This window comes from Pseudomonas sp. BTN1 (assembly GCF_001907715.1).
GTDB classification, from domain to species: Bacteria; Pseudomonadota; Gammaproteobacteria; order Pseudomonadales; family Pseudomonadaceae; genus Aquipseudomonas; species Aquipseudomonas paracarnis.
Genome location: NZ_MPBM01000024.1, coordinates 109,569 through 167,239, shown reverse-complemented (window position 1 = coordinate 167,239; position 57,671 = coordinate 109,569). Strand labels below are relative to the sequence as shown.

Genomic DNA, 57,671 nt, shown 5'->3' with positions numbered 1-57,671 from the left:
GGCTGACCGGCCCATCGCTTTCGCAGGCAAGCCAGCTCCCACATTTGTCCTCCTGCACATTCAAGACCGGGCCTGTTGACGGGATGGCCTTGAGACCTGCCGCGTCACCACAGCGACAAAAACCGTCCATACTTGCCAAGTCAATTGATCCAGGTCACGTACACCATCAATTGATTTCCCCCAACGCGACCAAAGGTCGCACCCTTTGCGCACCATCGGGGGCGTATCATTAGGCCACTGCAACACCCTTAATTTGACCCCGGCTGGCACGTACTGGCCGAGGCAAATCTCCACCGCCGTGGGATGCAATGATGAGCGACCAGATACCGGTACATGACGTTACCCCGCCTGCCAAAACCGTCGACCTCTACGCTTCGCGTGAGAAGATTTACACCCGCGCCTTCACTGGCTTGTTCCGCAATCTGCGCATGGTCGGCGGTGCCGCTCTGTTTCTGCTGTACTTCGGCACCGTGTGGCTGAACTGGGGGGGTCACCAGGCGGTATGGTGGAACCTGCCGGAGCGTAAATTCTTTATTTTTGGTGCAACGTTCTGGCCTCAGGATTTCATCCTGCTGTCGGGCATTCTCATTGTCGCGGCCTTTGGCCTGTTCTTTATCACCGTATACGCCGGGCGCGTGTGGTGCGGCTATACCTGCCCGCAAAGCGTGTGGACATGGATCTTCATGTGGTGCGAAAAGGTCACCGAAGGCGACCGCAACCAGCGCATCAAGCTCGACAAGGCGCCCATGAGCGCCAACAAATTCCTGCGCAAATTCAGCAAGCACAGCCTGTGGCTGCTGATCGGCTTTGCCACCGGCCTCACTTTTGTCGGCTACTTTTCACCGATCCGTGAACTGGTATTCGATTTCTTCACCGGCCAGGCCGATGGCTGGTCGTATTTCTGGGTGGGTTTCTTCACCCTCGCCACCTACGGCAACGCCGGCTGGCTGCGTGAGCAGGTGTGCATCTACATGTGCCCCTATGCGCGCTTCCAGAGCGTGATGTTCGACAAGGACACCTTGATCGTGTCCTATGACCCCCGCCGTGGCGAAGTGCGTGGCCCACGTAAAAAGGGTACCGACTACAAGGCCCAGGGCCTGGGCGACTGCATCGACTGCACGATGTGCGTGCAGGTGTGCCCTACCGGTATCGATATCCGCGACGGGCTGCAAATCGAGTGCATCGGTTGCGCCGCCTGTATCGATGCCTGCGATAACATCATGGACAAGATGGAGTACCCACGCGGCCTGATCAGCTACACCACCGAACACAACCTGTCGGGGCAGAAAACCCATAAGCTGCGCCCGCGCCTGATCGGTTACGCCCTGGTGTTGCTGGCGATGATCAGCCTGTTGGTGGCGGCCTTCTTCATGCGCTCGCTGGTGGGTTTCGACGTCAGCAAGGACCGCGTGCTGTACCGTGAAAACGCCGAAGGACGCATCGAAAACGTCTACAGCCTGAAGATCATGAACAAAGACCAGCGCGACCACACCTACGTGCTCGACGCCGCTGGCCTGCCAGACCTCAAGCTGCAAGGCCGACGTGAAATCAAAGTGGCCGCGGGCGATATCGTCAGCATGCCGGTGGAGTTGTCGAGTGCGCCGGAGCAGTTGCCGTCGAGCACCAACGAGGTGACCTTCATCCTCAAGGACGCCGATGACACCAGCGTCCATATTGAAGCCAAGAGCCGATTCATCGGCCCACAAGTTCGTTAACAGGGAACACACGCATGCCTGCAACTACTGCCGCCAGCCCTTGGTACAAACACCTCTGGCCCTGGATCATCATCGCGATTCTGGCCTGCTCAGTGACCCTGACCTTGTCCATGGTGACCATCGCAGTGAACAACCCGGACAACCTGGTCAACGACAACTACTACGAGGCCGGCAAAGGCATCAACCGCTCCCTGGACCGCGAACGCCTGGCCCAGACCCTGCAACTGCGCGGCAAGCTGCACCTGGACGAACTGACCGGCGAGGTCGAGCTGCAACTGACTGGCTACAGCAATCCAAATACTCTGGAGCTGAACCTGATCTCCCCGACCCAGCCAGAGAAGGATCGCAAGATCAACCTCACCCGCAGCGACAGCGAGCCCGGTCGCTACATCGGCCAGGTCACCGACAAGGTCGAAGGTCGCCGTTTCGTGGAACTGCTTGGCGTGGAGGGCGGCAACACCTGGCGCCTGTTCGAAGAAGAAGAGGTCAGCCACGACAAGGACTTGCTGCTGGGTGACGAACCGTTGCAGGGCGCCGAGGACCTGAGGAAGTAGACGATGATCGTTCCCACGCTCTGCGTGGTAACGCCTTGCTGGACGCTCTGCGTCTGCTTTGTGACGCAGAACGTCACAGGCAACATTCCCACGCAAAGCGTGGGAACGATCTACGGAACTGAGCAATGACCCAACCCACCCCCTGCTACCACTGCGCCCTACCCGTCCCCTCCGGCAGTCGGTTCACCGCCCAGATCCTCGGCGAACGCCGTGAACTCTGCTGCCCGGGCTGCCAGGCCGTGGCCGAGGCGATAGTGGACGGCGGGCTGGAAAGCTATTACCAACACCGCAGCGAAGCCTCGGCCAACCCCGAGGCGCTGCCCGTGCAGTTGGTGGACGAGCTGGCGCTGTACGACCGCGCCGATGTGCAAAAACCCTTTGTACGCCATCAGGGCGACCTGGCCGAAACCACGCTGCTGATGGAAGGCATCAGTTGCGCCGCCTGCGGCTGGTTGATCGAGAAACACCTGCGCAGCCTGCCTGCGGTGGCCGAAGCGCGATTGAACCTGTCCAACCACCGCCTGCACGTGCGCTGGGCCGATGGGCAATTGCCGTTGAGCCAACTGCTCAGCGAGCTGCGCCATATCGGTTACGCCGCCCATCCTTATCAGGCCGACCGCGCCGCCGAACAATTGGCCAGCGAGAATCGACTGGCCCTGCGACAACTGGGAGTCGCCGGCTTGCTGTGGTTCCAAGCCATGATGGCAACCATGGCCACCTGGCCGGAATTCAATATTGACCTGAGCCCGGAGCTGCACATCATCCTGCGCTGGGTCGCAATGTTTCTCACCACGCCCATCGTGTTCTACAGCTGCGCGCCGTTCTTCAAAGGCGCCCTGCGTGACTTGCGCACCCGCCACCTGACCATGGACGTGTCGGTGTCCCTGGCGATTGGCGGCGCGTACCTGGCCGGCATCTGGACCGCGATCACTGGCGTAGGCGAGTTGTATTTCGATGCCGTGGGCATGTTTGCCCTGTTCCTGCTGGCCGGACGCTACCTTGAGCGCCGCGCCCGGGAGCGTACTGCCGCAGCCACCGCCCAACTGGTCAACCTGTTGCCCGCCTCCTGCCTGCGCCTCAAAGACGATGGCCAGAGCGAGCGCATCCTGCTTAGCGAATTGGCGCTGGGTGATCGCGTGCTGGTACACCCCGGCTCCGTACTGCCGGCGGATGGCGTGATTCTCGACGGCCAATCCAGCATCGATGAATCCCTGCTGACCGGCGAGTACCTGCCGCAACCTCGGCGCACGGGTGAGAGCGTCACGGCCGGCACGCTGAATGTCGAAGGCGCGCTGACCGTCCAAGTGCGCGCCCTGGGACATGACACGCGCTTGTCCGCCATCGTGCGTCTGCTGGAGCGCGCCCAGGCCGAGAAGCCTCGCCTGGCGCAGATCGCCGACCGCGCTGCGCAGTGGTTCCTGTTGTGCTCGCTGATCGCCGCCGCACTGATCGGCCTGCTGTGGTGGGAGCTGGACCCCACCCGGGCGTTCTGGATTGTGCTGGCGATGCTGGTGGCGACCTGTCCGTGCGCCCTGTCGCTGGCCACGCCCACCGCCCTTACCGCCGCCACCGGTACATTGCACAGTCTCGGGTTACTGCTGACCCGCGGCCATGTGCTGGAGGGCCTGAACCAGATTGATACGGTGATTTTCGACAAGACCGGCACCCTCACCGAAGGGCGCCTGGCGTTGCGCGCCATCCGGCCCCTCGGCGCGCTGGACAGCGACCAATGCCTGGGCCTTGCCGCCGCCCTGGAGAACCGTTCCGAACACCCGATTGCACGTGCCTTCGGCCGTGCGCCGCTGGCCGCCGATGAAGTGCTGAGCACGCAAGGGCTGGGCCTGGAGGGTCGTGTGGGAGAACGTCTGTTGCGCATCGGCCAGCCGGGTTTTGTCTGTGAACTCAGTGGCTGCGCGATTCCCGCCTCACCGGAGGAAGCCGGGCAATGGCTGCTGCTGGGCGACCGCAGCGGGGCGCTGGCCTGGTTCGTACTCGACGACCGTCTGCGCAGCGACGCCCCCGCCTTGCTCGCCGCATGCAAGGCGCGGGGCTGGCGCACGCTGTTGCTCTCCGGCGACAGTTCGCCGATGGTGGCCAGTGTCGCCTCTGAGCTGGGTATCGACGAGGCCCATGGCAGCCTGCGCCCTGACGACAAGTTGCAGGTACTGCAAAACCTGCACAAGGAAGGTCGCAAAGTGCTGATGCTGGGCGATGGGGTCAATGATGTGCCGGTGTTGGCTGCTGCCGATATCAGTGTGGCGATGGGCTCGGCCACCGACCTGGCAAAAACCAGCGCCGATGCGGTGCTGTTGTCCAACCGCCTGGATGCGCTGGTGCAGGCCTTCAGCCTGGCGCGGCGCACTCGCCGAGTGATCATCGAGAACCTGTTGTGGGCCGGGTTGTACAATGGGCTTATGCTGCCGTTTGCGGCCCTGGGTTGGATCACTCCGATCTGGGCGGCGATCGGCATGTCCCTCAGTTCGTTGACCGTGGTGCTCAACGCGTTGCGCCTCACTCGCCTGCCGAGCGCGCAAGCCTCGGGCACCGCCCCAGTAACCCGCTCGCTGCCGGCCTGAGCCGCGTGGGCATGGAGTACAGATGCCAGCTCTCTATGTAATGATTCCGGCGGCACTGCTGTTAGTGGGCGTGGCCATCTACATCTTCTTCTGGGCCGTGGACAGCGGCCAGTACGAAGACCTCGATGGCCCGGCCCACAGCGTGCTGTTCGACGACCAGGACCCGAACCACCTGGCCGCCATCGATGAAGCCAACAACCCTGAGCAAGCGCCCAAAGAGCCGCCCCATGCTTGAGCTGGCGCCCTTGCTGGTCTCGGCGCTGATCCTAGGCCTGCTTGGCGGCGGCCATTGCCTGGGCATGTGCGGCGGACTGATGGGCGCGCTGACCCTGGCGATCCCCAAGGAACAGCGCAGCCGCCGTTTTCGCCTGCTGCTGGCATACAACCTGGGGCGCATCCTCAGCTATGCCACCGCTGGTTTATTGATCGGCCTGGCCGGCTGGGCGGTGGCCAACAGCCCGGCGGCGATGTTCATGCGTGTGCTCGCCGGCCTGCTGTTGGTCTGCATGGGCCTGTACCTGGCCGGCTGGTGGAGCGGCCTCACCCGTATCGAAAGCCTGGGGCGCGGCCTGTGGCGGCATCTGCAGCCGGTGGCCAACCGTTTGCTGCCGGTGTCCAGCCTGCCCCGTGCCTTGCTGCTAGGCGCGCTGTGGGGCTGGTTGCCGTGCGGGCTCGTCTACAGCACCCTGCTATGGGCGGCGAGCCAGGGCAATGCACTGGACAGCGCCTTGCTGATGCTGGCGTTCGGGCTGGGCACCTGGCCGGTGCTACTGGCCACCGGGCTGGCCGCCGAACGGGTGACGGCGTTATTGCGCAAGCGCAGCGTGCGGGTGACCGGTGGGGTGCTGGTGATGATCTTCGGCCTCTGGACCTTGCCCGGCCCCCATCAGCACTGGCTAATGGGGCATTAGCAGGCCCTGTGGCATAGCGCCGCTCCCCGTTGATGCAAATCAAGATGCCTGCACCGCCCTCCCCCTAGACTCGGCCCACTAGCCAATCCGGGGGACCGCCCGCATGCTCGACGCCATTCGTTGGGACACAGATCTGATTCACCGCTACGACTTGGCGGGACCGCGCTACACGTCCTACCCCACCGCCGTACAATTTGACAGCCAGGTCGGCACCTTCGACCTGCTCCACGCCCTGCGTGACAGCCGCAAGGCCGTAAGGCCACTGTCGCTGTATGTGCATGTGCCGTTCTGCGCCAACATTTGTTACTACTGCGCCTGCAACAAGGTGATCACCAAGGACCGTGGCCGCGCCCAGGCCTACCTGCAGCGCCTGGAGCAGGAAATCCAACTGGTGGCCTGCCACCTCGACCCGCAGCAGCCCGTGGAGCAACTGCATTTGGGCGGCGGTACGCCCACGTTTCTCAGCCACGATGAACTGCGCCAGGTGATGAAATGCCTGCGCCAGCATTTCAATTTGCTGGATGACGATTCGGGCGACTACGGCATCGAAATCGACCCACGCGAAGCCGACTGGGCCACCATGGGCCTGCTACGTGAACTGGGCTTTAACCGCGTGAGCATCGGCCTGCAAGACCTCGACCCCGAGGTGCAACGGGCGGTCAACCGCCTGCAAAGCCTGGAAGAAACCCGCGCCGTGATCGATGCAGCGCGCACCTTGCAATTTCGCTCGATCAATATCGACCTGATCTACGGCCTGCCCAAGCAGTCGCCGTTGAACTTTGCGCGCACCGTGGAAGAAGTCATCCGCTTACAGCCTGACCGCCTGTCCGTGTTCAACTACGCGCACCTGCCGGAACGCTTCATGCCCCAACGGCGGATCAACACTGACGAGCTGCCCTCACCAGCGGAAAAACTGCTGATGCTGCAAACCACCATCGAACAACTGACCCAGGCCGGTTACCGCTACATCGGCATGGACCACTTTGCCCTGCCAGACGACGAATTGGCCGTCGCCCAGGAAGAAGGCAAACTGCAGCGCAACTTCCAGGGTTACACCACCCACGGGCACTGCGACTTGATTGGGCTGGGGGTGTCAGCGATCAGTCAGATCGGCGACCTGTATTGCCAGAACAGCAGTGATCTGAACCAGTACCAGAATGCCTTGGCGGGTGCGCAATTGGCGACCAGCCGCGGCCTGGTCTGCACTACGGACGACCGGTTGCGACGGGCTGTAATCCAGCATTTGATCTGCAATTTCAGCCTGGCATTCGAGGGGATCGAACAGGCGTACAACATCGATTTTCGCGGTTATTTTGCCGAGTTATGGCCGCAGCTGGAAACGATGGCCGCCGACGGCCTGATCGAGTTGGACGCCCACGGCATTCGTGTGCTCCCGGCCGGGCGCTTGCTGGTGCGTTCAGTGTGCATGGTGTTCGATGCCTACCTGGAGCACCAGAACAGGCAACGATTTTCGCGGGTCATCTAGACGTACTTACTTCATGGCCAGGCTGGCAGCCTTGACTGCATCACCGGCACTCATGTCTTTCATCGCCTTGGTCAGGGACGCCTGGGCGCTGGTCAAGCTGGCTTGCAGTGCGCTCAACGCTGACTGCAGCCCGGAGAGTCGGGCACGGGCCTGTTCTGGGCTGAGATTTCTGTCGGCCATTACCGCAGCCATCTCGGCTTGTTTCTCGGCAATCTGCTTTTTGATCTCACGAATCATCTTGAGCAGATTCTTGACGTTGTCCGCCAGGCCGCTGTCGTCGATGTCACTGTTTGTGGCTTTTTCCGCCGCAGCAGCTTTCATCGCGGCGCCGGAGATGGTCACCGAAACGGCAGGCTTGGCTTCGTCGGTCGTCGGGATCGCGGCAACATCCGGTTCGGCAGCTTTCTTGGGTTCGGGCAGTGCCTGGATCTGAGTGCGCGAAGCGAGTTGAGCAGTGAGGGCTAACATGGTCTGAGCCGCCGTATTTGTAGTCGATAGCAGTACTATCGGCGGTTTTAGCCAAATCTTTATATACCGGTCGGTTTTTTGTACACGCTGGCCTCCGTGCCCCCCAGTGCGTTACCCTTACGTCTTATGTGTGTTTTCCCACAAGGATTTAAGAAATGTCCGAGCCAGTCAAACTGCGCGCTCACAGCCAGGCCCATTGCAAGGATTGCAGCCTGGCTCCCCTCTGCCTGCCACTTTCATTGAATCTGGAAGACATGGATGCGCTGGACGACATCGTCAAACGCGGCCGCCCGCTGAAAAAAGGCGAGTTTCTGTTTCGCCAGGGCGACAAGTTTGATTCCGTCTATGCAGTACGCTCTGGCGCGTTGAAGACCTTCAGCCTCAGCGACGGCGGCGAAGAGCAAATCACCGGTTTCCACCTGCCAAGCGAGTTGGTCGGGCTGTCGGGGATGGACACCGAGATTCACCCGGTGTCGGCCCAGGCCCTGGAAACCACCTCGGTGTGCGAAATCCCATTCGAGCGCCTGGATGAACTGGCCCTGCAACTGCCGCAATTGCGCCGCCAATTGATGCGCGTGATGAGCCGCGAGATTCGTGACGACCAGCAAATGATGCTGCTGCTGTCGAAGAAAACCGCCGATGAGCGCATTGCCACCTTCCTGGTCAACCTGTCGGCGCGCTTTCGCGCCCGTGGGTTCTCGGCCAACCAGTTCCGCCTGAGCATGTCGCGCAATGAGATCGGTAATTACCTGGGCCTGGCAGTGGAGACCGTGTCCCGCGTGTTTACCCGTTTCCAGCAGAACCAGTTGATTGCCGCCGAGGGTAAAGAAGTGCATATCCTCGACCCGATCCAGCTGTGTGCATTGGCTGGCGGTTCGCTGGAGGTCTGATCCAGGCTGCGGCCGCGCCAATCGGCGAGGCCGCAGGTATACTTCGAGTCCGTTTTCCGCTCTGGACTCCTCGACGATGACTTTTGATTCGTTCGACATCAAATCCCTGATTCGCCCCGTTATCGACTTCCCCAAGCCGGGTGTGATCTTTCGTGACATCACGCCGCTGTTCCAATCGCCCCGCGCCCTGCGCCTGGTGGCCGACAGCTTTGCCCAACGCTATGTCGAAGCCGATTTCACCCATATCGGTGCAATGGATGCCCGTGGCTTCCTGATCGGCTCGATCATCGCCTACCAGCTCAACAAGCCGCTCATCCTGTTTCGCAAGCAAGGCAAGCTGCCGGCGGACGTGCTGGCCGAGGGTTACCAGACCGAGTACGGCGAAGCCTTCCTGGAAGTGCACGCCGACAGCCTGTGCGAAGGCGATTCGGTGCTGATGTTCGATGACCTGATCGCCACCGGCGGCACCCTGATTGCTGCAGCGAACCTGGTGCGGCGCATGGGGGCAAAGATTTTTGAGGCTGCGGCGATTATTGATTTGCCAGAGCTGGGTGGCTCGCAGCGGTTGGCAGACATGGGGATTCCGACGTTTTGCCTGACGCAATTTGGGCTGACTGAGAGATAAGGGTCGGCAGTACTGCCGTCATCGCGGGCAAGCCCGGCTCCCACCTTGGAATGCATTCCCCTGTGGGAGCTGGGCTTGCCCGCGATGAGGCCCGAAAGAACACCCCGGTTTACAACCCCATCTGCTTACTGATGATTTCATTCATCACTTCGCGCGTCCCGCCACCAATCGACAAAATCCGGTTATCGCGATACAGCCGCTCCACCAGACTGCCACGCATATATCCCTGCCCGCCCAATATTTGCACGGCGTCATACGTCACCCGATCAGCGGTATCGGTGGCCAGGTTCTTGGCCATGGAAATCTCTTTGATCACACTCTTGCCAGCGGCCATCTTCGCGGCCTGACGATAGGTGAACTCGCGGGAAACCTCCACGGCGGTAGCCATTTCCGCCAGGCGATGCTTGAGCACCTGGAATTTGCCGATGGGTTTGCCGAATGCTTCGCGCTGGGCGGCCCACTGGAGGCTTTCCTCCAAGGCCAGTTGCGCGGTCATGTTGGCCATGAGGGCCAAGGCCAGGCGCTCGCTCTGGAAGTTGCCCATGATGCAGGCAAAGCCCATGTTCTCGACACCGATGAGATTGCCCACAGGCACGCGGCAATCGTCGAAGAACAACTCGGCGGTGTCCGACGCCCACCAGCCCATCTTCTTCAGCGGCTGGCCGACGGTGAAACCCGGGATGCCTTTTTCGATCAGCAGCAGGCTGATACCGCCAAAGCCCGGCCCACCTGTGCGCACGGCCACGGTGTAGAAATCAGCGCGAATGCCGCTGGTGATAAAGGTCTTGGCGCCGCTCACGCGGTAATGCTCGCCTTCACGTACGGCGCGGGTTTGCAGGTTGGCTACATCCGAGCCGCCGCTGGGCTCGGTGACCGCCAGGGCGATGATCTTCTCGCCGGCGAGCACCAGAGGCGCTATGCGCTCACGCACGTCGGGCCGGGCCCATTTGACGATGGGCGGCAGGCCGATATCCAGGGAGCCGAGCCCGGCCACCACGCCACCGGAGCCGCAGCGCATCAGCTCTTCGCTGGCGGCGACCTTGGCGAACAGATCGCCTTCGTGGCTGCCACCCAGCGCCTCGGGGTAGCCGATGCCCAGAACGCCCGCCGCACCGGCCTTGAGGTAAAGCTCGCGGGGAAAACTTTCCGCTTCCTCCCATTGCTCGATGCCGGGCAACATCTCGCGTTCGACGAAGCGGCGCACGCTGTCGCGGACCAATTGGTGGCTGGGATCGAAGTATTCCTGAAAGGCAGACATCGGCAAGCTCCATGGCGGGATGGAGCGAACTTACCAAGCGCTTGCTTGGTTATCAAGCCGAATACATTTTTTACCGTCACACAAAACCAATGTGGGAGCCGGGCTTGCCCGCGATGCAGGCGCCTCGGTTTTTCAGGTACACCGTGGTGATGCTATCGCAGCGATGCGGCGACCCGACAAGCCAGCTCCCACATTGGGACTGCAGTGGGTTTTAAAGCGCGATCGGCTTTCGGCCTGCGAACGAGTGCGCCAGGGTGCCGCCGTCCACCAATTCCAGCTCGCCACCCAACGGTACGCCATGGGCGATCCGTGAAGTAATCAAACCTTTATTGGTCAGCAACTGAGCGATGTAGTGCGCCGTGGCTTCACCTTCCACCGTCGGGTTGGTCGCCAGGATCACTTCAGTAAAGGTGCCCTGCTCTTCGATTCGCGCCACCAGTTGTGGAATACCGATGGCTTCCGGCCCCAGGCCATCGAGCGGCGACAGGTGGCCCTTGAGCACGAAGTAACGCCCGCGGTAACCGGTCTGCTCCACGGCGTACACATCCATCGGCCCTTCCACCACGCACAGCAACGTGTCGTCGCGACGCGGGTCGGCGCATTGCGGGCAGAGTTCTTCTTCGGTAAGGGTGCGGCACTGGCGGCAATGGCCCACACCTTCCATGGCCTGGCTCAGGGCCTGGGCCAGGCGAGTGCCGCCGCTGCGATCACGCTCCAGCAGTTGCAGCGCCATGCGCTGGGCAGTTTTCTGGCCGACGCCGGGCAAAGTGCGCAAGGCGTCGATCAGTTGGCGAATCAGGGGGCTGAAGCTCATGGGCGAAGGGTCCGACAAAACAACGAGACGCGGTTTATACCCGCGCCCCGGATTAGCGTCAAATACTCAATCCTGCGCGACGCGCACCACCAACTTGCCGAAGTTGCGCCCTTCGAGCAGGCCGATAAAGGCTTCGGGCGCCTGCTCCAGGCCGTCGACCACGTCCTCGCGGAACTTGATCTTGCCCTCGCGCACCCAAGGCGCCATGGCACTGAGGAACTCCGGCTGGCGGTCGCCATAGTCATCGAACACAATAAAGCCCTGGATCCGCACGCGCTTGGTCAGCAAGGTGCGTTGCAGGGCCGGCAAACGGTCAGGGCCGCTGGGCGCTTCATGGGCGTTATAGCCGGCAATCAACCCGCACAGCGGCACGCGCGCCTTGGGGTTGAGCAAAGGCAGCACGGCATCGAAGACTTTACCGCCGACGTTTTCGAAATAAATGTCCACGCCTTTGAAACAGGCCAGGGCCAGCTCATGGGCAAAGTCTTCGCTCTTGTGGTCGATACAGGCGTCAAAGCCCAACTCATCCACCACGTAGCGGCACTTGTCTGCGCCACCGGCGATGCCCACCACGCGCAAGCCCTTGAGCTTGGCCACCTGGCCCACCACCGACCCCACCGCGCCCGACGCAGCCGCCACCACCAGGGTTTCCCCGGACTTGGGCTGGCCGATATCCATCAAGCCCATATAGGCCGTCATGCCCGGCATACCCAGTACGCCCAAGGCCATCGACGGACTCGGCAGCCCCTTGGGCAGCGGGATCAGGTTATGGCCTTCGCAAATGCAGTGGCTTTGCCAGCCGGTGGCGCCGACCACCAGGTCGCCCACTTCGAATTTCGGGTTGCGCGATTGCTCGACACGGCTGACAGCCCCACCGGTCATCACCTCGCCGATTTCCACGGGCGCGGCGTAGGACGGCGCGTCACTCATGCGTCCACGCATGTAGGGGTCCAAAGACAGGTACAGGGTCTTGAGCAGCACCTGGCCGTCTGCCAGGTCCGGCAGGCTCACACGTTCCAGGCGAAAGTTTTCCGGCGTGGGGGCGCCTTGAGGGCGTGAGACCAGAACGATGCGTTGGTTGAGCGTCATTTCTTGAGGCATCAGCGGGGCTCCTTTATCGGTGAGTGGTTTCAACGGTATAGGGTGCAGACCATCGGTGAAGGCTTGGGGTTCGATGTTTCGACCGGCGAAAAAAATGCCAGGCACGATGCCTGGCATTTGAGTCTAGCTAAAGCGTGTATCAGAACGGCAGTTTCATGCCCGGTGGCAGTTGCATGCCAGCGGTCACGCCGGACATTTTGTCCTGGCTGTTGGCTTCGATCTTGCGCACAGCGTCGTTGACGGCTGCGGCGAACAGCGCTTCGAGCATTTCCAGGTCATCTTCACCCACGCCCGGCAATACGCTTGGGTCGATGCTGACACGCTTGATGTCGTGACGACCGGTCATCACCACGCTGACCATATCGCCACCGGCTTTACCGGTGACTTCGGCGTTGGCCAGCTCTTCCTGCATCTTGGCCATTTTTTCCTGCATCTGCTGCGCCTGCTTCATCAGGCCGGCCATGCCACCTTTCATCATGGGAATCACCTCAAAAGTACGTGGATCAATGAATAGCCCGGTGTCATGACGCTTGGGGCACCGGGGCTTCGACAGGTTCAATAGTATCGTGGCGGACGACCGCACCGAACTGTTGCATCATTTGTTGGATAAGCGGATCTGCGTGGATCGAGTCCTCGGCCTCGCGCTGGCGGTTAAGGCGCCGACGGGTCGCTGCCTGGGCCGGGGTTTCCTGCTCGGGCTTGATCAGCTCGATGGCGATGGTCAGCGTGCGCCCATGGTACTGGTTGAGCGCATCGTTGAGCCGGCGCTGCTGGGTGGCGTTGAACAAGGCGCTATGGGCCGGGTCCAGGTGCAGCAGCCAGTGGTCGCCTTCGATGGAAATCAGGGTGCAGTTGGCGGCGATACTGCCGGTCATGCCGGAGATCGGCAATTTCGGAAACAATTCCAGCCATTGCAGGGCCAGACCGGTAGCCGGGGCCGCGGCAGGTTCTGCCTCGGGCTCGGGCGCCGGTTCCGCGGTGTGCTCGCTGGCCAGTTCGTCCAGGTAGCTGTAGGCCGAATCCATGTCCGGCTCGATGTAGTCTTCGTCCAGCGGCGGTTCGTCATCCAGGTCAATGCCCGGCGTGGCCGCGTCGACCTGGGCGACCGTCGGTTCAGGAACGGGCGCCGATACCCACTCAGGGGCATCCGGCACCACGCTGTCCGGAGTCGGCGTAGGCATCGGCGTCAGCTCGGGTTGCTCGCCGGTGGTTTCCAGCACGGGCTCCACGGCGGGCTGTTGCTCGGGCTCTACTTGCGCTTCGACCGGGTCATTCCAGGGCAAGTCGACCACGGGTTCGGGCTCGGGCTCAATGACCGGCTCGGGCTCGACCACCGGTGCGACGGCAACCGGCGCAGGTTCAGGCTCAGGTGCCGGCGCAACCGGCTCAGGCACAGCAACCGCAGGCGCTGCAACTACTGGCGCGACAACGGCCGCCCCAGCCACGGGTTTGGCGGAATCAACTGTGGCCTGGCTGATCCCCACTGGCTTTAGCGGCTGTCTCGGTGCGTCTGCCGAATCTGCCGGCCGGAACGCCAGCATGCGCAGCAGCACCATTTCAAAGCCACCCCGCGGGTCGGGTGCCAGGGGCAAGTCGCGGCGACCGATCAGGCCCATCTGGTAGTAGAACTGCACGTCTTCGGCCGGCAAGGCCTGGGCCAGGGCCAATACGCGATCACGGTCGCCATGACCGTTGTCCACGCCTTCCGGCAGGGCCTGGGCGATGGCGACGCGGTGCAATACGTTGAGGATTTCCGAAAGCACGCCATTCCAATCCGGGCCTTGCTCCGACAGGTGGCGCACCGCTTCGAGCAACGCCTTGGCGTCACCCTCGATCAGCGCGTGCAGCACGTCGAACACCTGGCCGTGGTCCAGGGTACCGAGCATGGCGCGCACGTCGGCGGCCATGACCTTGCCTTCACCAAACGCGATGGCCTGGTCGGTGAGGCTCATGGCATCGCGCATCGAACCATCGGCGGCACGGCCCAGCAACCACAGCGCGTCGTCTTCGAACGGTACGTTCTCGACGCCCAGCACGTGGGTCAAATGCTCGACCACACGCTCGGGGGTCATGTTTTTCAGGGAGAACTGCAGGCACCGCGACAAAATCGTTGCCGGAAGTTTCTGCGGGTCGGTGGTGGCCAGGATGAATTTGACGTAGGGCGGCGGCTCTTCCAGGGTTTTCAACAAGGCGTTGAAGGAGTGGCTGGACAGCATGTGCACTTCGTCGATCAGGTAGACCTTGAAGCGGCCACGGCTCGGCGCGTACTGCACGTTGTCCAGCAGTTCGCGGGTGTCTTCGACCTTGGTACGGCTCGCGGCGTCGATCTCGATCAGGTCGACGAAACGCCCTTCGTCGATCTCACGGCACACCGAACAGGTGCCACAAGGCGTCGAGGTAATACCGGTTTCACAATTCAGGCATTTGGCGATGATGCGCGCAATCGTGGTCTTGCCCACCCCGCGCGTACCGGTGAACAGGTAGGCGTGGTGCAGCCGTTGGCTGTCCAAGGCATTGATCAGAGCCTTGAGCACATGGGTCTGGCCGACCATTTCGCGGAACGAGCGCGGGCGCCATTTACGTGCAAGAACCTGATAACTCATCGAAAACCGTCGCAACTGGGAAGCAGAAGCCGGTAATGCTAGCGGAGCAAGGGGGAAATTGCATCCGGCACGCTCGTCTAATCTGACGAAGCTTGTTCGATTGGCCTCCCAGAGGGCACCTGAGGACGTTTTGCTGGCACCTTGGAGCGCCAACGCCCTTCCAGACTGATAGCGGCGACGCTGGCCAGCACGACCACTGCGCCCAGCATCACCTGCAGGGTGACGTGCTCGCCAAGCAGCGTGGCGGCCATCAGCATGGCAACCGGTGGAATCAGGTACATCGCCACCGACGCACGACTGACCTCGACGTGCTTCAACACGTAACCCCAGGCCAGATAGGCCAAGGCACTGGGAAAAATACCCAGCACCAGCACGGCGAGATTCTCCCCCATCGGTGCCTGCACGATGGCGGCGGGCAGTCCCGGCAGGTTCACGCACAGCATCAGCGTGCCGGACCACACCATGTAGCACGCCATCGTCAACGGGCTGTAGCGATGGGCGTAATGTCGCTGGATGGCGAAGTACACACTCCATGAGCAGGCCGCCAACAAGATCAGCAAACCCCGTGGGTTGAGATCGCCCATGCCCTGGTCGCCCCAGATCACCACCAGTACGCCAGCCAACCCCAACAGTACGCAACCCCAGCGCCAGGCGCTGACCTGCTCTTTCAAGCAGAAAAACGCGATCAACACACTGAACAACGGCGCCGACTGTGCCAACACACTCGACGCTGCCGCCGTCACCCATTGCTGCCCATGATTGAGACTGGTGTGGTGCAGGAACACCCCGAAAAAGCCCAGCACCAACAACCACGGCAGGTCGCGCAATGGTGGCCGTCCAATTCCCACCCCCCAGGCCACGCCGCCCATGAATACCGACGCGATCAAAAACCGCAGCAGCGCCAATTGGCCGGGGCTATAACTGTGCAACCCCATGTGTACGCCGATGGGCGAATACGCCCAGCAGAGGATGACGCTGGCAATGACTAGCGTAAGCTTCAGAGGTGACGGAGTATTCATCGACAGCATCCACGCAAAAGGAATGCTGCCAGTCTTGGCCCAGGCCAGGCATAGGACAATTAAGCGTTTCTGACTTCTGAAATCATTGGAACTGAGCAATGGAACTGGCCCAACTGAAAATGGTGCGAGCCGTGGCGCAAACCGGCAGCGTGGCCCAGGCGGCACTGCAATTGCACTGTGTGCCGTCCAACATCACCACGCGCATCAAGCAGCTGGAAAGCGAGTTGGGCACGCCGCTGTTTATCCGTGCTGGCCGAGGGCTGGCGATCAGCGCTGCGGGAGAAATCTTCCTGGATTACTGCGAACGTATCCTGGCCTTGGTGGATGAATCCAAACGCGCGGTGGATGCCAGCGCCATTCCCCGTGGCACCTTGCGCATCGGTGCGGTGGAATCCAGTGCCAGCGGGCGCTTGCCGCCGCTGCTGGCGGAATACCACCGGCGTTATCCCAATGTCAGCCTGGAACTGGTCACCGGTGCCTGGGCGCAACTGCTGGACGACCTGCAGCACCACCGCCTGGACGTGGCGCTGGTGGCCGCTGGCGGCAAACGCACGAAGCTGGAACAGAGCGTGGTCTACAGCGAACGCCTGGTGCTGATCGCCAGCGCGTGCAGCGCGCCTATCAATAGCGCCGAAGACTTGGCCGGCCGTACATTGCTGGTATGGCCGCCGGGCTGCCCTTATCGCGCCGCCCTGGAAAACTGGCTCAAGCCCCATAACGTCAAGCCAGCGATTGCCAGCTATGCAAGCTGGGGCACGATCATCGGTTGCGTCAGCGCGGGGATTGGCGTGGCGTTGGCACCCGAGGGGATCCTGGCGCGCTATGAACAGGCCAATCAGTTGGCGTCTTATCGCTTTGAAGCGCTGACGCCCGTGGACAACCTGTTGTTCTGGCATACGGACACCCAGCGGCACCTGGCGCGAGATGCGTTCGCCGGGCTACTGCGCGAGACCTTTGGCTGACTTGCTCGCTCCTACAATTTAGGGCTTCGGGGCAGCCAACCGTGCGTACTGGCCCTGGCTGATCCAGCCCGTGAAAGAGCGGTCGTCAGCGTTGATGAATTCCACCTGCGCCCAACCGTCCTTGAACGCCAGTACGCCCACCACGTCATGCTTGACGATGTAGGGCCGCTTTGCCGCTTTGGCGCCCGGCGTTTTAAGCAGGTAAGCCTTGTCGGCAGACACCGTCACCAAGCCGATCCATTGTTTGCTAGCGGTCTGGCTCAGCTCCAGGCCCGTGGCGATTTCCGGCATCAGCACATTGATGCAGCCAGGGTGTTGGCGGCCCTGCGCCACGGTCAGGGTCACCCCGTCGGGCGCCGCGGCCAAACTGCCTGGGTAGGCAGCGTCCCGCCAGGTGGTGAGCGCTTCGGGCTTGCCTTGCAGGTAGAACGTGCAACCACGGGCCACACCCTCGCCCATCGATTCCTGATAGAACCCCTCGACCTGATGCCCAGGCGTCACCGCCAGCATCAGCCCTTCATATTTACCTGAATGCAACGCCGCCGAGCCGGCCAACGCGGGCGCCACGGCGCACCACGACAACACTCCCATCGCCAGATAACGAATCATCTTATTTCTTCCCTTCAAAGGCTTCGTAGGCTTGTTTCATCAGGACGTCATAGTTGCCGTAATCGTCGCCATTATAGTTTCGGGCCATGGCGGTAAAATCCTTGTTTTTCATCGCGCTCAACAACGCCGAGTTGTGGCTGCAAAGGCTGAGATAGGCCTTGAGTTGATTACCGGCATTGACCTTCAATGACGCCACGAACTCAAACACCGTCTTGAACCCGCACGCCGCAAAATTGAACCCCATGATTTGAAACATGCCCCAGGAGGCCGACATCAAGGCCGCTTCCTGGTCCAGCGCAAAGGCAGTGGCCATGGTCTCCCAGGCCTTGACCTGATCCTTGTTGTTCGTCTGCCATTGCGGGCCGGCTTTTTTCTTGTAGACATACGACAGCAGCGGCTGCGACTGGTCGTAGATGTGCTTGGTGTACTTGCGAAAGTGGTGCCCTTCAAAGGCGATGATCGGCAACTTGGCAGGCCCGAACCCCACCTTCCCGCCCGACTCCACCGTGGCGAACGCCTTGACCACATTCACCGAAATACCGTTGCCCAATTGCTTGGCGGCGTTCTGGAAATCCGTATCGCTCAAGGTCGTCCCGCCGTCGCAGGTGGACTGCATCATCAACTGCCGGTTACGCCGCTCGGCCTCGATCACCGCACGCACACGGTCCAGGTACACATTGACCGTGGCCTGTACCGCATCGATGTTGTTATTGCCGAAAATGTTGAGAAACGTCGGAATGCGCGTGTTAGGAAAAGCCCGCACCGGCACCTTCAGCGCCTCTTCGATCAGACTGTTGAACGTTCGCCCGGTGGGGTCGATCACGCCATCGGGATGGGCGTACTTGAGATGGCGAAACTGATACTGGCTGATGCACTGCACCAACTGGCCGTCGCACTTGCCGTTTTCCAGCAAGGCAAACCCCATCTTGGGAATGATCAAATTGAATAGATACTGGATGCACTGAACATCGGCGGGCAAGTTGCGGGCTTTGCCGGGCGTCCCTACCGAAGCACTGATAAGACGAGGCAACCCTTGCAGGCTTTTCATGACAGACATCCTTGTGAGTGAAAGAAGCGATAGCACTTCAATATCAAATCCATGCCCTTGTCATACTCTGAAACAAGTGGCCGGCGCAAGCTAACAAGGCGGTCTGCGGGTTGTCCAGAGGGCTTTATGAAAGTTGTGAAACAGCCGGATTAAATCTGTCAGTAACCGTGGGAATCACGGGTCTTTTGATACTTGTGGTAGTCGAGCCACTCGACCACATCGTAGGGCAGGTACAACTGCACCCTGGCCCGTGAAATCGCGATATACACCGCACAGAGTCTTTGATCGAACGCGTAGGCGTCCTGGAACTTCACGTTGGTCAACAGTTCCGGCGTAAGCAATACCCGGTCGAACTCCATGCCGCCCGCATCCTGCGCCAGCATCAACAGGACGCGCTCGTCCGGATGGCCGATCAACCTGTTCAAACGCGTGACATCCGCCACGTTAAAGCCTTTTTCCAGTTCGGCCTCGACCCACAGAAACGCCTCATCGAACTGGCAGGCTTCGCGCACCTGCTGCCAATCGGCCATGTCACTGAAAAACGCATGGGGGCCGAGGTCATTGAACTCATTGCTATAGAAATCGGGTTTGAACAACGCGATGACCGTGTCCATGAAATGCTTGAGCGACTGCTGGGCCTCTTTGCTCGCCAGGCCGAACGCACAACGGGCGTGGCTCAGTTGGATCGCCCACTGCATGGTGTCCCAATGGGAAGCGGTCAACACCACGCAACCTTGCGGGGGTACAAAACCCTGCGGATAAAACTCAATGCCGACATCGGCATCGCGTGCGCCCTCGAAAAGCGATTTGCTTTTTTCCGAGTGCAAGCTGATCAACGGGTTGACCAGGCGCTCGACATTGCGCCCGGAACGCACGGAGTAGCACACGTCGGTATGGCGAACCTCACGGGCGCGTTTGACCACGCCGCCACTGGCCTGCTGATACTCATCCCCCAAAGTGATCAGCACCTGGCGGCCGCGCTCGATGATTTGCAGCAACGGCGCGGGGATGTCCTGGCTCTCATCGATGAGCACGTGGGTATAGCGCTCGGGGACGACGCAGCCTGCAAGGCTGGCGCGCTTGATCATCAACAAGGCTTCAAACCCGGTATGCCGGCCCCAGGCCGGGTTCGCCTCAAGGTAGCCCCACAACCGGCTGGCATATTCGAGCAGCACCCCGGCATCGACGCCGGCGAGCGGTTGCTTGAAATGCGGCAAATGCTGGGCCGACAAGCTGTACTCCCAAGAGCGGCAGTAGGCTTCAAGCACCTTGAGGCACACCTCCACTACCGCTTGCCCTTCCAGGCGACGAAAACCAAAGATATTCAGTTCTTGGGCGAGCGCCTGCTTGGTCGGCACCCTCACCGGCGCATTCAGCGGCTTTGGCCTGGGGCCATGCAATAGAGCATGGGCGAAGTCCTGAAAGGTATGTCCGGCCTTACGCTCCCGCGCTCCCACCATGCGAGCACGCAGGGTTTCGAGTTTTGCCGGGGTGCGTGCCAGCAGCAAGGTCTTTTCCGGGCGCAGGTGCTCCAGCAAGGCCACCAGCAGGTGACTCTTGCCAATGCCTGCGTAGCCTTGCACATGCAGGTCTTCGTTCAGGTTGGCACGGAAGGTTCTGAGCAGCTTGTCCTGCTCGGCGCTCAACCAGCGCTCGCGATGCCTGGGCGTGATCACCTGCTGGCTGAACGGATCATTGGCCTTGAGATGGCGGACTTTATACTCGACGTCCCATTTGCCACTGGGTAACAGGTAGTCCTGCGCCTGGACTTCCTCCTCCAGCAGAAAGCGCAGCTTCAGGCTTTTGACCACATTGAGGCCGAAGTACAGCTTCCTCTGATCGAACAGCCGCTGCGCTTCAGAGAGCAGGGACACACTGGCCGAATGGCGGGCATCGACTGCCCAGTCAATCAGCTTGGCCAACACTTTTTCAGCACCGTTGGCGCTAAGGTCGCTTTCCGGCACCTGCGCCAGGTTCTGGATCACCAACACCGCCGCCAATTGGGGCTCACTCAGGGCTACAAGCGCATCGAAACCCTCACTGCCCAACAACCCCGCACAGGTGTGCTCGGTGATCGGCAAGAAAACAGGGCTGGATAAATTGAAATGTTCCGAGTGCATAGAGCCTCGTAGCCAGGGGAAGAGACGCTTGGGAGTATGCCACTAGACGGGAAATGACCGTCATGCACTGTGCAGGAAAGCATCACAGATGACGGGCTGAAAATAACTTGAGATTTAGAAGGGACTGCAGAAGGGAGCGTTATGGAGGCAACCCCACCAGCCACACCCCGGCACACAATGTTCCCGCTGTGGCTGCTGCCTTCCGGCTCTGACCAGGTTCACGGGTAATCGTTGCGGGGGGACCGATGGGGTCACCATAACGACGCTGCCTCTCGGCAAGCCGCGCCATTGTACCCATCTCATCGGAAGTTACAACCGTTGGTTCCGGATTAAAAAATGAGAAGGCTCAAGCACTTGCCATAACCCCATCAGCCCTGCCGCCTTCTTCCTGGATGACCAGGTGAATAAAGTGCAGCTTGGCAATCACCGCGGGCGGCAGCACGAAGGGGTAGAAATCCGGCTGGCCCATGGCGCGGGACAGTTCGTTGAGCATGCCGGCCAGTTCGATCCAGGCATTGACGAAGGAAAGGAATGCCGGGCCGCCAGGGTGTTGCGGGTCGTAGAGCGTGGTCAGGGGGAATGGCTGGTAATCCAGGTCCATCTCGCGGGCGCTCATGCCAAAGCCCAGGGCTGTGTCCACGGCGTCCATCATGTGCAGGTAGTGGGCCCAGGTTTCAGCCCAATCTTCCCAGGGGTGCATGGTGGCGTAGGCGCTCACGCAGGTGAGTTGCCAGTCGGGGCGCGGGCCGTTCTGGTAGTGCTGGTCGAGGGCCTCGGCATAACTGGCGCGTTCGTCGCCGAACAGGTTGCGAAAATGAGGGAGCCAGTGGCTGTTGGCGATCAGGCGGTCCCAGTAGTAATGACCGACTTCATGGCGAAAATGGCCGAGCAAGGTGCGGTACGGCTCGCGCATCTGTACGCGGACTTTTTCGCGGTGGGCGTCATCGGCTTCCTTGATGTCCAGGGTGATCAGCCCATTGGCGTGGCCGGTGGTGGGCGCGTTGCCTTCCAGGTCGATACCGATAAAGTCGAAGGCCAGGCCAGTCTCTTCGTCAACGCTCTTGGGCACCACTTGCAGGCCCAGGCTGATCAGTTGCGCCACCAAGCGGCGCTTGGCGGTTTCGACCTTGCGCCAGCGTTCGGGGTTTTCCGCAATTGATAGGTCAGGAATGGTGCGGTTCAGGCTACAGGCCACGCACAACGGCGCGGTGCTGTGGGCAGGAATCAGCCAGTTGCACGCAGCCGGTGAGTCGAGGTTGGCGCAGCGCCGAAAAGCGCCAGCATCAAGATTGTCGTCGGCCAGCCAAGTACCGACCACCGGCCCAGGTTGCAGGGACGACAGGCGGCTTTGCTGCGGCTGGTAACCCAACGCCGCCTGGCAGGCCAGGCATTGGCTGTTGCGAAAGAACAGCGACTGGCCACACCGGCATCGCCACACCTTGCTGTTGCGCGAGGTTTCGGCCATGAACGGAGCGGCGATGCGCGTGCTGAGTTGCTCGAAGTAGCGGAACATGGCGATCTCTCCCTGGGTGACAGAGACTAGATCATTTCTCGGGAGAGATCGTTCCCACGCTCCGCGTGGGAATGCCGCCTTGGACGCTCTGCGTCTGCGCGAAGGCCGTGACGCGGAGCGTCACAGGATGCGTTCCCACGCGGAGCGTGGGGACGATCAATCAGACGGTGATGTTGTGCTTGGCCAGGAAGGCGACGAAGGCCTCTTCGTCCAGTACTTTCAGGCCCAGCTCATTGGCCTTGGCCAGTTTCGAGCCGGCGCCGGGTCCCGCCACCACACAGTGGGTTTTCGCCGAAACGGAACCGGCCACCTTGGCCCCCAGGCTTTCGAGCTTGTCCTTGGCCACATCGCGGCTCATCAACTCCAGGGAGCCGGTGAGTACCCAGGTGTGCCCGGCTTCGGGCAAGCCTTCAACGACCTTTTTCTCGCTCTGCCAGTGCATGCCGAAGTCCTTGAGCTGCTGCTCGATGGCCAGGGCATGGTTGGCGTTGTCGGCATTATCGAAAAACTCCCGTACAGCCTTGGCTTGCTTCTCGGGCAGCGCCTGGCGCATGTCGAGCCAGTCAGCCTTGATGATGCCCTCCAGCGAACCGAACTTGTCCGCGAGCTTCTGCGCCGCGCCCGGTCCCACCGAAGGCACGTGCAGCTTGTCGAGCAAACCGCCCAAGGTGGTGCTGGCGGCGAATTCCGCGCTGAGTTCGCCCTGCTCCTGCAATTGCAGGCCGCATTCGTCTGGCGACAACAGCGCGCCAATCACCTGCTGGTTGTGCCCGTCTTCAAAGAAGCTATGGATCTCATGGGCCACTTCCAGCCCAACATCCGGCAAGTACGTCAGCACCTCTGGCAACGCCTTTTGAACACGCTCCAGGGACGCCAGCGAGCGCGCCAGCACCTTGGCCGTCTCCTCGCCCACATCGGGAATGCCCAAGGCGTAGATAAAGCGTGCCAGGGTCGGGGTCTTGCTGTTTTCGATGGCACTGATCAGCTTCTTGCTGGAGGTATCGGCAAAGCCTTCCAGGTCGATGATCTGTTCGTATTTGAGCTTGTAGAGATCGGCCGGCGAACCGATGAGCTGTTCATCCACCAGTTGCTCGATGGTCTTGTCGCCCAGGCCGTCGATGTCCATGGCCCGGCGCGAGACGAAATGAATGATGGCCTGCTTGAGTTGCGCACCGCAGGCCAGACGCCCGACGCAACGGTACACCGCGCCTTCGCTGACGGTTTCCTTGCCCTTGCTGCGCTTGACCAACTGCGTGCGCTCCACATGGGAACCGCACACCGGGCAATTTTGCGGGATCTGCACAGCGCGGGCGTTTTCCGGGCGGCGTTCGGTGACCACCGAGACCACCTGCGGAATCACATCACCGGCGCGGCGGATGATCACGGTGTCACCGATCATCAGCCCCAAGCGTGCCACTTCGTCCATGTTGTGCAGGGTGGCATTGGACACGGTCACACCGGCCACCTTGACCGGCTTGAGGCGCGCCACCGGCGTGACCGCACCGGTGCGGCCGACCTGGAATTCCACGTCGAGCAGCTCGGTGAGTTCTTCCATGGCCGGGAATTTGTGCGCGATCGCCCAGCGCGGCTCGCGGGCACGGAAGCCCAGTTCACGCTGGTAGGCAATGCTGTTGACCTTGAACACCACGCCGTCGATTTCATAGCCCAGCGCATTGCGGCGCTCGCCGATGTCGCGGTAGTAGTCCAGGCATTCCTGGATGCCCTTGGCCAGCTTCAACTCGTGGCTGATCGGCATGCCCCACTTCTGCAACTGCTTGAGGTTGCCGATATGGGTGTCGCTGATATCCGCGGTCACCTGGCCGATGCCATAGCAGCAGAACTCCAGCGGGCGACTGGCGGTGATCTTCGAATCCAGTTGGCGCAAGCTGCCCGCCGCAGCGTTGCGCGGGTTGGCGAAGGTCTTGCCGCCCACTTCCAGTTGCGAGGCGTTCAACCGCTCGAAACCGGCCTTGGACATGAACACTTCACCGCGCACTTCCAGGGTGGCTGGCCAGCCCGCGCCGTGCAGTTTCAGAGGGATATTGCGCACGGTGCGCACGTTGACGCTGATGTCCTCGCCCGTGGTGCCGTCGCCCCGGGTGGCACCGCGCACCAGCTCGCCATCCTGGTACAACAGGCTGACCGCCAGGCCATCCAGCTTCGGCTCGCAGCTGTATTCCACCGCAGCGCCAGCGCCAAACAGATCGCCCACCGGCAGGTCAAGGCCCTCGGTGACCCGGCGATCAAACTCCAGCATGGTGGTTTCATCGAAGGCGTTGCCCAGGCTGAGCATCGGGATCTCGTGCTTGACCTGGGTGAACGCCGACAATGCCGCACTGCCGACCCGCTGCGTCGGCGAATCACGCGTCACCAGCTCCGGGTGCTCGGCCTCCAGGGCCTTGAGCTCGTGGAACAGGCGGTCGTATTCGGCGTCCGGGATGCTCGGCTCGTCGAGGACGTGGTAGCGGTAGTTATGCTGATCCAGTTCAGCGCGCAGTTCGAGGATGCGGGTATGGGCGGCGGTCATGGGTGTTCTCTCATAAAGCAAAAGAGCAGCCGAAGCTGCTCAATATGTTAGTGCACGGATTCTACAGACAACGCTTAAGATCGTTCCTCAGCGTTTCTGTGTCAGGGCGCGACGCTCGAACTCGACGATGCGCTGACGGTAGTGTTCGATGGTCTGGGCGGTGAGCACGCTGCGTTGGTCGTCCTTGAGCTCGCCGTTGAGTTCCTGGGACAGCTTGCGGGCGGCGGCCACCATCACGTCGAACGCTTGTTTGGGGTGACGCGGGCCTGGCAGACCAAGGAAGAAACTCACCGCCGGGGTGCTGAACAGGTCGATATCGTCCAGATCGAACGTGCCCGGCTTGACCGCGTTGGCCATGGAGAACAGCACTTCGCCGTTACCGGCCATGCTTTCGTGACGATGGAAGATATCCATCTCGCCAAAACGCAGGCCGCTTTCGAGGATGTTCTGCAAGAGTGCCGGGCCTTTGAAACCGCCGGCGTCGCGGCAGATCACGCTGATGACCAGCACTTCTTCGGCAGCCGGCTGATCGTTCACCGATTGGCGCGACGCGCTTTTGGTCGCGGTCTCGTCCGGGAAATCATCATCACGGCTGCTGAAGCTCGGGCCGTCGTCAACGTCGAGGTTCAGGTCGCCCTGGTGTGGCTCGGCAACCGCCGCGCCACCACGCTTGCCGCGCTTGGAGGACGGTTCGCGGGCTTCACGCAGCGGGGCGCTCATCGACGGCAGGTCATGCTCGTCCAGTTGCGGCTCTTTATGGGTATCCAGCACACGGGGCGGCCCCAGCAGCTCGGCGGCGCCGTCGTCGTCAGGCAAGTTGGACAGGTTTCGGTCCAGACGGAACTTGAGCTTGCCCTTGCCACCGCGCATACGGCGCCAGCCATCGAAAAGAATACCGGCAATGACAATGATGCCGATGACGATCAGCCACTCGCGCAGACCGATTTCCATGTAATCCCGTGCCTCTAATAAAAAATGCTGAAAAATAAGGGGTTTAGCACCGTGCAAACCGCTTTAAAACGTGGCGCCAACTCTATGTTCTGACTGACGTTTTGCCCACGCACACGAAAAATTGACATTAAACTAGCACGACCAAAGATAACTTTACACCGTCTGTCAAAATGCCTTGAACAAATATGTCCATTTGCCACTTTCCCCAGGCCGGTAAATCGCGCTACAGCGTGCTGTAAATTCTCTCTCCCGGCGTGGTTCAGGATTCCACCATCGCCATCGCCTCTTCCACATCCACCGCGACCAATCGCGAACAGCCCGGCTCATGCATCGTCACCCCCATCAACTGGTCGGCCATTTCCATGGCGATCTTGTTGTGGGTGATATAGATGAACTGCACCGTCTGGGACATCTCTTTGACCAACCGAGCGTAGCGTCCAACGTTAGCGTCATCCAGCGGCGCGTCAACCTCGTCGAGCATGCAGAACGGCGCAGGGTTCAACTTGAAGATGGCAAATACCAGGGCCAATGCGGTCAGAGCTTTCTCGCCGCCGGACAACAAATGGATGGTGCTGTTCTTCTTGCCCGGAGGCCGCGCCATGATCGTCACCCCTGTATCGAGTAGATCTTCGCCCGTCAGTTCCAAGTAGGCGCTGCCACCACCGAAAACTTTTGGGAATAACGCCTGTAAACCGCCATTAATCTGATCAAAGGTATCTTTGAAGCGGTTGCGGGTTTCCTTGTCGATCTTGCGGATCACGTTTTCCAGGGTGTCCAGGGCTTCAACCAGATCAGCGTCCTGGGCATCCAGATAACGTTTACGCTCGGACTGCTGCTGGTACTCATCGATAGCGGCGAGGTTGATCGCGCCCAGGCGTTGAATACGTGCGGCAATCCGTTCAAGTTCTTCTTCGGCGTCTTTCTCGTTGGCCTGGGCGGTCAGGGTGTTGAGCACGCCGTGCAGGTCATAGCCGTCTTCCAGCAATTGGTCTTGCAAGGTCTTGCGGCGCACGGTGAGGGCTTGCCATTCCATACGCTGTTGTTCGAGCTGGCCGCGGATCAACTGGGATTGCTGCTCGGCCATGGTGCGACGCTTTTCGGCGTCGCGCAGTTCGCGGTCTGCGTCTTCCAGGGCGATCTGTGCGGTCTTGAGTTCGACGTCGACGGTCATGCGCTTATCGAGCAATTCCTCAAGCTTGAGGCGCAGCTCTTCCAGCGGCGCCTCGCCCTCCTCCAGGTTGAGGCTCAGTTGCTCGCGCTTTTCGGTCAGGCGTTCGGACTGCATCTCCAGGCGCTCAAGGGCCTGGCGCGTGGAATCATGCTGGGCGCGCAACGAGCCCAAGCGTACGGCCAACTGATGGGCGTGGTCCTTGTGCTGCCGGGCTTCCTGGCGCACGCGGTCAAGGCGCTCACGCAGGCTGTCGCGCTGGGCCAGCAGCAACTCGCGCTGTTCGGTGTCCAGGGCCATGCTGTCGAGGGCTTCCTGCAAGTGCAGGCGCGCTTCACCGATCTGTTCGTGTTCCAGGGCGCGCTGTTCGCCCATCTCGGCCACTTCTTCGTCAAGACGGGTGCGGCGCAGGGTCAATTGCTCCACCTTGGCCCTGCTCGCAGACAACTGGGCTTTCAATTCGCCTTGCTGGCGCGCTTCGTCCTGCAACAGCCGACGCAGGTGTTCGCGGCCGGTTTCCTGCTGACGCTGGGTAGCACGCAGGGTTTGCAGTTCGGTTTCCAGGCTTTCCAGTGTGGCTTCGCGTTCTTCACGCTCAGCGCTCAGGTTGACGATTTCCTGGCCACGGGCCAATACGCCACTTTCCGCCTCACTGGCGCGGCGCACGCGCAGGAAGTGGCGGCCGACCCAATAACCATCGCGGCTGATCAAGCTTTCGCCGGCCGCCAATTGGCCGCGTTGGGCCAAGGCTTGCTCAAGGGTCTCCACGGGCCTGACCTGACCCAGCCAGGGCGACAGATCCATCGCCGCCTCGACCTTGTCCAGCAAACTACCCGGCACCCGCGCACCCTCGGGCGCCGGGCTGAGCAGGCGCAAATCGCCCTGGGCAAACCCGGCCAGGTCGAAGCCGCCGAAATCATCCACCAGCACCGCTTGCAGATCGGCGCCCAGCACGGTTTCCACCGCCAATTCCCAGCCGGCTTCGACTTTCAAGCCTTCGGCCAGGCGTGGGCGTTCGGCCAAATGCTGGTCGCGCAGCCATTCGGCGGTGCCGGTACCGGGGTCGAGCGCGGCTTGCTGCAAGGCCTCCAGCGAAGCCAACCGACCATTGAGCCGCTGCAAGTCGCCCTGGGCTTGCTGCTGCGCCTGGGTCGCGGTGTGCAATTGCTGACGCAGTTGCTCCAGGCGCTCCACTTGCTGCTCTTCGCTGGCCTCCAGCTCTTCCAGGGTCATTTCGCTTTCGGCCAGTTGTTCGCTCAGCGCCATGATCGCCGCGTCTTCCGGGTCGGCGGCGAGCAGTACGCGCTCTTCCTGCAGCCGGCGCTGGCGCTCGGCCAGGCGTTCCATGCTGGTTTCCAGCTGCTGGATGCGCGACTGCTGCACCTCGGCCTGGCGGCGTGGTTCGGCGGATCGCAGGTTGAAGGCGTCCCACTGTTCCTGCCAGCCGTGCATGGTGGCTTCGGATTCTTCCAGGGCGGCGGCGGCCTCTTCGGCGGCGGCGCTGGTGATTTCCTGCTCGGGGGTGAGCATGTCCAGCTCTTCGCCCAGGGTCAGCAGCAAGGTACGGTCATGGCCCAGGTGCGATTCGGTTTCCAGGCGTGCGCGTTCGGCTTCCTTCAAGTCATCCTGCAACTGGCGCAAACGCTGCTGGCCGTGCTGGATACTCTGCTCGACCCGGGCAATGTCACCGCCCACCGAATAGAAGCGGCCTTGCACCAGATTGAAGCGTTCGGACAACTCATGGTGACCGTCACGCAGGCGCTCAATGCTGGCGTCGGCATTGCGCTGCTCGGCCACCAGCGCTTCAAAGCTGACTTCCTGGGTGCCAATAATCGCTTCGCGCTGGCCCACCTGGTCATTCAAGGCCTGCCAGCGCAGGGCCGACAGTTGCGCCTTGAGTTGGCGCTCTTCGCCCTTGTATTCCTGATACTTCTCGGCGGCCTGCGCCTGGCGGTGCAGGCGTTCGAGCTGGCGCTCCAGCTCTTCGCGCAGGTCGGTCAGGCGGGCGAGGTTTTCGTGGGTGCGACGGATACGGTTTTCAGTCTCGCGACGGCGCTCCTTGTACTTGGAGATGCCGGCCGCCTCTTCGATAAAGTTACGCAGGTCTTCGGGCTTGGCTTCGATCAGCTTGGAGATCATGCCCTGCTCGATGATCGAATAGCTGCGCGGGCCCAGGCCGGTGCCGAGGAAAATATCGGTGATATCGCGACGGCGACACTTGGTGCCGTTGAGGAAGTAGCTGTTCTGGCTGTCGCGGGTGACTTTACGACGGATGGAAATTTCCGCGTAGGCGGCGTATTCGCCGATCAGGGTGCCGTCGGAGTTATCGAATACCAGTTCGATACTGGCCTGGCTCACCGGCTTGCGGCTGGTGGAGCCGTTGAAAATGACGTCGGTCATCGACTCGCCGCGCAGGTTTTTCGCCGAGCTCTCGCCCATCACCCATCGCACGGCGTCGATGATGTTCGACTTGCCGCAGCCATTGGGCCCCACCACCGCCGCCATGTTGCTGGGGAAGTTGACGGTGGTGGGGTCGACGAAGGATTTGAACCCCGCCAACTTGATGCACTTGAGCCGCACGCTTAGGCGTCCGCCAAGGCTGCGATGACCAGCGAACTGCTGCGCTGGCAATAGGCTGTGAGCACCAGGCGAATCTGCACCAGGTCACGGGCCAGTACTGCGGCGAGCAATTGCTCGAACAGCGCCAGGAACTCGCTCATGGACGCCTTGCGCTGATCCAGGGCCAGGTAATAAGCGCGGTTCATCGCCGGCTGCAGGTTTTCGACGGTTTCCTGCAAATAAGGGTTGTTGGCGAAGGGGTACGCGGCGCGCATCACGCTGAAGCTTTCTTCGACGAAAGCGCGGATGTCCTCACGCTCCAGGCTCAATTGAAGGCGTTGCTGGATCTGCAGAAACGGCGCCATGTCGGCCTGGGTCTGCCAGCCTTCGGCAACCGCATTGCCGAGCAGGATGTACATCTCGCCCATCAACGTACACAGGCTCTGCACCTTGTGCGCGGTAAGTTCGGTGACGTGAGCGCCACGGCGCGGCAGGATCGCAATCAAATGGCGGCGCTCAAGGATCAGCAAAGCTTCGCGCACGGAACCACGGCTGACGTTGAGCGCCAGCGTGACCTTCTGTTCCTGGATCCGCTCCCCAGGCTTGAGATCGCCGCGAATGATACGTTCGGCGAGGTGGTGAGCAATTTGCTCGGCGAGACTGTCCGGCGCCTTGAACGTCATGTTTTCCCTTCAAAATCTTCTATCAGTACAAGCGCGGCAGTGTAGCGCATTGGCCCGCTGATGGCGCTACGCCCACCGTGGCGAATTTGGCATGAAATAAGCAAAGTTGAAGCCTGTAAGCCGCCAAAAACGCCGGTTCCAGAAGACTGGACCATAATTGAAAGTGTTGCGACCGCATTTTCTTGACCCTTAGGTCAGAAAACCATTGACCGAAAAGTCAGACATGACTAGATTCGGCGCAAAGCGGTTAACAACAATAATGAGTCTGCGAGGCCTTCCGTGATCCAGTTTTTACTTAACCAGGAACTCCGTAGCGAGCACGCCCTGGACCCCAACCTGACCGTGCTCAACTATCTGCGCGAGCATGTGGGCAAAGCCGGTACCAAGGAAGGCTGCGCCAGCGGCGACTGTGGCGCGTGCACCGTGGTGGTCGGCGAGCTGCACACCGACGAGCAAGGCGCCGAGCAGATTCGTTACCGCAGCCTCAATTCCTGCCTGACGTTCGTGTCGTCGCTGCACGGCAAACAACTGATCAGCGTTGAAGACCTCAAGCACAAGGGTCAACTGCACAGCGTGCAACAGGCCATGGTCGAGTGCCATGGCTCACAGTGCGGCTTTTGCACCCCGGGCTTCGTGATGTCGCTGTTTGCCCTGCAAAAAAACAGCGACGCCCCCGACAGCCACAAAGCCCATGAAGCCCTGGCCGGCAACCTGTGCCGCTGCACCGGTTATCGCCCGATTCTCGCCGCCGCCGAACAGGCCTGCTGCAACAAGCCCCAGGATCAATTCGACAGCCGCCAGGCTGAAACCATCGCCCGCCTCAAGGCTATCGCGCCGACCCAGACCGGCGAACTCAACAGTGGTGACAAGCGCTGCCTGGTGCCATTGACCGTTACCGACCTGGCCGACCTCTATGACGCCTACCCACAAGCCCGGCTGCTGGCCGGCGGCACTGACCTGGCGCTGGAAGTCACCCAGTTCCACCGCACCCTGCCGGTGATGATCTACGTCGGCAACATTGAAGCCATGAAGCGCATCGAGCAGTTCGACGACCGCCTGGAAATCGGCGCGGCCACCGCCCTCTCCGACTGCTACGCCGCGCTGCACCATGAATACCCGGACTTCGGCGAACTGCTGCAACGCTTCGCCTCCCTGCAAATTCGCAACCAAGGCACCCTGGGCGGCAATATCGGCAACGCTTCGCCGATTGGTGACTCGCCGCCGCTGCTGATTGCCCTGGGCGCGCAGATCGTACTGTGCAAGGGCAACACCCGCCGCACCCTGGCGCTGGAAGACTATTTCATCGACTACCGCGTCACCGCGCGCCAGGACAGCGAGTTCATCGAGACCATCATCGTGCCCAAGGGCCACACGCTGTTCCGGGCCTACAAGGTGTCCAAGCGCCTGGACGACGATATTTCCGCCGTATGCGCAGCGTTCAACCTGAAGATCGACAACGGCGTGGTCAGCCAAGCGCGCGTTGCGTTCGGCGGCATGGCCGCCACGCCAAAACGCGCAACCCGCTGCGAGGCTGCGCTGGTAGGCGCCACGTGGAATGCGGCCACGGTAGAAAAAGCCTGCACCGCCCTGGCCGGCGACTTCACCCCACTGTCGGACTTCCGCGCCAGCAAGGAATACCGCCTGCTCAGCGCGCAGAACCTGCTGCGCAAATACTTCATCGAACTGCAAACGCCGCACATCGAGACTCGGGTGACCGCTTATGTCTAACCATCACGCCGTGGTAAAAACCCAGGCCGAACTTGCCGCACTGTTTGCCCAGGACCTCACCACCGGAGTCGGGCGCAGCGTCAAACATGACAGCGCCGCCAAACACGTCAGCGGTGAAGCACAGTACATCGACGACCGCCTGGAATTTCCCAACCAGTTGCACCTGTATGCGCGCATGTCGGACCGCGCCCACGCTCGGATCATCAGCATCGACACCGCGCCCTGCTACGCCTTCGACGGCGTGCGCATTGCGATCACCCATGAAGACGTACCGGGCCTGAAAGACATCGGCCCGTTGATGCCCGGCGACCCACTGCTGGCCATCGACACCGTTCAGTTCGTCGGCCAGGTGGTGCTGGCCGTGGCCGCCCGCGACCTGGAGACCGCACGCAAGGCGGCAATGGCGGCAGTGATCGAATATGAAGACCTGGAGCCAGTGCTGGATGTGGTCGAGGCGTTTCGCAACAAGCACTTCGTGCTCGACAGCCACACCCACCAACGCGGCGACTCGGCCACTGCGCTGGCAAGCGCCAAGCATCGCATACAGGGCACCTTGCATATCGGCGGCCAGGAACACTTTTATCTGGAAACCCAGATCTCTTCGGTGATGCCCACCGAAGACGGCGGCATGATCGTCTACTGCTCCACGCAAAACCCCACCGAAGTGCAGAAGCTGGTGGCCGAAGTGTTGGATGTGTCGATGAACAAGATCGTGGTCGACATGCGCCGCATGGGCGGTGGTTTTGGCGGCAAGGAAACCCAGGCCGCCAGCCCGGCGTGCCTGTGCGCCGTGGTGGCGCGCCTCACCGGCCAGCCGACCAAGATGCGCCTGCCACGGGTCGAAGACATGCTGATGACCGGCAAGCGCCACCCCTTCTATATCGAATACGACGTAGGGTTTGACGACAACGGCCGACTGCACGGCATCAACCTGGAACTGGCGGGTAACTGCGGTTGTTCGCCGGACCTGTCCAACTCGATTGTCGACCGCGCCATGTTCCACGCCGACAACTCATATTACCTGGGCGACGCCACGGTCAACGGCCATCGCTGCAAGACCAATACCGCCTCCAACACGGCCTATCGCGGCTTCGGCGGCCCGCAGGGCATGGTCGCCATCGAAGAGGTAATGGACGCCATCGCCCGCCATCTAGGCCAAGACCCGCTGGCCGTGCGCAAGGTCAACTACTACGGCAAGACCGAGCGCAACGTTACCCACTACTACCAGACCGTCGAGCACAACATGCTCGAAGAAATGACCGCCGAGCTTGAGGCCAGCAGCCAGTACGCAGAGCGCCGCGAAGCGATCCGCCTGTACAACGCCCACAGCCCGATTCTGAAAAAGGGCTTGGCGTTGACCCCGGTGAAATTCGGTATTTCGTTCACCGCCAGCTTCCTCAACCAGGCCGGCGCGCTGATCCATATCTACACCGATGGCAGCATCCACCTGAACCACGGCGGCACCGAGATGGGCCAGGGCTTGAATACCAAGGTCGCGCAAGTCGTGGCCGAAGTGTTCCAGGTAGAAATCGACCGCGTACAAATTACCGCCACCAACACCGACAAGGTACCCAACACCTCGCCCACTGCCGCTTCCAGCGGCGCCGACCTGAATGGCAAGGCCGCGCAGAACGCGGCCGAAACCATCAAGCAGCGCCTGGTGGAATTTGCGGCGCGCAAATACGACGTGAGTGAGGCGGACGTGGAGTTTCGCAACGGCCATGTGCGCGTGCGCGAGCAGATCCTGAGCTTCGAGGCGTTGATCCAGCAGGCGTATTTCGCCCAGGTATCGCTCTCCAGCACAGGTTTCTACAAGACCCCGAAAATCTTCTACGACCGCAGCCAGTCACGCGGGCGACCGTTCTATTACTACGCGTTCGGGGCGGCCTGCTGCGAAGTGATCGTCGACACCCTGACCGGCGAATACAAAATGCTGCGCACCGACATCCTGCATGACGTGGGCGCCTCGCTGAACCCGGCCATCGACATCGGCCAGGTGGAAGGCGGCTTCATCCAGGGCATGGGCTGGCTGACCATGGAAGAGCTGGTGTGGAACAACAAGGGCAAGCTGATGACCAACGGCCCGGCCAGCTACAAGATCCCGGCGGTGGCCGACATGCCGCTGGACCTGCGGGTGAAGCTGGTAGAGAACCGCAAGAACCCGGAAGACACGGTGTTCCATTCCAAGGCCGTGGGCGAGCCGCCGTTCATGCTGGGGATTGCGTCGTGGTGTGCGATCAAGGACGCGGTGGCGAGTTTGGCTGACTATCGCCAGCAGCCCAAGATCGATGCGCCGGCCACGCCCGAGCGGGTGTTGTGGGGGTGTGAGCAGATGCGGCAGTTGCGGGCGGCGAAGGCTGTCGAGGCTGACACTGAATTGGCTTCGCTCTAGACCCAGGCGCTGCCATCGCGGGCAAGCCCGGCTCCCACATTTTGAGGTGCTAACCCGATCAAATGTGGGAGCTGGCTTGCCTGCGATAGCGGCCGAACTAACAGCAGAAATGTTGAGGTAGACATGGACAACTGGATCAGCGCCCTCGCCACCCTGCACAACCAGGGCGAACCCTGCGTGCTCGTCACCATCATCGAAGAACTCGGCTCAACCCCGCGCAACGCCGGTTCCAAGATGGTCATCAGCGCCGCGCACACCTTCGACACCATCGGCGGCGGGCATCTGGAATACAAGGCGATGCAGATCGCCCGAGACATGTTGGTGCGCGGCCAGCAGAACACTCATCTGGAGCGCTTCAGCCTCGGCGCCAGCCTGGGCCAGTGCTGCGGTGGCGTCACCGTGCTGTTGTTCGAGCCCATGGGCCAGGCGCAGGCGCACATCGCCGTGTTTGGCGCCGGCCATGTCGGCCGTGCGTTGGTGCCATTGCTGGCAAGCCTGCCCTGCCGGGTGCGCTGGATCGATTCCCGCGAGCAGGAATTCCCGCAGCACATCCCCCAAGGCGTGCGTAAAATCGTCAGAGAAGAGCCGGTCGACGAAATTGCCGACTTGCCAGCAGGCAGTTACTGCATCGTCATGACCCACAACCACGCGCTGGACCTGGAACTGACTGCCGCCCTGCTCAAGCGCAACGACTTCGCCTACTTCGGCCTGATTGGCTCGAAAACCAAGCGGGTCAAATTCGAACACCGCCTGCGTGATCGCGGCTTTGACGCCGCGCAATTGCAACGCATGCGCTGCCCCATGGGCCTCCCCGAGGTCAAGGGCAAGCTCCCGGTGGAGATCGCCATCTCCATCGCCGGCGAAATCATTGCCACCTATAACGCCAATTTCGGCCAGCACCTTGCCGGCGCCGAACCTATTGCCAAACTGCTGCCGGCTTCACGCCGCAGCCAAGCTATCTAAATCGAGACGATCATGCCTTTGACTCGCAAAGCCTACCGTGCCGCCATCCTGCACAGCATCGCCGACCCTGCCGTGGTCGGGATCGAAGCCTCCTATGAATATTTCGAGGACGGCCTGCTGGTGATCGACAACGGCCAGATCAGCGCCCTTGGTCACGCCAGCGACCTGCTGCCGAGCCTGCCCGCCGATATCGACATCACCCATTACCAGGACGCGCTGATTACCCCTGGCTTGATCGACACCCATATCCACCTGCCACAGACCGGGATGGTCGGCGCCTATGGCGAGCAACTGCTGGACTGGCTCAACACCTACACCTTCCCTTGTGAAAGCCAGTTTGCCGACAAGGCTCACGCCGAAGAAGTCGCGGATATTTTCATCAAGGAGTTGCTGCGCAACGGCACCACCACAGCGCTGGTGTTCGGCAGCGTGCACCCGCAATCGGTGAATGCATTCTTTGAAGCGGCCGAGAAACTCGACCTGCGCATGATTGCCGGCAAGGTGATGATGGACCGCAACGCGCCTGATTACCTGACCGACACCGCCGAATCCGGCTACCAGGAAAGCAAGGCGCTGATCGAACGCTGGCACGGCAAGGGGCGCCTGCATTACGCGGTGACGCCACGCTTCGCCCCTACGAGTACGCCGGAGCAATTGACGCTGGCTGGTCAGTTGCTGGGCGAATACCCGGATTTGTACATGCAGACCCACATCAGCGAAAACAAGCAGGAAATCGAGTGGGTCAATGAGCTGTTCCCGGAGCGCAACGGCTACCTGGATGTCTACGACCACTACAAGCTGCTCGGCGAGCGCTCGGTGTTTGCCCACGGCGTACACCTGTGCGATGACGAATGCGCACGGCTGGCAGAGACCGGCTCGGCAGTCGCGTTCTGCCCGACGTCGAACTTCTTCCTCGGCAGTGGTCTGTTCAACCTGCCGATGGCCGAAAAACACAACTTGAACGTGGGCCTGGGCACCGACGTGGGCGGCGGCACCAGCTTCTCGCTGCTGCAAACCCTGAACGAAGCCTACAAGGTCATGCAACTGCAAGGTGCGCGGCTGAGCCCGTTCAAGTCGCTGTACCTGGCCACCCTGGGCGGCGCTCGAGCGCTGCGCCTGGAAGACAAGATCGGCACGTTGCAACCAGGCACCGATGCAGACTTCCTGGTGTTGGATTACAACGCCACGCCGCTGCTGAGCTACCGCCTGAAACAGGCCAATAACATTGCCGAGACGTTGTTTGTACTGATGACGTTGGGGGATGACCGGACGGTGCTGCAAACCTATGCAGCCGGGCAGCTCGTTCACCAGCGCTGATCTCAGAGCCCCCCACAAAACCAATGTGGGAGGGGCTTGTGTGGGAGCCGGGCTTGCCCGCGATGCAGGCACCGCGGTATGTCAGTTACACCGCGGTGATGCTATCGCAGGCAAGCCAGCTCCCACACAAGCCTGCTCCCACATTTGATTGGGTTTACAACTTTACAGACGAGCGCCCAGGTTTTTTAGTCTGTAAAAGATGCGAAAACACCGCATGCAAATCATCCGACGCACTCTCTTCATCGAGGTTGAGCTTGCTGTCGATGTGATCCATGTGATGCATCATCAAGTTCACCGCCAACGTCGCATCCCGGGCTTCGATCGCGTCGATCAACTGGGTGTGCTCATCGTAGGAACAGTGCGAGCGGTTGCCGCTTTCATACTGGGCGATGATCAATGACGTCTGGGACACCAGGCTGCGCTGGAAGCTGATCAGCGGCGCGTTCTTCGCGGCTTCGGCCAGCTTCAAGTGGAATTCGCCGGAAAGACGGATACCGGCGCCACGGTCACCGCGCGAGAAGCTGTCGCGCTCGTCGTTGACCATCTGGCGCAACTCGGCCAGTTGCTCCGCCGTGGCGTGCTGCACCGCCAATTCTGTGATCGCCCGCTCCACCAGGCGCCGGGCCATGAACACCTGGCGTGCTTCTTCGACGCTTGGGCTGGCAACCACCGCACCGCGATTGGGCCGCAGCAGTACCACGCTTTCATGGGCCAGGCGCGACAGCGCGCGGCGAATGATGGTGCGGCTCACGCCGAAGATCTCGCCCAGTGCCTCTTCACTCAATTTGGTTCCGGGCGCCAGGCGTTGTTCAAGGATCGCCTCGAAGATATGCGCATAGACGATATCGTCCTGGGTTCCGCTGCGACCGGCCTTGCCGGCTCGCGGTTGTTTCTTGAGAGGTTGCAACTGTTCGTTCATGGGCACTCGGGTTTGAGAACGGCGAATTAACGGTAATACGGCAACAGCGTGTCGCTGGCAAGTATCACCTAAAAACAGCGCACATTGTACACAACCCACTGCGCCAACACACTGTACGGCTGTTTGCGGGCTCGGCTGTATTGCAATGACTCGTTACGTTTGAGTTTAGGCTTGAATCAGAGCCGCCAGCGGCAAATTCCCGGCAATAAGGAACACCTCTCCATGACCGACGCCACCCAAGCGCCCTTGCGCCCACTGGCCGACACTTCTGCGTCGGCCGTCGTCGCCGGCTTTATCGCCATGATGACCGGCTACACCAGCTCCCTGGTGCTGATGTTCCAGGCCGGCCAGGCCGCCGGCTTGACCACGGCGCAGATTTCTTCGTGGATCTGGGCGATTTCCATCGGCATGGCAGTGTGCAGCATCGGCCTGTCCCTGCGCTATCGCACACCGATCACCATCGCCTGGTCCACCCCTGGCGCGGCGCTGCTGATCACCAGCCTGGGCGGCGTGAGCTATGGCGAGGCCATCGGTGCCTACATCACCTGCGCGGTACTGGTGACGCTCTGCGGGTTGACCGGCAGCTTTGAGAAACTGGTCAAGCGGATTCCGGCGTCACTGGCGGCGGCGTTGCTGGCGGGGATCCTGTTCAAGATCGGCAGCGAGATTTTCGTCGCCGCCCAGCATCGTACCGGGCTGGTGCTGGGGATGTTCTTCACCTACCTGATCATCAAGCGCCTGTCGCCGCGTTATGCCGTGCTGGCCGCCTTGCTCATCGGTACCGCCTTGTCAGGGCTGATGGGGCTGCTGGATTTCAGCGGTTTTCATCTGGAGGTGGCGACGCCCGTTTGGACGACGCCGCACTTCTCGTTGGCGGCGACCATCAGCATCGGCATTCCGCTGTTCGTGGTGGCCATGACCTCGCAGAACATGCCCGGCGTAGCCGTGCTGCGAGCCGACGGCTACACCGTGCCGGCGTCGCCGTTGATCACTACCACTGGCCTGGCGTCATTGGTGCTGGCACCGTTCGGCTCCCACGGCATCAACCTGGCGGCGATCAGCGCCGCGATCTGCACCGGGCCGCACGCCCATGAAGACCGCAACAAGCGCTACACCGCTGCGGTGTGGTGTGGGGTGTTCTATGGGATTGCCGGGGTATTCGGCGCCACGCTGGCAGCATTGTTCGCAGCCCTGCCCAAGGAACTGGTGCTGTCGATTGCGGCGTTGGCGTTGTTTGGCTCGATCATCAATGGCTTGAGCATCGCCATGAATGAGCCGAAGGAACGGGAAGCGGCGCTGATCACCTTTATGGTCACGGCGTCAGGCTTGACGTTGTTTTCCATCGGTTCGGCGTTCTGGGGGATTGTGGCGGGGGTGTTGACGCTGCTGATTCTGAATTGGCGCAAGGCATAAAAAAACGGCGACCCTCAGGTCGCCGTTTTTTTCAGTATCACTTAGCCGCGTTGATCGGCTTTTCCGGATACCACACGTCCAGCAACGGGCTGACTTCAGCCTTGGTCAGCTCGGAACGGGTTTTCAGCCAGGCTTCCACGGCAGCACGCTGCTCTTCGGAGACCGAGCCACGCTTTTGCAGGCAAACCAGACCGTAGTCATCGCCGCCGACATAGCCCAGGCCATTGGCTTCCATGGCTTCTTTGATGAATGCTTCGAGGAAAGCGTCGATAGCTTCTTCACTCAGGCCTTCGTTGAAGTCCAGGTTCAGTTCGAAACCCAGCTCTTGAAATTCATCAACGCACAGTTTTTTGCGCAGACGCTGGGAACGGTTAGTCGCCATTGGAACAATCCTCATAAGTATTAACGGGCGGCACTTTAGCAGTTTAAGGCGGCAATTGCCCGACTCTCTGGGACCGACGGGCAAATGCGCGCAAAAAAACCATGATTAGCAGCTATCGTTCAGCTACACGTGGCGCCAGCTTGGGGCATAATGCCGACACTTTCGTGACCAATGAGGGATTTTCTTCCATACCCCTCGCCTTTTTCACCCTCCTCAGCAGTAGGGTTTTATTTCTTATGATCAAATCTTTGCGCTCAGTGTTACTTGCCAGTGTTGTCTTGCCCCTGGCCTTTTCCGTTTGCGCCGCTCCCGTCAATAACACCCTGCCACCCAGCGTTGCGCAGGCCCTGCAGAAGGCCAAGCTGCAAAATACCGCGCTGTCCCTGGTGATGCTGCCCCTGAACGGCCCTGGTACCCCTACGGTCTTCAACGCCGACGTCTCGGTGAACCCGGCTTCCACCATGAAGCTGGTCACCACTTATGCGGCCCTGGAAATGCTCGGCCCCAACCATCAGTGGAAGACCGAGTTCTACACCGATGGCACCCTCAGCGGCGGCGTGCTGCGTGGCAACCTGTACCTCAAGGGCGGCGGCGATCCCAAACTGAACATGGAAAAGCTCTGGTTGCTGATGCGCGACCTGCGTGCCAATGGCGTGCAGCAAGTCACTGGCGACCTGGTGCTAGACCGCAATTTCTTCAACCAGCCGCAATTGCCCGAGTTCAACGACGACGGCAACGATGAGAACAAGCCGTTCCTGGTCAAGCCCGACGCCTTGCTGGTCAACCTCAAGGCCCTGCGCTTCGTGACCCGCAATGATTCGGGGCGGGTGATCGTATCGGTCGAGCCGCCGATTGCCAGCATTCGCATCGACAACCAGGTGAAAGTCACCAACGCCAAGCAGTGCACCGGTGACGTGCGCTACAGCCCGGTGACCGCTGCCGACGGCAGCGTGACCGTGACCGTCAGCGGCCAACTGGGTGATGGCTGCAGCTCGCAGACTTACCTGTCGCTGCTCGACCACGCCACCTACACCGCAGGTGCTGTACGGGCGATCTGGAAGGAATTGGGCGGTACCATCCAGGGCCGTGACATCCAGGCTCCGGTGCCCAAGGATGCCAAGGTGCTGGCCCGCGCCTTCTCGCCGGACCTGGCGGAGATCATCCGCGACATCAATAAGTACAGTAACAACACCATGGCCCAGCAGTTGTTCCTGAGCCTGGGTGCGCAGTTTCGCAACGATGCCGATGGCGACGATGCCAAGGCCGCGCAACGCGTCGTGCGCCAGTGGCTGGCCAAGAAAGGCATCACCGCGCCGCACCTGGTGATGGAAAACGGCTCCGGCCTGTCCCGCGCCGAACGGGTCAGCGCCCGCGAGATGGCGGCCATGCTGCAAGCCGCGTGGAAAAGCCCTTATGCGGCGGAGTACATCAGCTCGATGCCGATCGCCGGCACCGACGGCACCATGCGTAAACGCCTGAAAACCACCGCCCTGCGCGGCGAAGCGCATGTGAAGACCGGCACCTTGAACACCGTGCGCGCCATTGCCGGTTACAGCCGCGACAACAATGGCAATACCTGGGCGGTGGTGGCGATTCTCAACGACTCCAAGCCTTGGGGAGCCTCGTCGGTGTTGGATCAGGTGCTGCTGGACCTGTATCGCCAGCCGAAGGCCGTTGCAGCCGCACCGGTTCTCTAAAGCACCACATCACCCTGTCTGATCGTTCCCACGCTCTGCGTGGGAACGATCATTCAAGCGTCAGGGCTTCCTCGACGCGATCCCTGCCCGCCTGCTTGGCCACGTACACCGCCGAATCAGCGCGCAGCAGCAAGCCATCGATACCTTCGTCGATCCGCCAACTGGCCACGCCGAAGCTGGCGGTAACCACCCCCACCGGCTCCATCGCCGCATCACGCAACGACTGCCACAACTGCATCGCCAGGCTGTAAGCCTGTGCGCCATCAGTGTTGGGGCACAGCACCACAAACTCTTCCCCACCCAGCCGGCAAAATACATCGGTACGGCGCAAGCGTTGGCCGATACGCTTGCACAACTCCTGCAACACGCCGTCGCCCACGGCATGGCCGTGCTGATCGTTGATGCGCTTGAAGTGGTCGATATCGAGCATGATCAACGACAGCGCGCCAGAGGTACGGTTGAGCCGGAGCATTTCGCCCTTGAGACGATCCTGGAAATAGCGCCGGTTATAGATCCCTGTCAGGGAGTCGGTAATGGACAGTGCGCGCAGTTCATCCTCGACCCGTTTGAGATCAGAAATATCCGATACATAACCGTGCCAAAGCGTACCGCCTCCCGGCAATTCTTCCGGCGTCGCTTCGCCGCGAATCCAGCGCAGGCCTCGCTGGGGTAATTGCACGCGGTACTCTTCGCGCCAATGACTCAGTTGCAACGCAGAAAGGCGTATCGAGGCACGCACTCGCTCCAGGTCCAAAGGGTGAATGCGCTCCAGCACCTTGCCCGCATCCTGCTGCAGCACGCCCAGTTCGATTTCATAGATATCGCGCATGCCTTCGCTGGCATAGATGAAACGCCAATTGTCCTGTGGTTCCAAAGTGAACTGGAAGATTCCACCCGGTACATGGGCACTGAGTTTTTTCAGCAGGCGGTCGCGTACCGCAAGGGCCTCATAGGCGCGCTTTTGCTCGGTGACATCCAGGTAAATCGCCAAGTGCCCGACCCACAGGCCATGGTCATCCAAGAGCACGGTCGGCAACATGTTGACCGTCAGTTGGCTGCCATCCTTGCGCACCAGCGTCCACTCACGCCCTTCATGTTGACTGTCCGGGCTCTCCACCAGCATCGCCTGGCTCGCTGGAATGCGCTTGCCCAGCGCCCTGCTCAACGGCTCAGCGCGGGCGTCGAGTTCCGCGGCCACGTGCAGGCGGTCCAAGGTCATATGCCCCAGCACCTCCTCGGCCGTAAAGCCCAACATCTGTTCGGCACCGGCATTGAAGGTGTTGATCACACCGCGCAGGTCAGTGGCAATGATCGCCACTTGAGTCGCCGCATTCAGCACGCTGCGCAGTTGCCCATGGGCACCGCGCAACTCCTGCTCACGGGCACGCAATTGAACGGTGCGTTGCTCCACCAGTTTCAGTGCGCGCTGGCGCTGGCTGACCAGCATGTAAAGCAGCGCACTGAGCAAGGCGCTGAGCAACACGCCCATCGCCAGAATGGCGTGCATCGAAGAATGGTTGGCCTTGTCGAACACTTCGCTGGCGCTCAGGCTCAGGGCGTAGACATGATCGCCCAGGGTGAGGCGACGTGCAGCCGTCAAGCCACTGCTGCCCAAGGCGTTACTGGACGCGTACAACACCCGTTGCTGGGTGTCGGAGGTGTCTACGATCTGCATCACCAGGTTGTCCCGGTTGGGCCTGGGCAACCCCTCGGCCACCAGCTGGCGCATGCTGATCACCGCCATCACAAAGCCGTAAGGCTCGGCATCTGCGACTTTGCTCACGGGCGCCACCAACAACACGCCTGCCGCATAAGCGGGCTCCACACCCACCAATTGCATGGGCTGTGACACCGCCAACTGGCCGCTTTCTTGCGCACGCGCCAGCGCTGACCGGCGCAGGGGCTGGGCCAGCAAATCAAAGCCCAGCGGCGAGCCCAGCAAACTTTGGGTCTGGCTGTACAGCACCGGTACGTATTCATCGCGCTCGGCCGCGGGCGCCAACTCACCTGCAGTATTCAGTTCGCGGATACTGAAGGGAATGCCGCGCTGGCGAGAAATGTCCTGCTCAAACGAGCTGCGCTGCGTACGAAATATCCGTGGTGCCCAGGCATAGGCACGGGCATGCAACAACAGCGGTTTGGCGAAACCGTCGAACTCGGCGCGGGATACCTCTGCGGAATTGACGAAGAAACGCTGCAGGCTGCCCAGGCGTTGTTCCTGATCTTCAAAACGTTCCTGGATGCGGCTGTAGCGTTCGTTGACCAGCAACTGGAACCGCTGGCGCACCTGCTGCTGATACAGGTCCGAAGCCGCCCACGCGACGACCACCGTCAGCGCGCTACCGACCAGTAACACCACCAATGCCACCAGCCAAGCCGATGCCTGCTCACTGATAAAACCAAGGATTTTCGGGCGAACGACTTGCATCGGCATAGGCAACACTCACAGCGCCAGTGTGCGGGGGTGTCACTTTGGCTAGGGCTTAAGTTATAGCCATCGGTCATGGGTTTGACCAGTGCAAAAACAATAGGAGCGAGCTTGCTCGCGAAGAACCTGAGAGCGCTGCGTTAAACCCGATACGCAGCGCTATCGTTGACGATCTTCGCGAGCAAGCTCGCTCCTACAGAGAAAAATCAGCGTGCGGTGATTTTCCAGGCGCGGTGGATCTTGGCATTGCGCGCAAAATCAGGGTCGATGGTCTTGTCGCTGATTTCCTCGACCGCATAGCGTTCGCTGAGGTTGTCTTCCAGCTGGAACTTGCGGAAGTTGTTGGAGAAGTACAGCACGCCACCCGGCGCCAGGCGTGCCATGGCCAGGTCGAGCAACTGCACATGGTCACGCTGCACGTCGAAGATGCCTTCCATGCGCTTGGAGTTGGAGAAGGTCGGCGGGTCGATGAAAATCATGTCGAATTCATCGCGGCTCGCTTCCAGCCACGCCATCACGTCACCCTGTTCCAGGCGGTTCTTGTCGGAGAAGCCGTTGAGGGAGAAATTGCGACGCGCCCAGTCCAGATAGGTCTTGGACAGGTCGACGCTGGTGGTGCTGCGCGCGCCGCCCTTGGCAGCATGCACACTGGCTGTGGCGGTGTAGCAATACAGATTGAGGAAGCGCTTGCCCGCCGCTTCCTTCTGGATGCGCATGCGCATCGGGCGATGGTCGAGGAACAGGCCGGTGTCCAGGTAATCGGTGAGGTTGACCAGCAACTTAACGCCGCCTTCACTGACCTCGGTGAACTTGCCTTGGGCACTCTGACGCTCGTATTGCTTGGTGCCGCTCTGACGCTCACGACGCTTGACCACCACACGGCTCTTGTCGACGTTCAGTGCCTGGGGAATTGCCGCCAAGGCATCGAACATGCGGGCCGAGGCTTTTTCCGGGTCGATGGATTTAGGCGCGGCGTATTCCTGTACGTGCACCCAATCGTGGTACAGGTCGATAGCCATGGAGTATTCAGGCATGTCGGCGTCATACACACGGTAGCAATCCACCCCTTCGCGCTTGGCCCATTTGCCCAACAGCTTGAGGTTCTTCTGCAGGCGGTTGGCGAACATCTGCCCGCCTTCGCTCAAGCGCGCCTGTTCCACCACGGGGGCCGGGGCGGGCTTGATCGGGTTGCCGTTCTTGTTGTACTGACGCTCTGCCGGCTCGCTCGGGGCCTGGTCGTAAGCCGCCTGCTCACGTTCGGCCTGGCGCTGTTCCGGGGTGCGGCGCTCGCCGGTGACGAACTGGTCCGGATTGACCTTGATCAGCAGCAACTTGCACGGCAATGCGCCGTTCCAGAACGAATACTGTTTGTGGCTGCGGATACCCATGCGCTTGCCCAGGTCCGGCGCGCCGGTGAACACTGCGGCTTCCCAGCCCATACAGGCTTGGCGCAAGCGTTCGCCGAGGTTCTGATAGAGATACAACAGGCTGGCTTCGTCACCCAGGCGCTCACCGTAGGGTGGGTTGCAGATCACCAAACCTTTCTGATTCTGATCCGGGCGCGGCTCGAACGTGCCCACTTCGCCCTGGTACACCTTGATCCAGTGGCTCAGGCCGGCGCGTTCGATGTTGTTGCGTGCGGGCTGGATCAGGCGCGGGTCGGCTTCGTAGCCACGTACCCACAGCGGCGGCTTGTTCATGCCGATGGCCGCCCGCTCAGTCGCCTCGGTATGCAGCTTTTTCCACAACGCCGGGACGTGACCCAGCCACGTGGTGAAACCCCACAGCTCGCGGTTAAGGTTGGGGGCCATGTCGGCGGCGATCATTGCGCCTTCAACCAGGAAGGTGCCGACACCGCACATCGGGTCGGTCAGCGCGCCGCCTTCGGCGGCAATACGTGGCCAGCCGGCGCGAATCAGGATCGCCGCTGCCAGGTTTTCCTTCAGGGGTGCCGCGCCCTGCTGCAGGCGGTAGCCACGCTGATGCAGGCTGTGGCCGGAAAGGTCCAGGGACAGGATCGCTTCGCCACGGTCCAGGCGCAGGTGAATGCGCAGGTCAGGGTTGATCTTGTCGATGGACGGACGCTCGCCGGTCGGGGTGCGCAGTTTGTCGACGATCGCATCCTTGACCTTCAGCGCCCCGAAGTGGGTGTTGTCGATCCCCGAGCCGTGGCCGCTGAACTCTACCGCGAGGGTACCGTCGGGGACCATGTGGTCAGCCCACTCGATGTCCAGCACGCCGTGGTAAAGATCCTCGGCGTCTTTCATCGGGAAACGCTTGAGCACCAGCAACACGCGGTTGGCCAAGCGCGACCAGAGGCACAAGCGGTAGGCGGTTTCCATGTCAGCCATGCCGCGCACGGCCGAGGTGTGCTCGCGGGCTTCCTCAAGGCCAAGCCCGACGGCTTCCTCGATCAGCAGGCCTTCGAGGCCCTTGGGGCAGGTGAGGAAGAGTTCAAAACGGTCCGACATGGGGCATTCCAGGCTTTTCAGCAATAAGTGAACCGGCGACGCATCGCCGGTTCGGTTTTCAATCAAGCACTTTTCTCGAAGAGTGCTCGCGTGGCACGAATGTGCCGTTCCACCCCGTCTGGCGGGCTCTTGAGCCTTTATTGGCGAGGCAGAAGAAGAATGTTGCGCAACAAAAAGAAATATTCCGACCCTTCGTCGAATAATAACCGACTGCAATAGGCGGGCATTCTCACTAAGGAATTAAACCTTTCCTCTTTACAGGGCACATCATAGCTGGCTTTGCCCTATAAAAGGGGCGAATAACCAGCCCAGCTTATGGCTATAGCATCGTTATCGTTACGTGCTTATGACAAAACGATCATTGAATACATGTGACCTATTGGTTAGAACTCAACACAGGTTGGCGCCGTAACGGTGCCAACACATTGGCTCGCCACGCCGGCAGCGAGCCCACCAACGGCAGAAAAACTCTGCCCGGCCTTGGACAAGGCCGAAGGATATCTAGACAGTCAACAAGTGAGGGAAACACCCTATGAGAAGACTTAAGCGTGATCCGTTGGAAAGAGCATTTTTACGCGGATATCAATATGGCGTTCATGGAAAATCCCGTGAGCTTTGCCCATTTACTCTACCGTCGGTACGCCAAGCCTGGATCAACGGCTGGCGAGAAGGACGCGGCGACAACTGGGACGGTATGACTGGCACTGCGGGCATCCACAGACTCAACGAACTTCACGCCGTCGGCTAATCAGGGGATTTAATTGCGACACACACATCTTTGAACTTGTAGCGACTTAACCACGCGCGCCCCATCCGGGCGGCGGGCTTCGGCCCAGGGGCTCCTTTATGGAGCCCTTTTTATTGCCTGATCAGCGCAAGGCAGCGATGGCATCCACCGACTGGCGAATCAATGCCGGGCCTTTGTAGATGAAGCCGGAGTACAACTGCACCAGGCTGGCGCCGGCCGCGATCTTCTCAGCCGCGTGTTTGCCTTCGGTGATACCGCCCACAGCGATGATCGGCAAACGCCCAGCCAACTCGGCCGCCAGCACCTTGACGATATGGGTGCTCTTGTCCCGCACCGGCGCGCCCGACAGGCCGCCGGCCTCGTCACCATGGGCCAGGCCTTCGACGCCCACGCGGCTGAGGGTGGTGTTGGTCGCAATCACCGCGTCCATCCCAGAATCCACCAGGGCCTGGGCCACCAGGACGGTTTCTTCATCGCTCATGTCCGGCGCGATCTTGATGGCCAGCGGCACACGCTTGCCATGCCGCACGGCCAGGTCTTCCTGGCGCTGGCGCAAGGCTTCGAGCAGTTGCTTGAGGGAATCGCCAAATTGCAGGCTGCGCAGCCCCGGGGTGTTGGGCGAGCTGACGTTGACGGTGACATAGCTGGCGTGGGCGTAGACCTTGTCCAGGCATATCAGGTAGTCATCCACCGCACGTTCCACGGGCGTGTCAAAGTTCTTGCCAATGTTGATACCCAGAATGCCGGTGTACTTTGCCGCCTGAACCCGCGACAGCAGATGGTCGACGCCGAGGTTGTTGAAGCCCATACGATTGATGATCGCCTCCGCTTCCGGCAGCCGGAAGATGCGAGGCTTGGGGTTGCCCGGTTGCGGCCGTGGGGTCACGGTGCCGATTTCGACAAAGCCGAACCCCAGTTGCGCAAACCCGTCGATGGCCGCGCCGTTCTTGTCCAGGCCGGCAGCCAGACCGACCGGGTTGGGGAAGTCGAGCCCCATCACCGACACCGGCACTTTCGCCGGTGCCTTGCATACCAGGCCATTGAGCCCCAGACGGCCACCGGCACCGATCAGGTCCAGGGACAGATCGTGGGAGGTTTCCGGGGAGAGTTTGAACAACAGCTGGCGGGCCAGGGTATACATGGGCGGGCTAGACTCGGATGGCGGCAAAAGGTGGCGCTGATTATAGCCGGGGTGGCGGCCTGCATGCGAGGCGTGCCACCTGATCTCATTGACGTTGCGCCGTCAACGCCTCATAACGCACCCAGATCCTTTCGGCGTAGCGCAGGCGTAATGCCTCACGCTGTGGCCCGGGCCCCGGCCCCACGTTGTAAGCCCCCACCGCCGTCCAGTTATAGCCAAAACGCTGGATGAACTCGGCAAGAATCGAGGCGCCTACTTCTACCGACAGGCAGGGCTCGCTCAACAGCCGTTCTTCGGTAATGCCCTGCTTGAGCAAGCGCGGCAAATGGATGCTGTTGATTTGCATCAAGCCGATATCCCGCGTGCCATTGCGGTTGGTGGAGTTCATCGCTTGCGCCCGGTAACCCGATTCGACCGAGGCGATAGCTTGCAGCAACTCCGGCTCAAGGTCGTGGCGGCTGGCCGCCTGTTCCCAGCAAAAGGCCCGGGCCTGGCTGCTGCCCATCAATACCCCGAGCACCAGGCCTTTGCCCCATGCCTTAACTCTGGACATTGCTGGCCTGACCACAGACGGCGCACACGTGTGCCACTGCCCTGGGTTGATCACCTGTGCGCACCGGGCAGGTAAAGCGATAGCCCTTGCCATAAATCGTCTTGATAAAGCCTTTGTCGGCCCTCAAGTGCTTGCGCAGGGAATAGATACACCGCGTGAGTGACTCATCGGCCACTTCCCCCCGAGGCCAGGCCAGTTCCAGCAAGCGGTCCTTGGTCATCAGCGCGCCGCCGGAAGCCAGCAGCAACCGCAGCACATGCCCCTCCTTGGGAGCCAACTGAATATCCGCCTCCACACCCGTCAACCGGCCATCGCCATGCAAGGTCCAACGAGCGAAGACCAGGGACGTCGTCGTTTCATCCATTACGACGGCCATACGCACCTCTGTAGTCGACTACTGACATTCAAATCCATACTGTGTGAACCAATTCATCTGCCATTGGCATGACTATAAAAACCGCGCCCCGTACCTGCGTTAGGAAAAAACCCATTCATTTGCCTTTTTTGGGCCGAAGCCGGTCAGATAATTCGCTCGCACCCTTATCGCGGCAGCCACTCCTGAAAGGTTTCCTGCAATTCAACCCCTAGCCGATCCTCCAACTGCACCAACTCTCCCACTGCCATCAGTTGCCCATTGACCCGCACCTCCACACAGCGGGTGACGCCTGGGTCCAAGGGCAGCACCTTCCCCGGTGCGAATGCGGCCAAACGCTTGCGGCTGATCAGTTGCTCCTGCAGCAATATTTCCAGGTGCATGGACAAACGCCTTTTTCAGGGGGAAGACTCAGGGTCCGCTCGCAGGAACGCACGTCGCACGTACTCATATTGCGCAGCGGTCAACTGAGGTGCGCCGACCAGTTGCACGTCTCCACCGACAGCCTGCGCCGGCCCCGGCGAGGCTTCATCCAGCGGCTGGGCGACATCCAACTCGGCCACCCGTTTTTCGATAACCTTCACTTGGGCAGGTGAACCCTTGATCAACAGACTGTTGGTATCCGGATAAGCTATTAACACAAGGCGGCCATCGGCCAGTTGGTCCTTCTGCGCCTGGGATAACCGAGCTTTGATCATTGAAGCCATGCCCGGTACAAGGACCCTGTTGGCACCTGCGCCCTGCAGGTGATCGTCCACGAGGACGTTGATCACTTTCACCACGCCGAATAACGACGCATGCTCTGGCACCTTGCGTGGGGGGCGGTCCATCAGTTGAGCGAGGCGCAATACCTGGTCGACATAACGGGAAGGCCCGGTTACATAGAACGTACGCGCGCCGTTTTCACGCAGGGGGTAGCGCGGCTCATCCAGCCCCGCACGCCGCATGATGCCGCGCAGCCTATTGACGGAAATATGCCGCAGCACCACCGCCGAGCTTCTCTCGTCTTCGGCGCCGTAGAGCGGCAACTCCTCGCCACGGGCCGTGGCACTGCCCAGTACCAGCACGGCGCACAGCAGCGCGCTGTACAGCCAGCGGCAATTGAGGGTTGCGAGGTAATCAGCGTGCACCGTGGGTATGCCTGGCGGTCTGGCCTGAAGAAGCGGCCATACTGCGAGGCGCACGAGGTTCAATCATGATCGAAAGCTGACGGCCTGTTGCAACCGCCCCACCCATGGCATGTGCCTTGCTTTGCACTCTGTATCAGGCTCGCACCAAAGGCGGCACGGGCCTACGGACAAAGGCGTCGTTCCCCTGCAATGGCCTATACGCCAACCAGGGAAACGGCGCTTTTTTTTCAGAAAAAGGCAGGTATTGATGAACGATCCGCTGGCTTGGGTAAACGGCAGCGATGCCCCGGAAAAGAGCAGCCTGGACCTGGGGTTCATGGCCCTGACCGATTGCGCCTCGCTGGTGGTCGCCGCCACCCAGGGCTTCGCCCAACCCTACGGCCTCACACTCAACCTCAAGCGCCAGGCGTCCTGGGCCAACCTGCGCGACAAGCTGGTCAGCGGTGAACTGGACGCCGCCCACAGTCTCTACGGGCTGATTTATGCCGTACACCTGGGCATCGGCGGCGTCGCCCCCAGCCCCATGGCAGTGCTGATGGGGCTGAACCAGAATGGCCAGGGCATCAACCTGTCCCATGGCCTGCAACAGCAAGGGACGATCACTCCTGAGGCGTTGAAGCGCCATGTGCACCAAAGCCGGACAAAACTCACCTTCGCCCAGACGTTTCCCACCGGTACCCACGCCATGTGGTTGTATTACTGGCTGGCGAGCCAAGGCATTCATCCCTTGCAGGATGTGAACAGCGTAGTAGTGCCGCCGCCACAAATGGTGGCGCACCTGCAAGCCGGCCGCATCGACGGCCTTTGCGTGGGTGAACCTTGGTGCGCCAGCGCAGTGCAACAGAACCAGGGCTTTACCCTGGCGACCAGCCAGGCGATCTGGCCGGACCACCCGGAAAAAGTCCTGGGCTGCACCCAAGCCTTCGTTGACGCCTACCCCAATACCGCACGCGTGCTGGTCATGGCGATCCTGGAGGCCAGCCGGTTTATCGAGCAGAGCCGTGAAAACCGCCGCTCTACCGCCCAGTTGCTCAGTGCCCCTGAATACCTCGATGCGCCTGTGGCTTGCATCGAACCACGCTTGCTGGGGGACTATGACGATGGCCTGGGCAACCAGTGGCAAGATCCCCATGCACTGCGCTTTTTCGCCGACGGCGAGGTGAACCTGCCCTACCTCAGCGATGGCATGTGGTTCATGACCCAGTTTCGGCGCTGGGGCTTGCTACGTGAAGACCCGGACTACCTGGGCGTCGCCCGGCAGGTGCAGCAACTGGCGCTGTACCGCCAGGCGGCCGAGACGCTGGGCATTACCCCGGGCAACTCGGACATGCGCCGCAGCCAGTTGCTCGACGGCAAGACCTGGGACGGCAGCGATCCCGCTGGCTACGCCCGCAGCTTCCACCTGCATGCCCTGGCCGATGACACTAACCGTCAAGCGCTGCGCTGACAGGAGCCCGACGATGCTGCGAATCCTGTTGATCAACGACACCCCGCGTAAAGTCGGGCGCCTCAAAGCCGCATTGACCGAGGCCGGCTTCGAGGTGATCGATGAGTCCGGCTTGACCATCGACCTGCCCGCACGCGTCGAAACAGTGCGTCCTGATGTGATCCTGATCGATACCGAGTCACCCGGGCGCGATGTGATGGAGCAAGTGGTGCTGGTCAGCCGCGATCAGCCCCGGCCGATCGTGATGTTCACCGACGAGCACGACCCGAATGTGATGCGCCAGGCCATCAAGTCCGGCGTCAGTGCCTATATCGTCGAAGGCATCCAGGCCCAGCGCCTGCAACCGATCCTCGATGTGGCCATGGCCCGCTTCGAGAGTGACCAGGCCCTGCGCGCCCAGCTTCATGCCCGCGACCAGCAACTGGCCGAACGCAAGCGCATCGAGTTGGCCAAGGGCCTGCTGATGAAGATGAAGAGCTGCAACGAGGAAGAGGCCTACACCCTGATGCGCCGCCAGGCCATGAGCCGTCAACAGAAACTGATCCAGGTGGCGGAGCAGATTATTGCCATGAGCGAGTTGCTCGGCTGATCTGGCTCAGCTCTTGCTAAAGAATTATCACAGGTAGCCAACGGCGGTTGCCCCCTCACGACAAAGACGTCGCCCACCCGGTTTGCCCTTGCGAACCCGGTGGCGGCGTTTTTTCGTTTCTAGACCCCTAACCGTTGAGGTGCGTGATGAAATCAAGCTTCTGGAAATCCGGGCACACCCCGACCCTGTTTGCCGCGTTCCTGTATTTCGACCTGAGCTTCATGGTCTGGTACCTGCTGGGCCCCCTGGCGGTGCAGATTGCCGCTGACTTGCACCTGACCACCCAACAGCGCGGCCTGGTGGTGGCCACCCCGATCCTGGCGGGCGCGGTGCTGCGCTTTTTGATGGGAATGCTGGCCGACAAGCTGTCGCCCAAGACCGCCGGGCTGATTGGCCAGGTGATTGTGATCGTGGCGCTGTTCTGCGCCTGGAAACTGGGGATCCACAGCTACGAACAAGCGCTGCTGCTGGGCATGTTCCTGGGCATGGCCGGTGCGTCCTTCGCCGTCGCCCTGCCCTTGGCATCACAGTGGTATCCGGCGGAGCACCAGGGCAAGGCCATGGGCATCGCCGGCGCCGGTAACTCCGGCACCGTGTTTGCGGCGTTGCTGGCGCCCGTGCTGGCGGCCGCCTTTGGTTGGAGCAATGTATTCGGCTTTGCGCTGATCCCACTGGTGCTGACCCTGATCGTATTCGCCTGGCTTGCGCGCAATGCGCCTGAACGGCCGAAAGCCAAAGCCATGGCCGACTACTTCAAGGCCTTGGGCGACCGCGACAGTTGGTGGTTCATGTTCTTCTACAGCGTGACCTTCGGCGGGTTTATCGGCCTGGCCAGCGCCCTGCCCGGCTACTTCAACGACCAGTACGGCCTGAGCCCGGTGACCGCCGGCTATTACACCGCCGCCTGTGTGTTCGGTGGCAGCCTGATGCGCCCATTGGGTGGCGCCCTGGCAGACCGGTTCGGCGGGATCAAGACCCTGCTCGGCATGTACAGCGTGGCGGTGATCTGCATTGCGGCAGTGGGGTTCAACTTGCCCAGTTCCTACGCCGCGCTGGCGCTTTTCGTCTGCACCATGCTCGGTCTGGGCGCTGGCAATGGGGCGGTATTCCAACTGGTGCCGCAGCGTTTTCGCAGTGAGATCGGCGTCATGACCGGCCTGATCGGCATGGCCGGCGGCATCGGCGGCTTCGCCCTCGCGGCAGGCATGGGCGCCATCAAGCAGAGTACTGGCAGCTATCAACTGGCCCTGTGGTTGTTCGCCAGCCTCGGTGTGTTGGCCTGGTTCGGCCTGCATGGGGTGAAACGGCGCTGGAGAACCACCTGGGGTTCGGCCGCCGTGACCGCCGCACGCGTCTGATGAGCTTACAACTGAGCGTCGCCCAGGCCAGTGCCATCGGCCCGCGCAGCGAGAACCAGGATGCGCTGCGGGTGGTCACGCCCATGGCGGAACTGGCCGCGAGCAAAGGCTACCTGTGCGCACTGGCCGACGGCGTCAGCCAGTGCGCCGACGGTGGCCTGGCCGCACGCTCGACCTTGCAGGCGCTGGCCGTGGACTACTACGCCACGCCGCAGACCTGGGGCGTGGCCCAGTCGCTCGAACGTCTGTTGATCGCGCAGAATCGCTGGTTGCAAGCCAACGGCGGCGGCCAACCGTTGCTCACCACCCTCAGCGCCCTGGTGTTTCGCGGCCAACGCTTCACCCTGGCCCATGTCGGTGATTGCCGGGCGTATCGTTGGCTTGACGGCGAGTTGCAACGCATCAGCGAAGACCATGTGTGGGAACAGCCGGGCATGCAGCATGTACTCAAGCGCGCCCTCGGCCTGGATCAGCACCTGGTGCTGGACTTCCTCGATGGTCCATTGCGCGAGGGCGAGTGTTTCCTGCTGCTCAGCGACGGGGTGTGGGCCACGCTGGGCGATCACAGCATCGGTGCGATCCTGCGCGAGCAAAGCGACCTCGACCTGGCCGTCAACACCCTGGTCAGCGCCGCCCACCTGGCGGGTAGCCAAGACAATGCCAGCGCCTTGCTGGTGCGCATCGATCAACTCGGCGCGGCCACCCTCGGCGACGCCCTGGTGCAGTTGCAGCAATGGCCACTGCCGCCACCGCTGAAAGTCGGACAAATCTTTGAAGGCTGGCAGGTGCAAAGCGTGCTGGCGCAGAGTCGGCAGTCGTTGCTGTACCGCGTGCACGACGCCCAGGGGCACCCCTGGCTGCTCAAGACCTTGCCGTTGCGTTGCGACGATACCGACGCCGCCCAGGCCTTGTTATCGGAGGAATGGTTTCTGCGCCGGGTCGCCGGCCGGGCCTTTCCCGAAGTGCATGCCGCCAGTGGCCGTCAGCATTTGTACTACGTGATGCGCGAATACGCCGGGCAAACCCTGGCCCAACTGTTCCAACAACAGGGCCCGCTGCCATTGGCACAATGGCAGTCGATTGCCGAACGCTTGCTGCGCGCCGTGGGCCTGCTGCATCGCCGGCAGATCCTGCACCGCGACATCAAGCCAGAAAACCTGCTGCTGGGAGAAGATGGCGAACTGCGAGTGCTGGACTTCGGCCTGGCCTATTGCCCCGGGCTCTCCGAGGACCGTGCGCACCTGCTACCCGGCACCCCGAGTTTCATCGCGCCCGAGGCGTTCGCTGGCGAGCAGCCTACGGCACAACAGGACTTATATAGCGTCGGCGTGACCTTGTATTACCTGCTGACTGGGCATTACCCGTACGGTGAAATCGAGGCCTTCCAACGGCCCAGGTTTTCCCAGCCCGTCAGCGCCAGCCGTTATCGCCCCGACTTGCCGGAGTGGTTGCCACACAGTCTGGAACGAGCGCTGTTCGCTGTCCCGGGCCAACGCTATGAAACCGCCGAAGAATGGCTGTTGGTGCTGGAGCAGGCCGACCGCCGCGAATTGAGCCTACGCCCACGGCCTTTGCTCGAACGCGACCCCTTGAAAGTCTGGCAGACCCTGGCGATGGCCTCGCTTTTGCTCAATCTGGTGCTGTTGTACTGGTTGATGCACCACTAACGGGCAGAATCCGCCGACTCTCTGTGTAAACGCCCAGTAAAACTGGGGCTATAGGGACTTGGCACAGCTGCTGCATTAGCTTTGCCAACACCCCACATATAGCCGCTCCTTCAACGACGAAGGGCCGAGCTTCCCGAGAGAACGGGACCAGGACAAAGGCGTCCTCGCTAGCTGACTAGCGGGGATGCCTTTTTTGTTTGCGCACGATTTGTCGAGCCATTGCGGAGAACGACATGAAAAAACTCAAACTGGTGATGATCGGCAACGGTATGGCCGGGGTTCGCACCCTGGAAGAACTGCTCAAGCTGAGCAACGAGCTGTACGACATCACCGTGTTCGGCGCCGAGCCTCACACCAACTACAACCGCATCCTGCTGTCGCCGGTACTGGCCGGTGAGCAAACCTTCGAAGAGATCGTGCTCAACGACCTGGATTGGTACCTGAACAATAACGTCAAACTGCTGCTCAACCGCAAAGTGGTGCAGATCGACCGGGTCAAGCGCAAAGTCATCGCCGAAGACGGCACCGAGGCCGAATATGACCGCCTGCTGATCGCCACCGGGTCCACGCCGTTTATCCTGCCGATTCCCGGCAACACGTTGCAGGGTGTGATTGGCTACCGTGACATTGCCGATACACAGGCGATGATCGACACCGCCAAAACCCACAAGCATGCGGTGGTGATCGGCGGCGGCCTGCTCGGCCTGGAAGCGGCCAACGGCTTGATGCTGCGCGGCATGCACGTGACGGTGGTGCACATCGGTGAATGGCTGCTGGAGCGGCAACTGGACAAGACCAGCGGCCAGCTACTGCAAACCGAACTGGAAAGTCGCGGCCTGGTGTTTCGCCTGTGCGAGCAGACCCAGGCCCTGCACGATGCCGGCAATGGCCGCGTCGGCTCGGTGCAGTTCAAAAATGGCGACATCATCCCGGCCGACCTGGTGGTGATGGCTGCCGGCATCCGCCCCAATACCGAACTCGCGGAAAAGTCCGGCATCCCTTGCAACCGTGGGATCCTGGTCAACGACACGATGCAAACCTACGACCCGCGTATCTATGCGATCGGTGAATGCGCCAGCCATCGCGGCATCGCCTATGGCCTGGTGGCACCCTTGTTCGAACAGGCCAAGGTCTGCGCCAACCACCTGGCCCAATTGGGCTTTGCCACTTACAAGGGCTCGGTGACCTCCACCAAGCTGAAAGTCACCGGCATCGACCTGTTCTCCGCCGGCGACTTCATGGGCGGCGAAGGCACCGAAACCATCACGCTCTCCGACCCGATTGGCGGCGTGTACAAGAAGCTGGTGATCAAGGACGACATCCTGGTCGGCGCCTGCCTGTACGGCGATACCGCCGATGGCGGCTGGTATTTCCGCCAGATCCGTGAGAACCACGCCATCGGTGAAATCCGCGATCATCTGATGTTCGGTGAAAATGCACTCGGCGATGTCGGCCACCAAGGCCAGGACAAAGCCATGAACATGGCCGACAGCGCCGAAGTCTGCGGCTGCAACGGCGTGTGCAAGGGCACCATCGTCAAGGCGATCCAGGAACAAGGGCTGTTCAGTGTCGATGAGGTGAAAAAACACACCAAGGCCGCCAGTTCCTGCGGCTCCTGTGCCGGGCTGGTCGAGCAGATCCTGATCAACACCGTGGGCGGCGCCGCCGACGTCAAACCCAAAAGTGAAAAAGCCATCTGTGGCTGCAGCGACCTCAACCACGGGCAGATCCGCCAGGCCATCCGCGAGCAGCACCTGCTGACCATCGACAGCACCATGCGTTACCTGAACTGGCGCACCCCCAATGGCTGCGCCACCTGCCGCCCGGCGCTCAACTATTACCTGATCTCCACCTGGCCCGGCGAAGCCAAGGACGACCCGCAATCGCGGCTGATCAACGAACGGGCCCACGCCAATATTCAAAAAGACGGCACCTATTCTGTGGTGCCACGGATGTGGGGCGGCGTGACCAACCCTTCGGAGCTGCGCCGCATCGCCGATGTGGCCGACAAGTACAACGTGCCGATGGTCAAGGTCACCGGCGGCCAGCGTATCGACTTGCTCGGTATCAAGAAGCAGGACTTGCCTGGGGTATGGAAGGACCTGGATATGCCGTCCGGGCATGCCTATGGCAAATCCATCCGTACCGTCAAAACCTGTGTGGGCAGCGAGTTCTGCCGGTTTGGTACGCAGAACTCCACACAACTGGGCATCGAGCTGGAGCATGACCTGTTCAACATGTGGTCGCCCCACAAGGTCAAGTTGGCGGTGTCCGGTTGCCCACGCAATTGCTCGGAAGCGGGCATCAAGGACGTAGGCATTATCGGTGTCGACTCGGGCTGGGAGATGTACATCGGCGGCAACGGCGGGATCAAGAGCGAAGTCGCGGAGTTCTTCGTCAAGGTGAAAACCGCCGAGGAAGTGCGTGAATACAACGGCGCGTTCCTGCAGTTGTACCGCGAAGAAGCCTTCTACCTGGAGCGCACCGTGCACTACCTGCAGCGAGTGGGCATGGAGCATATCAAGAAGGCCGTATTGGAAGACCCGGCGCGCCGCCAAGCCCTCAATGAGCGTTTGCAGTTCTCGTTGTCATTCGAGCAGGACCCGTGGAAGGAACGCCTGGAGCAGCCGCTGCTGAAAAAGGAATTCGACGTGATCCCCGTCAAACAACTGGAGGTCTCGCTATGAACTGGCTGGATATCTGCGCCCTCGATGAAATCAACGCCCTGGGCTCGCGCATCATCAGCGGGCCCAAAGGTGACATCGCGATTTTTCGCACCAGTGACGATGAAGTCT

The 57,671-nt window shown here is 61.2% G+C and carries 46 protein-coding genes and 1 other RNA gene (1 of these 47 only partly in view); 22 read left to right on the top strand and 25 right to left on the bottom strand.

All coding sequences use genetic code 11. The features are described 5' to 3' along the window. The first annotated feature begins 311 nt into the window (after nucleotides 1-311). From ccoG to hemN, 6 genes are all read left to right on the top strand, one after another. Nucleotides 312-1,715, top strand: coding sequence for a cytochrome c oxidase accessory protein CcoG (ccoG, locus tag BMH52_RS11240; RefSeq protein ID WP_019820489.1), 1,404 nt, complete (start codon nucleotides 312-314; stop codon nucleotides 1,713-1,715). 14 nt (nucleotides 1,716-1,729) lie between these two features. Then, nucleotides 1,730-2,269 (top strand): FixH family protein, encoded by a 540-nt coding sequence (locus BMH52_RS11235; protein WP_073452575.1) that lies wholly within the window; start codon nucleotides 1,730-1,732, stop codon nucleotides 2,267-2,269. Nucleotides 2,270-2,394: 125 nt separating this feature from the next. Beyond that, complete coding sequence (locus BMH52_RS11230; RefSeq protein ID WP_073843721.1) at nucleotides 2,395-4,845, top strand: heavy metal translocating P-type ATPase; 2,451 nt, start codon at nucleotides 2,395-2,397, stop codon at nucleotides 4,843-4,845. 22 nt (nucleotides 4,846-4,867) lie between these two features. After that, nucleotides 4,868-5,080 carry a cbb3-type cytochrome oxidase assembly protein CcoS gene (gene ccoS, locus BMH52_RS11225; protein ID WP_014719448.1) on the top strand — a complete coding sequence of 71 codons (213 nt, stop codon included), beginning with the start codon at nucleotides 4,868-4,870 and terminating at the stop codon, nucleotides 5,078-5,080. Beyond that, nucleotides 5,073-5,756 (top strand): sulfite exporter TauE/SafE family protein, encoded by a 684-nt coding sequence (locus tag BMH52_RS11220; RefSeq protein WP_073843719.1) that lies wholly within the window; start codon nucleotides 5,073-5,075, stop codon nucleotides 5,754-5,756. Before ccoS ends, BMH52_RS11220 begins: the two co-directional genes overlap by 8 nt. A gap of 103 nt (nucleotides 5,757-5,859) precedes the next feature. Further along, nucleotides 5,860-7,242, top strand: a complete 1,383-nt coding sequence (gene hemN, locus BMH52_RS11215; RefSeq protein ID WP_072433665.1) for an oxygen-independent coproporphyrinogen III oxidase — start codon at nucleotides 5,860-5,862, stop codon at nucleotides 7,240-7,242. A gap of 6 nt (nucleotides 7,243-7,248) precedes the next feature. Here hemN and BMH52_RS11210 read toward each other — a convergent pair whose 3' ends face one another. Beyond that, the gene (locus BMH52_RS11210) at nucleotides 7,249-7,710 is read right to left on the bottom strand and encodes a hypothetical protein (protein WP_014719451.1); all 462 of its coding nucleotides are present in this window, start codon (nucleotides 7,708-7,710) and stop codon (nucleotides 7,249-7,251) included. Between the two features lie 155 nt (nucleotides 7,711-7,865). Here BMH52_RS11210 and fnr point away from each other — a divergent pair, with 155 nt between their 5' ends. Both fnr and BMH52_RS11200 read left to right on the top strand, forming a co-directional pair. Further along, entirely contained in the window at nucleotides 7,866-8,600 is a 735-nt protein-coding gene (fnr, locus tag BMH52_RS11205; protein WP_005790290.1) for a fumarate/nitrate reduction transcriptional regulator Fnr, read from the top strand. A gap of 76 nt (nucleotides 8,601-8,676) precedes the next feature. Next, entirely contained in the window at nucleotides 8,677-9,225 is a 549-nt protein-coding gene (locus BMH52_RS11200) for an adenine phosphoribosyltransferase (protein WP_003193191.1), read from the top strand. A 109-nt stretch (nucleotides 9,226-9,334) separates the two neighbouring features. Here the strand turns inward: BMH52_RS11200 and BMH52_RS11195 are convergent, their stop codons facing one another. The 6 genes from BMH52_RS11195 to BMH52_RS11170 form a co-directional block, all read right to left on the bottom strand. Continuing rightward, nucleotides 9,335-10,483: an acyl-CoA dehydrogenase family protein gene (locus BMH52_RS11195; protein WP_014719452.1), complete on the bottom strand. Its 1,149-nt coding sequence runs from the start codon at nucleotides 10,481-10,483 to the stop codon at nucleotides 9,335-9,337. A gap of 211 nt (nucleotides 10,484-10,694) precedes the next feature. Continuing rightward, nucleotides 10,695-11,297, bottom strand: a complete 603-nt coding sequence (gene recR, locus BMH52_RS11190; protein WP_014719453.1) for a recombination mediator RecR — start codon at nucleotides 11,295-11,297, stop codon at nucleotides 10,695-10,697. Nucleotides 11,298-11,363: 66 nt separating this feature from the next. Beyond that, the gene (locus tag BMH52_RS11185) at nucleotides 11,364-12,398 is read right to left on the bottom strand and encodes an NADP-dependent oxidoreductase (RefSeq protein ID WP_073843759.1); all 1,035 of its coding nucleotides are present in this window, start codon (nucleotides 12,396-12,398) and stop codon (nucleotides 11,364-11,366) included. A gap of 139 nt (nucleotides 12,399-12,537) precedes the next feature. Next, nucleotides 12,538-12,876: a YbaB/EbfC family nucleoid-associated protein gene (locus BMH52_RS11180; RefSeq protein WP_003193199.1), complete on the bottom strand. Its 339-nt coding sequence runs from the start codon at nucleotides 12,874-12,876 to the stop codon at nucleotides 12,538-12,540. A 43-nt stretch (nucleotides 12,877-12,919) separates the two neighbouring features. Further along, nucleotides 12,920-15,001, bottom strand: coding sequence for a DNA polymerase III subunit gamma/tau (gene dnaX, locus BMH52_RS11175; RefSeq protein ID WP_014719454.1), 2,082 nt, complete (start codon nucleotides 14,999-15,001; stop codon nucleotides 12,920-12,922). 77 nt (nucleotides 15,002-15,078) lie between these two features. Continuing rightward, on the bottom strand, nucleotides 15,079-16,020 hold the full coding sequence (locus tag BMH52_RS11170; RefSeq protein WP_072433664.1) for a DMT family transporter: 942 nt from the start codon (nucleotides 16,018-16,020) through the stop codon (nucleotides 15,079-15,081). A 98-nt stretch (nucleotides 16,021-16,118) separates the two neighbouring features. Here BMH52_RS11170 and BMH52_RS11165 point away from each other — a divergent pair, with 98 nt between their 5' ends. After that, entirely contained in the window at nucleotides 16,119-16,982 is an 864-nt protein-coding gene (locus BMH52_RS11165; protein WP_014719456.1) for a LysR family transcriptional regulator, read from the top strand. Nucleotides 16,983-17,000: 18 nt separating this feature from the next. Here the strand turns inward: BMH52_RS11165 and BMH52_RS11160 are convergent, their stop codons facing one another. From BMH52_RS11160 to BMH52_RS11120, 9 genes are all read right to left on the bottom strand, one after another. Then, complete coding sequence (locus tag BMH52_RS11160; RefSeq protein ID WP_020302653.1) at nucleotides 17,001-17,591, bottom strand: hypothetical protein; 591 nt, start codon at nucleotides 17,589-17,591, stop codon at nucleotides 17,001-17,003. A 1-nt stretch (nucleotide 17,592) separates the two neighbouring features. Next, the gene (locus BMH52_RS11155; protein ID WP_014719458.1) at nucleotides 17,593-18,639 is read right to left on the bottom strand and encodes an N-acetylmuramidase family protein; all 1,047 of its coding nucleotides are present in this window, start codon (nucleotides 18,637-18,639) and stop codon (nucleotides 17,593-17,595) included. A 158-nt stretch (nucleotides 18,640-18,797) separates the two neighbouring features. Continuing rightward, nucleotides 18,798-20,759, bottom strand: coding sequence for a hypothetical protein (locus tag BMH52_RS11150; protein ID WP_073843717.1), 1,962 nt, complete (start codon nucleotides 20,757-20,759; stop codon nucleotides 18,798-18,800). A 151-nt stretch (nucleotides 20,760-20,910) separates the two neighbouring features. Then, nucleotides 20,911-21,007: signal recognition particle sRNA small type (gene ffs, locus BMH52_RS11145), an RNA gene on the bottom strand. 98 nt (nucleotides 21,008-21,105) lie between these two features. Continuing rightward, a complete protein-coding gene (locus tag BMH52_RS11140) occupies nucleotides 21,106-22,272 on the bottom strand; it encodes a putative zinc-binding metallopeptidase (protein WP_014719460.1) in 1,167 nt (388 codons plus the stop codon). Between the two features lie 160 nt (nucleotides 22,273-22,432). After that, a complete protein-coding gene (gene ligA / locus BMH52_RS11135; protein WP_014719461.1) occupies nucleotides 22,433-24,799 on the bottom strand; it encodes an NAD-dependent DNA ligase LigA in 2,367 nt (788 codons plus the stop codon). Between the two features lie 87 nt (nucleotides 24,800-24,886). Continuing rightward, nucleotides 24,887-25,750 (bottom strand): cell division protein ZipA, encoded by an 864-nt coding sequence (zipA, locus tag BMH52_RS11130; RefSeq protein ID WP_014719462.1) that lies wholly within the window; start codon nucleotides 25,748-25,750, stop codon nucleotides 24,887-24,889. A gap of 259 nt (nucleotides 25,751-26,009) precedes the next feature. After that, nucleotides 26,010-29,498, bottom strand: coding sequence for a chromosome segregation protein SMC (gene smc / locus BMH52_RS11125; RefSeq protein ID WP_072433661.1), 3,489 nt, complete (start codon nucleotides 29,496-29,498; stop codon nucleotides 26,010-26,012). Between the two features lie 2 nt (nucleotides 29,499-29,500). Then, nucleotides 29,501-30,160 (bottom strand): GntR family transcriptional regulator, encoded by a 660-nt coding sequence (locus tag BMH52_RS11120; protein ID WP_014719464.1) that lies wholly within the window; start codon nucleotides 30,158-30,160, stop codon nucleotides 29,501-29,503. A 279-nt stretch (nucleotides 30,161-30,439) separates the two neighbouring features. On the opposite strand from BMH52_RS11120, the gene xdhA reads away from it, so the two are divergent. The 4 genes from xdhA (at nucleotide 30,440) to guaD (ending at nucleotide 36,560) form a co-directional block, all read left to right on the top strand. Then, a complete protein-coding gene (gene xdhA, locus BMH52_RS11115; RefSeq protein WP_073843714.1) occupies nucleotides 30,440-31,888 on the top strand; it encodes a xanthine dehydrogenase small subunit in 1,449 nt (482 codons plus the stop codon). Next, the gene (gene xdhB, locus BMH52_RS11110) at nucleotides 31,881-34,280 is read left to right on the top strand and encodes a xanthine dehydrogenase molybdopterin binding subunit (RefSeq protein WP_073843712.1); all 2,400 of its coding nucleotides are present in this window, start codon (nucleotides 31,881-31,883) and stop codon (nucleotides 34,278-34,280) included. The genes xdhA and xdhB overlap by 8 nt, the downstream gene beginning before the upstream one ends. A gap of 123 nt (nucleotides 34,281-34,403) precedes the next feature. Further along, nucleotides 34,404-35,243: a xanthine dehydrogenase accessory protein XdhC gene (xdhC, locus tag BMH52_RS11105; RefSeq protein ID WP_073843711.1), complete on the top strand. Its 840-nt coding sequence runs from the start codon at nucleotides 34,404-34,406 to the stop codon at nucleotides 35,241-35,243. A gap of 12 nt (nucleotides 35,244-35,255) precedes the next feature. After that, a complete protein-coding gene (gene guaD / locus BMH52_RS11100) occupies nucleotides 35,256-36,560 on the top strand; it encodes a guanine deaminase (protein WP_014719468.1) in 1,305 nt (434 codons plus the stop codon). A 154-nt stretch (nucleotides 36,561-36,714) separates the two neighbouring features. Here guaD and BMH52_RS11095 read toward each other — a convergent pair whose 3' ends face one another. Next, complete coding sequence (locus tag BMH52_RS11095) at nucleotides 36,715-37,479, bottom strand: GntR family transcriptional regulator (protein ID WP_014719469.1); 765 nt, start codon at nucleotides 37,477-37,479, stop codon at nucleotides 36,715-36,717. Nucleotides 37,480-37,701: 222 nt separating this feature from the next. On the opposite strand from BMH52_RS11095, the gene BMH52_RS11090 reads away from it, so the two are divergent. Then, nucleotides 37,702-38,892 carry a benzoate/H(+) symporter BenE family transporter gene (locus BMH52_RS11090; RefSeq protein ID WP_019820510.1) on the top strand — a complete coding sequence of 397 codons (1,191 nt, stop codon included), beginning with the start codon at nucleotides 37,702-37,704 and terminating at the stop codon, nucleotides 38,890-38,892. 37 nt (nucleotides 38,893-38,929) lie between these two features. Here BMH52_RS11090 and BMH52_RS11085 read toward each other — a convergent pair whose 3' ends face one another. Further along, on the bottom strand, nucleotides 38,930-39,274 hold the full coding sequence (locus BMH52_RS11085; RefSeq protein WP_003193255.1) for a YggL family protein: 345 nt from the start codon (nucleotides 39,272-39,274) through the stop codon (nucleotides 38,930-38,932). A 236-nt stretch (nucleotides 39,275-39,510) separates the two neighbouring features. On the opposite strand from BMH52_RS11085, the gene dacB reads away from it, so the two are divergent. Continuing rightward, the gene (dacB, locus tag BMH52_RS11080) at nucleotides 39,511-40,971 is read left to right on the top strand and encodes a D-alanyl-D-alanine carboxypeptidase/D-alanyl-D-alanine-endopeptidase (protein ID WP_014719471.1); all 1,461 of its coding nucleotides are present in this window, start codon (nucleotides 39,511-39,513) and stop codon (nucleotides 40,969-40,971) included. A gap of 49 nt (nucleotides 40,972-41,020) precedes the next feature. On the opposite strand, the gene BMH52_RS11075 is transcribed toward dacB, so the two are convergent. After that, nucleotides 41,021-43,405 (bottom strand): diguanylate cyclase, encoded by a 2,385-nt coding sequence (locus BMH52_RS11075; RefSeq protein ID WP_019820512.1) that lies wholly within the window; start codon nucleotides 43,403-43,405, stop codon nucleotides 41,021-41,023. Nucleotides 43,406-43,605: 200 nt separating this feature from the next. Further along, a complete protein-coding gene (gene rlmKL / locus BMH52_RS11070; RefSeq protein ID WP_014719473.1) occupies nucleotides 43,606-45,870 on the bottom strand; it encodes a bifunctional 23S rRNA (guanine(2069)-N(7))-methyltransferase RlmK/23S rRNA (guanine(2445)-N(2))-methyltransferase RlmL in 2,265 nt (754 codons plus the stop codon). Nucleotides 45,871-46,402: 532 nt separating this feature from the next. Between rlmKL and rmf the strand changes: the two genes are divergently transcribed. Continuing rightward, complete coding sequence (gene rmf, locus BMH52_RS11065; RefSeq protein WP_002553055.1) at nucleotides 46,403-46,618, top strand: ribosome modulation factor; 216 nt, start codon at nucleotides 46,403-46,405, stop codon at nucleotides 46,616-46,618. 121 nt (nucleotides 46,619-46,739) lie between these two features. Here rmf and BMH52_RS11060 read toward each other — a convergent pair whose 3' ends face one another. The 5 genes from BMH52_RS11060 to BMH52_RS11040 all read right to left on the bottom strand — a co-directional run bounded on the left by BMH52_RS11060 (nucleotide 46,740) and on the right by BMH52_RS11040 (nucleotide 49,815). Next, a complete protein-coding gene (locus tag BMH52_RS11060; RefSeq protein WP_014719474.1) occupies nucleotides 46,740-47,759 on the bottom strand; it encodes a quinone-dependent dihydroorotate dehydrogenase in 1,020 nt (339 codons plus the stop codon). 85 nt (nucleotides 47,760-47,844) lie between these two features. Further along, nucleotides 47,845-48,312 carry a transglycosylase SLT domain-containing protein gene (locus BMH52_RS11055; protein ID WP_073843709.1) on the bottom strand — a complete coding sequence of 156 codons (468 nt, stop codon included), beginning with the start codon at nucleotides 48,310-48,312 and terminating at the stop codon, nucleotides 47,845-47,847. Continuing rightward, nucleotides 48,299-48,688, bottom strand: coding sequence for a winged helix-turn-helix domain-containing protein (locus BMH52_RS11050; protein WP_014719476.1), 390 nt, complete (start codon nucleotides 48,686-48,688; stop codon nucleotides 48,299-48,301). The genes BMH52_RS11055 and BMH52_RS11050 overlap by 14 nt, the downstream gene beginning before the upstream one ends. Before the next feature lie 164 nt (nucleotides 48,689-48,852). Beyond that, nucleotides 48,853-49,068 (bottom strand): FliM/FliN family flagellar motor switch protein, encoded by a 216-nt coding sequence (locus BMH52_RS11045; RefSeq protein ID WP_003193267.1) that lies wholly within the window; start codon nucleotides 49,066-49,068, stop codon nucleotides 48,853-48,855. A 15-nt stretch (nucleotides 49,069-49,083) separates the two neighbouring features. Continuing rightward, nucleotides 49,084-49,815 carry a secretin N-terminal domain-containing protein gene (locus BMH52_RS11040; RefSeq protein ID WP_072433655.1) on the bottom strand — a complete coding sequence of 244 codons (732 nt, stop codon included), beginning with the start codon at nucleotides 49,813-49,815 and terminating at the stop codon, nucleotides 49,084-49,086. Between the two features lie 247 nt (nucleotides 49,816-50,062). On the opposite strand from BMH52_RS11040, the gene BMH52_RS11035 reads away from it, so the two are divergent. The 6 genes from BMH52_RS11035 to nirD all read left to right on the top strand — a co-directional run. Next, on the top strand, nucleotides 50,063-51,262 hold the full coding sequence (locus BMH52_RS11035; RefSeq protein WP_073843707.1) for a CmpA/NrtA family ABC transporter substrate-binding protein: 1,200 nt from the start codon (nucleotides 50,063-50,065) through the stop codon (nucleotides 51,260-51,262). A gap of 13 nt (nucleotides 51,263-51,275) precedes the next feature. Then, complete coding sequence (locus BMH52_RS11030) at nucleotides 51,276-51,851, top strand: ANTAR domain-containing response regulator (protein ID WP_003193274.1); 576 nt, start codon at nucleotides 51,276-51,278, stop codon at nucleotides 51,849-51,851. Between the two features lie 146 nt (nucleotides 51,852-51,997). Next, entirely contained in the window at nucleotides 51,998-53,209 is a 1,212-nt protein-coding gene (locus BMH52_RS11025; RefSeq protein WP_014719480.1) for a NarK/NasA family nitrate transporter, read from the top strand. Continuing rightward, nucleotides 53,209-54,876 carry a bifunctional protein-serine/threonine kinase/phosphatase gene (locus BMH52_RS11020; protein WP_073843705.1) on the top strand — a complete coding sequence of 556 codons (1,668 nt, stop codon included), beginning with the start codon at nucleotides 53,209-53,211 and terminating at the stop codon, nucleotides 54,874-54,876. Before BMH52_RS11025 ends, BMH52_RS11020 begins: the two co-directional genes overlap by 1 nt. A gap of 233 nt (nucleotides 54,877-55,109) precedes the next feature. Then, nucleotides 55,110-57,563, top strand: a complete 2,454-nt coding sequence (gene nirB, locus BMH52_RS11015) for a nitrite reductase large subunit NirB (RefSeq protein ID WP_073843702.1) — start codon at nucleotides 55,110-55,112, stop codon at nucleotides 57,561-57,563. Continuing rightward, nucleotides 57,560-57,671: the beginning of a nitrite reductase small subunit NirD gene (gene nirD, locus BMH52_RS11010; protein WP_014719483.1), read on the top strand. Its footprint extends 206 nt past the window's final position; the window shows 112 of its 318 coding nt (coding positions 1-112); it begins with the start codon at nucleotides 57,560-57,562; its stop codon lies beyond the right edge, outside the window. Before nirB ends, nirD begins: the two co-directional genes overlap by 4 nt.

Excerpts from the sequence above, each read along its gene's own strand:
- ccoG (WP_019820489.1), top strand. The coding sequence starts at position 312 with ATGAGCGACCAGATACCGGTACATGACGTTACCCCGCCTGCCAAAACC.
- BMH52_RS11235 (WP_073452575.1), top strand. The coding sequence starts at position 1,730 with ATGCCTGCAACTACTGCCGCCAGCCCTTGGTACAAACACCTCTGGCCC.
- BMH52_RS11230 (WP_073843721.1), top strand. The coding sequence starts at position 2,395 with ATGACCCAACCCACCCCCTGCTACCACTGCGCCCTACCCGTCCCCTCC.
- ccoS (WP_014719448.1), top strand. The coding sequence starts at position 4,868 with ATGCCAGCTCTCTATGTAATGATTCCGGCGGCACTGCTGTTAGTGGGC.
- BMH52_RS11220 (WP_073843719.1), top strand. The coding sequence starts at position 5,073 with ATGCTTGAGCTGGCGCCCTTGCTGGTCTCGGCGCTGATCCTAGGCCTG.
- hemN (WP_072433665.1), top strand. The coding sequence starts at position 5,860 with ATGCTCGACGCCATTCGTTGGGACACAGATCTGATTCACCGCTACGAC.
- BMH52_RS11210 (WP_014719451.1), bottom strand. The coding sequence starts at position 7,710 with ATGTTAGCCCTCACTGCTCAACTCGCTTCGCGCACTCAGATCCAGGCA.
- fnr (WP_005790290.1), top strand. The coding sequence starts at position 7,866 with ATGTCCGAGCCAGTCAAACTGCGCGCTCACAGCCAGGCCCATTGCAAG.
- BMH52_RS11200 (WP_003193191.1), top strand. The coding sequence starts at position 8,677 with ATGACTTTTGATTCGTTCGACATCAAATCCCTGATTCGCCCCGTTATC.
- BMH52_RS11195 (WP_014719452.1), bottom strand. The coding sequence starts at position 10,483 with ATGTCTGCCTTTCAGGAATACTTCGATCCCAGCCACCAATTGGTCCGC.
- recR (WP_014719453.1), bottom strand. The coding sequence starts at position 11,297 with ATGAGCTTCAGCCCCCTGATTCGCCAACTGATCGACGCCTTGCGCACT.
- BMH52_RS11185 (WP_073843759.1), bottom strand. The coding sequence starts at position 12,398 with ATGCCTCAAGAAATGACGCTCAACCAACGCATCGTTCTGGTCTCACGC.
- BMH52_RS11180 (WP_003193199.1), bottom strand. The coding sequence starts at position 12,876 with ATGATGAAAGGTGGCATGGCCGGCCTGATGAAGCAGGCGCAGCAGATG.
- dnaX (WP_014719454.1), bottom strand. The coding sequence starts at position 15,001 with ATGAGTTATCAGGTTCTTGCACGTAAATGGCGCCCGCGCTCGTTCCGC.
- BMH52_RS11170 (WP_072433664.1), bottom strand. The coding sequence starts at position 16,020 with ATGAATACTCCGTCACCTCTGAAGCTTACGCTAGTCATTGCCAGCGTC.
- BMH52_RS11165 (WP_014719456.1), top strand. The coding sequence starts at position 16,119 with ATGGAACTGGCCCAACTGAAAATGGTGCGAGCCGTGGCGCAAACCGGC.
- BMH52_RS11160 (WP_020302653.1), bottom strand. The coding sequence starts at position 17,591 with ATGATTCGTTATCTGGCGATGGGAGTGTTGTCGTGGTGCGCCGTGGCG.
- BMH52_RS11155 (WP_014719458.1), bottom strand. The coding sequence starts at position 18,639 with ATGAAAAGCCTGCAAGGGTTGCCTCGTCTTATCAGTGCTTCGGTAGGG.
- BMH52_RS11150 (WP_073843717.1), bottom strand. The coding sequence starts at position 20,759 with ATGCACTCGGAACATTTCAATTTATCCAGCCCTGTTTTCTTGCCGATC.
- BMH52_RS11140 (WP_014719460.1), bottom strand. The coding sequence starts at position 22,272 with ATGTTCCGCTACTTCGAGCAACTCAGCACGCGCATCGCCGCTCCGTTC.
- ligA (WP_014719461.1), bottom strand. The coding sequence starts at position 24,799 with ATGACCGCCGCCCATACCCGCATCCTCGAACTGCGCGCTGAACTGGAT.
- zipA (WP_014719462.1), bottom strand. The coding sequence starts at position 25,750 with ATGGAAATCGGTCTGCGCGAGTGGCTGATCGTCATCGGCATCATTGTC.
- BMH52_RS11120 (WP_014719464.1), bottom strand. The coding sequence starts at position 30,160 with ATGACGTTCAAGGCGCCGGACAGTCTCGCCGAGCAAATTGCTCACCAC.
- xdhB (WP_073843712.1), top strand. The coding sequence starts at position 31,881 with ATGTCTAACCATCACGCCGTGGTAAAAACCCAGGCCGAACTTGCCGCA.
- xdhC (WP_073843711.1), top strand. The coding sequence starts at position 34,404 with ATGGACAACTGGATCAGCGCCCTCGCCACCCTGCACAACCAGGGCGAA.
- guaD (WP_014719468.1), top strand. The coding sequence starts at position 35,256 with ATGCCTTTGACTCGCAAAGCCTACCGTGCCGCCATCCTGCACAGCATC.
- BMH52_RS11095 (WP_014719469.1), bottom strand. The coding sequence starts at position 37,479 with ATGAACGAACAGTTGCAACCTCTCAAGAAACAACCGCGAGCCGGCAAG.
- BMH52_RS11090 (WP_019820510.1), top strand. The coding sequence starts at position 37,702 with ATGACCGACGCCACCCAAGCGCCCTTGCGCCCACTGGCCGACACTTCT.
- BMH52_RS11085 (WP_003193255.1), bottom strand. The coding sequence starts at position 39,274 with ATGGCGACTAACCGTTCCCAGCGTCTGCGCAAAAAACTGTGCGTTGAT.
- dacB (WP_014719471.1), top strand. The coding sequence starts at position 39,511 with ATGATCAAATCTTTGCGCTCAGTGTTACTTGCCAGTGTTGTCTTGCCC.
- BMH52_RS11075 (WP_019820512.1), bottom strand. The coding sequence starts at position 43,405 with ATGCCGATGCAAGTCGTTCGCCCGAAAATCCTTGGTTTTATCAGTGAG.
- rlmKL (WP_014719473.1), bottom strand. The coding sequence starts at position 45,870 with ATGTCGGACCGTTTTGAACTCTTCCTCACCTGCCCCAAGGGCCTCGAA.
- rmf (WP_002553055.1), top strand. The coding sequence starts at position 46,403 with ATGAGAAGACTTAAGCGTGATCCGTTGGAAAGAGCATTTTTACGCGGA.
- BMH52_RS11060 (WP_014719474.1), bottom strand. The coding sequence starts at position 47,759 with ATGTATACCCTGGCCCGCCAGCTGTTGTTCAAACTCTCCCCGGAAACC.
- BMH52_RS11055 (WP_073843709.1), bottom strand. The coding sequence starts at position 48,312 with ATGTCCAGAGTTAAGGCATGGGGCAAAGGCCTGGTGCTCGGGGTATTG.
- BMH52_RS11050 (WP_014719476.1), bottom strand. The coding sequence starts at position 48,688 with ATGGCCGTCGTAATGGATGAAACGACGACGTCCCTGGTCTTCGCTCGT.
- BMH52_RS11045 (WP_003193267.1), bottom strand. The coding sequence starts at position 49,068 with ATGCACCTGGAAATATTGCTGCAGGAGCAACTGATCAGCCGCAAGCGT.
- BMH52_RS11035 (WP_073843707.1), top strand. The coding sequence starts at position 50,063 with ATGAACGATCCGCTGGCTTGGGTAAACGGCAGCGATGCCCCGGAAAAG.
- BMH52_RS11030 (WP_003193274.1), top strand. The coding sequence starts at position 51,276 with ATGCTGCGAATCCTGTTGATCAACGACACCCCGCGTAAAGTCGGGCGC.
- BMH52_RS11025 (WP_014719480.1), top strand. The coding sequence starts at position 51,998 with ATGAAATCAAGCTTCTGGAAATCCGGGCACACCCCGACCCTGTTTGCC.
- BMH52_RS11020 (WP_073843705.1), top strand. The coding sequence starts at position 53,209 with ATGAGCTTACAACTGAGCGTCGCCCAGGCCAGTGCCATCGGCCCGCGC.
- nirB (WP_073843702.1), top strand. The coding sequence starts at position 55,110 with ATGAAAAAACTCAAACTGGTGATGATCGGCAACGGTATGGCCGGGGTT.